Source organism: Streptomyces sp. NBC_00647, assembly GCF_045207245.1.
Lineage (GTDB): Bacteria > Actinomycetota > Actinomycetes > Streptomycetales > Streptomycetaceae > Streptomyces.
In genome coordinates this window covers 9,175,636-9,233,306 of record NZ_CP109040.1, presented here as the reverse complement: position 1 = coordinate 9,233,306, position 57,671 = coordinate 9,175,636, and the positions used below count along the sequence as shown (strand labels likewise).

The following is a 57,671-nucleotide window of genomic DNA, read 5'->3' as shown; positions in this document are numbered from 1 at the left end:
GTGTCGAAGACGACGTCCGCGCCCTTCACCTCGTCCTCGAAGCGCCGCCCGGCGTAGTCGATCACGGTCTCCGCGCCGAGGCCTCGGACGAAGTCCGCGTCCCGGGCCGACGCGGTGGCCGTCACCTCGGCTCCGAGCGCGGCCGCGACCTGGACCACGAAGGAGCCCACGCCACCCGCCCCGCCGTGCACCAGCACCCGTTGTCCCGGTGCGACACCGGCATGCGCGGCGAGCCCCTGCCACGCGGTCAGGCCCGCGAGGGGAAGCGCCGCCGTCCGCTCGTGGTCGAGCGAGCGCGGCTTCGCGGCGAGCACCGCCGCGGGAACGGTCACGTACTCGGCCGCGGCCCCGTCCCGGGTGAAGGGAATCAGTCCGTAGACCTCGTCACCGGGGGCGAAGTCCGTGACACCTTCTCCCAGCTCGGCCACGACACCGGAGACCTCCTTGGACGGCACGATCGGCAGCCGGGGGCCGCCGCTGCCGTCGAAGCTGTCGGTCCAGGTCGCGTCCCAGCCCAGCTCCCCCGTGGTGACCGACGCCGCGCGCACCTCGACCAGGACCTCACCCGGGCCGGGAACCGGCCTCGGCGCGAGCTCGTACACCAGTTCCTCCGGGCCGCCCCGCCGATGGCCGCGCACCGCGTGCATCGTGCCGCTCATCCGGTTCCTCCTCTTCGGGACGGCACAGGGGCGCCGTCGAGTCGATCAAGGTCGGGGCCTCCGGCTCGGCACGGACCGGCCGTTGTTCACGATAGATCGGGAACGGACGGCTTTCCTGCCGGGCTCGTGCCGCCGTCGACGTGGGAGCGGGACCGGTGAGGTTCCGTTCCAGCCGGGCTCGGCTCCTGCCGCCGTCGACGCCGGCAGGAGCGGCGACCCGTGCCGCGTGGCCGGACGATTCGAACCTCGTCGAAAGGTGTGGCGGCCGGGCCGGATCCTGTGCCATCAAGGACTGCGGGGGCGTCGAGGCTCCGCCCGTCCGGCGCCCCTCCGGCCGGCCTCGGGGAGGCGTCGGCCGACGCGGAGGTCTGGCCCGTCACCACGGGGGGAGCGACGGGCCAGACCCTCCGCACACGGTGCCATGCACGGCCCGTCTCGCGCAGTGCCTTCGCGAAGTCCGGCCCGGCGCGCCGGCGGGCGGCTCCGCGCCGGGCCCGCGTGACCTGCGCGGTCCTCCCCGTCGGCCCACGGTGATCGCCTGCGACAATCTTCGGTAGCGCCCGTGTTCGACGAAGTGTGCCGCGAACGATGGAGGAGTCCGTGCCGCTGCCCTCACACCCCTTGCTGAAGCTGGGGTTCCTGACCATCGGCCTGTTCGACGAGGACGACCCCGGGCGCGGGCACGAGTCCACGCTCGGCATCATCGAGCTGGGCGAGCGGCTGGGCTTCGACAGCGCGTGGCTGCGTCACCGCCATCTCCAGTACGGCATCTCCTCGCCCGTCGCCGTACTGGCGGCCGCCTCGCAGCGCACCCGCCGCATCGAGCTCGGGACGGCGGTCATCCCCGTGGGCTGGGAGAACCCGCTGCGGCTCGCCGAGGACCTGGCGACGGTCGACGTACTGGCGAACGGCCGCCTCAACCCGGGAGTCAGCGTCGGCCCGCCCCAGCACTACGAGCAGGTGAAGCACGCCCTCTATCCCGACACCGCCCAGGCCGAGGACTTCGGTTACGCACGCGTGGAAAGGCTGTTGGACTTCGTGCGCGGCAAGCCCGCCTCCGACTTCAGCGGGATCGAGGGCTTCGAGGTCTTCTCGGACCGCGTGCAGCCGCACTCCCCCGGCCTGGGCCGCCGTATGTGGTACGGCGGCGGCAGCCTGCGGTCGGCGCGCTGGGCGGGCGAGCACGGAATGAACTTCCTGACCAGCAGCGTCGTGAAGGCCGAGGAGTCGGAGGACTTCGCCGAGATCCAGCTCTCCCATGTACGGGCCTTCCGCGCCCGGCACCCTGACGGCGACCGCGCCCGCGTCTCGCAGGGACTCGTCGTGATCCCCACCGACAGTGCCTCGCCCGCGCAGCGCGCGAAGTACGAGGCGTACGCCCGGGGACGGCTGCCGCGCACGGCGACACCGCAGGGGCCCGCGCGTCTGATGTTCGCGCCGGACCTCGTCGGCAGCTCCGACCGCATCGCCGAACAGCTCTACGAGCAGGCCGCGTTCAGGGAGATCGACGAGGTGGCGTTCGCCCTGCCGTTCACCTTCGGCCACGAGGACTACGTCCAGATCCTCACCGACATCGCCACGAAGCTGGGCCCGGCGCTGGGGTGGCGACCGGCAGTCTGAAGAGCGTTGTTACGGTGCACCGATGGCTCACTCTTCACGCGACACCGCCGAGGGCGCCGGCTGGGGCGATCACCGACCCGGGGAGTACAAGCGGCTGATGCCGTCCCGGGTCGAGAAGCTCTCGTGGCTCGACCCCAGGACCCTGTGGCCCGCGCGCAACGGCGTGCTGGCGTCGTGGTTCGGGGATCCCACGGGCCGCACCCGGGCCCGCTGGGTGGAGCAGCGGGCTGCTGCCGGGGCGCCCGCCGACGCGGTGATCCGGCGTACGGACGCGGACCGCTTCTCCTTCATGGTCATCGGGGACACGGGCGAGGGGGACGATCCGCAATACGCCGTGGTGCCCGGGTTTCTGAAGGTGAGTCAGGGAACGGAATTCGCCGTCCTCGCCAGTGATGTGATCTATCCGGTCGGCGGCACGGACGACTACGGCAGCAAGTTCTTCCGCCCCTACCGGGACTACCGCGCCCCCATTTATGCCATACCCGGCAACCACGACTGGTACGAGGACCTGCACGGCTTCATGCGTGTGTTCTGCGAGGCGCCGGCGCTGGCACCGGAGGCGGCCCCGCGCCGCCCGACGCGGGCCTGGCTGCGGTCGCTGCTGTGGCACAGGCCGGGCGCGGCGGACGAGCAACGGCTGGCCGAGGCGAGGGAGTTGCGTTCGGCGCCGTCCCAACAGGCCGTCCAGCCGGGCCCGTACTGGGCGATCGACGCCGGACCGGTGCGGATCATCGGCATCGACACCGGCCTGCTCGGGACCATCGACGCCGCGCAGGGGCGCTGGCTGCGCGAGGTCTCCCAGGGGAACACGCCCAAGATCCTGATCACCGGCTCCCCACTGTACGTGGACGGCGAGCACCACCCGTGCGCCATCGAGGGCGGCGGCACGGTCGACGACATCGTGCGGGACCCCGGTCATCGCTATGTCGCCGCGATCGGGGGCGACATCCACAACTACCAGCGCTATCCGGTACGGGTGGACGGCGGTCGCACGATCCAGTACGTCGTCGCCGGTGGCGGCGGGGCGTTCATGCACGCCACCCACACCATCCCCCGGGTCCGTGTCGCCCAGGTCGCCGAGGAGGACTTCCGCTGTTATCCGCTGCGCGGGGACTCCCTGGCGTTCTACAGCAGGCTCTACGGGCGCCGGCTGCGGATGCGGCGCTTCTTCACGCTCACCGAGGCCGAGGCCACGGCGGTGATCGCCCGGCGGCTCGGCATCCCGCCGACGCGTGCCCAGGGCACGCCCGTTCGCGTCACCCTGCGCATGCGTCTGGTCGCCGGTCTGCTGGGCGCCGGCGGCCGCCCCGACCGGACCTCGCGGCTGCGGCTCCCGGTCCGCAAGGCGTACACCCAGCTCTTCTCGCCCGGCTCGGCGACGTACAGTCCGCCGTTCTTCAAGTGCTTCCTGCGCCTGGACGTCACCCCGTCCTCGGTGCATCTGCGCTGCCACTCGGCGACCGGCACCCTCGACCACGAGATCGATCCGCCCGTCGAGGACGAGGTGACCATTCCGCTGTCCTGACGCGGCTGCTCGGGGCGCCGCCCGACGGCGGTGCCCGGGGGCCTGTTGGCCCGTGCGGGGCGGGGGCGCCGTCGGGCCTGCCGTCCCCGCCCGGCCGGGAGCGTCCTCGCGGTGATCAGTCCCGCAGGCGGTCGATCTGCCGGATCTTGTTGGTCGCGTCCAGGGCGGCGACCTTGTAGGACTCGGCGAGGGTCGGGTAGTTGAAGACGGCGTCGACCAGGTAGTCGACCGTGCCGCCGCAGCCCATGACGGACTGGCCGATATGGATGAGTTCCGTCGCGCCGGTGCCGAAGCAGTGGACGCCGAGGAGTTTACGGTCGTCGGGCGAGACCAGCAGTTTCAGCATGCCGTGCGAGTCGCCGATGATCTGACCCCGGGCCAGTTCGCGGTAGCGGGATATGCCCACCTCGAACGGCACGCATTCCTCGGTGAGCTGATCCTCGGTCCGGCCGATGAAGCTGATCTCCGGGATGGTGTAGATGCCGATGGGCTGCAGGTCGTGCATCCGGTTCACCGGTTCTCCGAAGGCGTGGTACGCCGCCGTACGGCCCTGTTCCATCGAGGTCGCCGCGAGTGCCGGGAAGCCGATGACGTCGCCGACGGCGTAGATGTGCGGCACTTCGGTGCGGTAGTGCTCGTCGACCGTGATCCGGCCGCGCCGGTCGGCGGACAACCCCGCCTTGTCGAGGTCGAGTTCGTCGGTGAGGCCCTGTCGGCCCGCCGAGTACATGACCGCGTCGGCGGGGATCTTCTTGCCGCTCTCCAGAATCGTGAGCGTGCCCCGGGGGTGGCGCTCGACGGCGGCTACGGTCTCGCCGAACCGGAAGGTGACGGCAAGATCCCGCAGGTGGTACTTCAGTGACTCGATCACCTCGACGTCGCAGAAGTCGAGCATCCCGGCGCGCTTCTCGACCACGGTGATCTTGGAGCCGAGGGCGGCGAACATGGAGGCGTACTCCATGCCGATCACCCCGGCGCCGACGATGACCATGGAGCGCGGCACCTGCTCGAGGTTCAGGACGTTGTCCGAGTCCATGATCGTCCGCCCGTCGAACTCGACGGTTTCGGGCCGCGCCGGACGTGTGCCCGTGGCGATGACGATGTGTTCGGCGCTCAACAGCCTCTCGTTGCCGTTCACTTCGACGAGGGCGACGGTGTGGTCGTCGACGAAGCGGCCGGTGCCGGCGAACAGGGACACGTGGTTGCGCGAGAGCTGACTGCGGATGACGTCGACCTCGCGACTGACCACGTGCTCGGTGCGCGCGGTCAGATCGGCGACGGTGATGTCCTCCTTCAGGCGGTAGCTCTGGCCGTACAGATCCCGCTGGCTGAGGCCGCTGAGATACAGGACCGCTTCCCGCAGCGTCTTGGAGGGGATGGTTCCGGTGTGGATGGAGACCCCGCCGACCATGTCGGGGCGGTCGATGACGGCGACCCGACGGCCGAGCTTGGCCGCGGCGATGGCGGCCTTCTGGCCGCCCGGGCCGGATCCGATGACGAGCATGTCGAAGTCGCGCACCTCCGGAGTCTGTCAGCCCGAGGCCTCTCCCCGAAAGGGTGAACGGGTGACCAGTCGGCGGAGCACGGACGGCGCGACGGCTCCCGGCGCCACCACCGACCCCCCGAGCCGGACGCCGTGCGACCGCGCCATGATGGTTTCCAAAAGCCCGGAACCCGCCTCTTGGAGGCCTCTGTGGAGATCGACGCATTGCCGTACCTCGATGAGCACACCACCGTCGTCGCGGCGGGAACCGACGACCTCTGGCGCGGCCTGGGCGAGGTCCTCGACCGCTCCGCCGCACGGCCCGGCGCGTCCGGGTACGCGAGGCTGGTCGGGTGCGCCGACCGCACGGTGTCGGGGCCCCGCCCCTTCGCCGAGGGCTCCACGGTCCCGGGGTTCCGGGTGACCGCCGCCGTCCCGGGGAGCGAGCTCGTCCTGCGGGGCCGCCACCGCTTCTCGTCGTACGCCCTGATCTTCCGCGTCGAGCGGGTCGGCCCGGACCGGTCGCGGTTGCGGGCCGAGAGCCGGGCGGCCTTCCCCGGCGCGGCGGGCGGCGCCTACCGTCGGCTCGTCGTGGGAACGGGCGGGCACGCGCGGGGCATGCGCCGTCTGCTCGCGTCCATCGCCCGGCAGGCCGAGCGCGGCGACGGTCCCTCGGCCACGTGAGGCCACCGTCGGTCCGGCCGGCGCCGTGGATCGGCACCCGTGGGCCGCCACCGACGCGGGGCGGCGGCCGGTGCTCCGGCAACACGCGCCCGCGAAGCGGGTGCCGGGATGCGGCACCTCCCGGCACACGCGACGACCGCCCGCCTTGTGCCGGTTTGGTCCCGCGGTGCCCGGGAAGGACGGCGGGCGTCAACGGCAGCCGGACGGGTAGCTGTTGGCCCCTCAGCGGGGCGATGGAGAACGTCCGGGGACCGGAAACTCCGCGGCGGGCGAACGGCTGCCGGAATTGGACGCGGCCGTCGCCCGCGTGGGCTACATTCGGGAATCCTCGGCATCGGCGCCTCCGGGGGCGAGGCCACGTCGAGGAGAACTCCGGAGCGGCGAATGCACCAGTCCCACCTTCCTCCTGCACCGGCGGCGCGCATGCAGGGGGGACTCGCCGACAGCCTCCACGAGACGGCGCTCAGCACCCCCGATCTGCCGCAGGTCGCGCGTCGCCCCGAGGGCCGCTCGGGCGGCTGGACGCAGGTGACGGCGGCCGAGCTGTGGGGCGAAGTGGTCGACGTGGCGCGGGGGCTCGTCCGGTCCGGCATCCGGCCGGGCGACCGCGTGGCCATCATGGCCCGCACCCGCTACGAGTGGACGGTGCTCAGCTATGCCCTGTGGTCGGTCGGCGCCGAGATCGTGCCGATCTACCCGACGTCGTCGCACGAGCAGGTCGCCTGGATCCTCCAGGACGCGCGCTGCGTGGGCGTGGTGGTCGAGGACGAGCAGGGAGTCATGACAGTCGGCTCGGCGTGCGCCGCGCTCCCGTTCCTGCGCCACGTCTGGCAGCTGGACACCGGGGCGATCGCGCAGCTGGTGGAGCGCGGCCACGCGATACCCGTGACGGCGGTCGACTCGCTGCGCAGGATCGTGCTCGCCGACTCCACCGCCGTCATCGCGTACACCTCCGGCACGACGGGACAGCCCAAGGGCTGCGCCCTCACCCACCGCAGCCTGGCGAGCCCCTGCGACACCCTGCTCGAAGGCTGGAGACACACGGCGGCCCCGCCGGGCGTGCAGCCGGCCGTCCTCGCCTTCCTGCCCTTCTCCCATGCCTACGGCCTGATGATCCAGGGAATCTGCCTGCGCGGCGGCATCCTGATGGGGCACGAGCCCGATCTGCGGGAGGACGCGCTGTCGGAGGCCATGCTCTCCTTCCGGCCGACCTATCTGTACGCCGTCCCCTCCGTGTTCGAGAGGATCTACAAGAATTTCCTGCGGGCCTCCCAACGAGCCGGTCGCGGCGCGTTGTTCGAGCGCGCCGTGCGCACGGCGCAGGACTTCGCCCTGGCCGAGGAGCGTCAGCGTCTGGGCGCGGGCACCGGCCCCGGTTTCGATCTGCGGCTCCAGCACTCCCTCTACGAGAAGACGGTGTACAAGCGACTGCGCGGCGCGCTGGGCGGGCGGGTCTGCGGCGCGGTGTCGGGCGGTTCCCCGCTGAACCGTGAACTCGCCCTGTTCTTCGCGGGGATCGGGATCTTCGTGCACGACGGATACGGGCTCACCGAGACCAGCGGCGGAATCACCGCGCAGCCGGTCGGGAGGGAGAAGTTCGGCACCGTCGGACAGCCGCTGCCGGGCACCGAGGTCCAGGTGTCCGACGACGGGGAGATCCTCGTGTGGGGGCCGTCCGTGTTCCAGGGCTACATCAACGACTCCGCCGCGACCCAGGCCTCGTTCCGCAACGGCTGGCTGGCGACCGGGGACATCGGCCGGGTCGACGCCGACGGATACCTGACGATCACCGGGCGCAAGAAGGACATCATCATCACCAGCGGGGGCAAGAGCGTGGCCCCTTCCGCTCTCGAGGAACGGCTGCGGGCCCACCCGCTCATCCATCAGGCGGCCGTCGTGGGCGACAACCGGCCCTGTGTGGGCGCCCTCATCACACTGGACCCCGAGTTCGTGACGCACTGGCGCGCGTCCCGGGCCAAGGGCGAGACACCCGCCCGGGACGCGCGGGAGGAGAACGAGCTGCGGGAGGAGGTCAGACGCGCGGTCGCGGCGGCCAACACCACCGTGTCCCGCTCCGAGTCCATCCGGGTCTTCCGTGTCCTCCCGGAGCCCTTCGACCTGTCCAACGGACTGCTGACGCCCTCGCTCAAACTGCGCCGCGACGCGATCGCCCAGCGGTACGCGGCCGAGATCGAGGCGATGTATCAGACCTCGTCGCGGGTGCCGCGGGAATCCGCGCGCAGTGAGCCGTCGATCCTGGACGACTCGGACAACGTCTTCCGGTGAAACGGGCGGACGACGGCGCGGCGCGGGACGTAGGTGCCTCCCAGGAGCGACCTCAACGGCGTGACGCGGCTCCTGGTCTCCGGCTGATCGGTGATGTTCATGCGTCCACCTTGCGCCGGGCCCGCCGGAGCGACCAGATCTCTCCTGGGAGGAGGACCACCGGTCCTGGTACCGGCTCCACCACCATCAGCGGGAACAGACCGGCGCCACCCCCCGGGGCGGACCGGGCCCCGGAGCAGGAACCGGCGCCGCTCAGTCCGGCCCGGCGGCGGGTGACGCGGCGGCGGTCGACGCGGGCGCCTTCGCACAGGGCAGCCGCAGGCTGAAGACCGAGCCGCTGCCGACCTCGCTCGCGACGGAGACGGTTCCGCCGTGGGCGGCGACGAGTTGCCGGACGATGGCGAGGCCCAGGCCGCTGCCGCCGGTGCGCCGGCTGCGGGACTTCTCGGCCCGCCAGAACCGTTCGAAGACGCTGTCCAGATCCTCGGGTTCGATGCCGGCGCCGGTGTCGGCCACCTCGAACACGACCTGCCCGTCGTGAGCGCGGGCGGAGAGAGCGACCGTGCCGCCGGGCGGCGTGTGGCGGATCGCGTTGGACACCAGATTGCCGAGCGCCTGCCGCATCCGTACGGGGTCCGCGTCCAGCCACGGTGTGCCGGCCGGCTCGGTGACCAGGCGGATGCCCGCGGCCTCCGCGCCCACCCGGTGTGCCGCGGCGACCTGTTCGAGGACTTCGTCGGCACGCACCTCCTCGCGGCGCAGTCGCAGGGTCCCGGCGTCCGCGGCCGCGAGGTCCTGGAGATCGTCGATGACGCGCTGCAGGACCACGGCCTCCTCGTGCAGGGAGGACAGGAGTTCCGGGTCGGGTTCGACGAGACCGTCGCGGGCCACCTCCAGCCAGCCACGGATATTGGTGAGCGGGGTCCGCAGTTCGTGCGCGATGTCGCTGACCATCGCCTTGCGCTGCGCCTCCATGCGCTCGCGGCGCTCGGTCAGCTCGTTGAAGGCGAGCGCCAGGATGCCGGTCTCGTCCTGGGTGGTGACGGGCACCCGTACATGCCGCTCCGGCGGCTGCTGGGCAGCCTGGGTCAGCGCGCGCAGGGGACGTACGAGCCGGGTGGCGACCAGCGCGGTCACGGCCACGGTGAGGGCGAGGACGAGTCCGGCCACACCGAACACCTTGGCCTTGTTGGCCGGGGACATGTCGAAGCGGGGCGTGGGGCTGTCTCCCGTACCGAGGAAGAGTTCCGCGACCGGGGCGACATAGGGATCGAGTTGCCGCCGCCGGGCGCCGTCGACGCAGGCGTCCACCGTCCGGGCCTGGGCGCTGTGCCGGTCACCCGGCCTCTTCCACGTCAAGGAGGGGGCGGCGGTGGCCCTGCTCGTGGCGCCGACCGTCAGCTCGACGGGATGGCCGAGGTCCACCTCGTGCTGGTCGAGACATGTCCGGGTGAGTGCCGACAGGATGTCCAGGGCCTTCTGTTCGGTCGGGGTGGCGGTGTTGAGCAGCCCGTCGGCGCACTCCGTGGGTACGTAGCCGGAGTCGAGCGTCCCGTCCATGGCCGTCAGGACCGTCCGGCCGCTCGGCATCCGCTCCGTGCGGGTCTGAATGCCGTTGCGCGCGAAGCACAGTTGGCGCACGGTGGCCAGCTTGGCCACCCGCAGGCGCTCGGTCGCGGGCAGCCGGTACGGCCCCACCGCGCGGGGATCGACACCGGTCAGCTGTGCTCCGGGTTCCGTGTAGGTGTCGGTGCGCAGCGGGTCGACCGTGGCGGCGGCACGGGGCGGCAGGGAGGTGCCCCGTGCCGCGGAGTCCGCGAACGGCGTGCGGTCGCCGGTGGTCAGGGCGATGCGCCGGCCCGTCCTGTGCGAGAGCGTGCGCAGGGTCGCGGCGACACCGGACCAGTCGGGATGGGTCGCCGCGTATCCGCTGAGCTGCCGGAGGATGTCCATGTCCTCGGCGAGCACCTGGCCCTGCTCCTCCCGGATCGCCCGGGTGGTGGTCTGCACCGCGAGCCAGGCGGTCGCCGCCACGGAGCACAGGGCGATGAGCACGGACGTGATCAGCAGCCGCACCAGCAGACTCTTGCGCAGCGGCAGGGCGCGGCTCACCGCGCGGCTCACGCCCGGCCGCCCTTGAGCTTGTACCCGACGCCGAACACCGTCAGCAGGCGCGTCGGCCGGCGCGGGTCCGCCTCGATCTTCCGGCGCAGGTTCATGATGTGCACATCGATGGCCCGTTCCGTCGACGCCCGGTCGATGCCCCGGGTGCTGTGCAGCAACTGCCGCCGGGAGAAGACCCGTTCGGGTTCGCCGACCATCGCGAGCAGGATCTCGTACTCGCCCGGGGTGCACTCCACCGGTGAGCCGTCGCACACGACCGTGTGCCGCTCCGGGTCCACCGTGATCCCCGCGGCCCGGACGACCGGATCGCCCCGCCGCTCGGAGGCGGACCGTCCGCTGCGCCGCAGCACCGTACGGATACGGGCCATCAGCTCGCGCGGACTGTACGGCTTGGTCATGTAGTCGTCGGCGCCGAGTTCCAGGCCGAGCAGTACGTCGTCCTCGGTGGAGCGCGCGGTCAGCATCAGCACGGGGATGTCGTCGTCCCGGCGCAGGGCCCGGCACACCCCGAAGCCGTCGACCACCGGGAGCATCAGGTCCAGGACGACGAGGTCGGGCCGGTGCCGCCGGGCCTCGTCGAGAGCGGCCCCGCCGTCGTGGACCACGGTCGCCGTGTGCCCCTCGCTCAGCAGCGAGCGGCGTATCAGCTCCGCCTGCATCTCGTCGTCCTCCGCGACCAGCACATGTGCGCACACGCCGCCGATGGTAAGCGCGGCGGACCGTGAATCGACCGGTGAGAGGGGCTTCCCACACCCTGACACCTTCCTCACATCCCCCTGGGACCCTGCCGGTCGACTCGGGCCGGCGACAGCCCCCGGAAAGGCTTCACCGCGCCAGCGAGGCCGCGTCCCCCATGACCACCACGGGATGCCCGTCGGGGTCCAGGTCGCGCATCAGATCCTTCAGGTCGCCCTCGCGCAGACCGACACAGCCGTGGGTGGGGCCGCCGTGGTCCACGTGCAGCCAGATCCCTCCGCCGCGGGCCGGGCCGAGGGGCCGGGTCCAGTCCAGAGGTGTGGTGCCGGGCCTGCGGTTGTAGTTGACGGCGACCACGTAGTCGAAGGCGCCTGCCAGCGACTCCCCGTCGAAGCCCGTGCCGGGTGAGGTGAAGGCACCCGAGCGGTCGTACGGGAGCCGGGTGCCGGGATCGGGGAGCAGCCCACCGGCGTCCGTGAGGCCGAAGACCCCGATGGGGGAACGCAGGTCACCGGCCCGGTGGTGGTCGGTCCAGCCCTTGAGGGCGTTGTGCGCGGGCCGGCTCGGGCCCGCCTCCCAGCCCGCCTCCGTGCGCTCGTACAGCACCACGGTGGACCGCGGGGAGTTCTTGCCCAGACCGGTCACCACGACGGCCTGCCGGGTCCTCGACGGGACCGCTGCCCAGGTCCTGGGGCCGATGCCCGGCAGTCGTCGCGGTGCCGCCTCGGGCGAGGCGGTCGGCGCGGGGGCCGGTTTCGCCACGCCCTGACGCGCCTGGGAGCCGCCGGCCCCAGGGCCGAGCGTCTCGGCCGTACCGCCGCCGCAGCCGGCGATCAGGAACGAGACGGCGACGATCGCCGCCGGAACACGGTGTACAGGGTTGATCATGCGTCGACCCTCGCCGACACATATGAGGAACTCGTCAGGTCTTTCACAGGTCGCCGAGTACCCAGGCTGCGCCCGATCACCGGTACCGCACCGGATCACCCGTACGCGACCGGAGCGCGGTGCCGGGCCGACCACCGGCGCTCCGCGGGATGCGCCCGTGCTGGGGCGGAGAACCCGTGCACCGCCGGATCACAGGCGCTTCGGCGATCCCCCGGGCCGCGCCCGGTCACCGATTGCCGCACCCGGTCACCGATGCCGCACCTGATCATCCGTACTCCGTCCGGTCACCGGTGCCTGGGCGGATCACCCGTGCTCCGGGGAATCGGCGGCGGTCAGGGGCCGGGGCGTGGTCCCGGAGGCCGGGGCGTGGTCCCGGGGCCCGGGCATGGTCCGGCGGCCGGGGCATGGTGCGTCACGTCATCGGTGATCCGCCGGCTCGAGCGAGGCGGCGGACTCACGCGAGTTCACCCAGCCCAGCAGGGCCACCGAACCGACCGCCGCGAAGGCGCACCACGTCGAGACGAACTCCAGCTCCCACAGCGACCAGCAGATCATCGCGCCCGTCGCGACCAGGACGCCGAGCAGCAGCAACCCCCGGTCGCCGGAGATCAGCAACGCGCCGACGGTGGCGAACAGGTAGCCCACGATGACCAGTTCGGGCTGCGCCAGGTCGACCACATAGCCCATGGTGTGGCCGCGGATCTCCGCTCTCACGGGGTGGGCGGCCAGCGCGTACGCGAGCGCCGCCGCGGTCACGATGCCGGAGGCGAGCGGGAGCGTCAGCCGGCGCCGGGCACGGCGCGGTGCCGCGCAGAACACGCCGAACGGCACCCACACCGCCAGCAGCGGGAGCGCGATCACCGCCCAGGCCACGGTGGCGGGACCCGTACCGCCACCGGCGTCCCAGACCAGGGATTCGACGATCTGGTGGGCGCCGAGCAGCAACGGCAGGGCGGCCAGCGGGAGATCCTCCCTCCGTCGCGCCCGGAGGACACAGGCCACCCCGACAGCGGCGACACCGGCACCGGCCGCCAGATCGGCCGTCGCACTCCAGCACATCGCTCCACCCTGCGTCCGCCGTCACGATCCCGTGGGTCCGGAGCCCACGCTACGACGCCGCACGACCGCGCCCGGCATGGACACGACGGCCGTCCGGACATGGTTCCCCGCCCTTCGCGGCGGAGGACGGGTCACGCCCGCCGCTCCCCTGGCATGCTGCCCCCATGCCGACTCCCACGCAGCCGAGCCTCCCCGTCGACGCGGCCAGCCCCGTCACACGGTCGACGGCCTGCGCGTCCAGGCGCGTCGCGTAGGTCAGGAAGTGCCGGGGGCCAGGCGCGTGTTGCACGACGTGTCGTTCGACGCGGAACCCGGGCGGCTGACCGTCATCGCCGGAAGCAGCGGCGCGGGCAAGACGGTGCTGCTCCAGACCCTGGCGGGACTGCGCGCCCCGGCCGAGGGCGAGGTGCTGCACGACGGGTCCCGACCCGGCCTCCCGGGGCCGGAGTTCGGCTTCGTGCCGCAGGAGGACATCATCCACCGCGAGCTGCCGCTGCGTCGCACGCTCGGCTACGCGGCGGGGCTGCGCCTGGCCCCGGGCACCCCGCCCGAGGCGGTCGCCGCGCGGGTGGACCGGGTACTGGAGTCGCTGGGGCTCCGCCATCGGGCGGCGACCCCGGTGCGTGCGCTGAGCGGCGGAGAGCGCAAACGGGCCTCCATCGCGGTCGAGTTGCTCAGCCGGCCGCGCGTGCTCTTCCTCGACGAGCCGACCTCCGGCCTCGACCCCGTCACCGGCGCGGCGCTCCTCGGGACCCTGCGCGCGCTCGCCGAGGACGGCACGACGGTCGTACTGACCACACACGTCCTGGCCGACCTGCTCCGCTGCGACGACGTCGTGTTCCTCGCCCCGGGCGGAGAGGTCGCGTACGCCGGTGAACCGGAAGGCCTGTGCGCGGCGTTCGGAGTCGGCACGGTCGAGGAGGTCTACGAGGCGGTGGCCCAGGGCGTACGGACCGAGCGCGCCGCCCCTGTGGAGACCGACCGGACCGAGCCGACTGAGCAGACGTCACTTCCCGTACGGACCCGGCGTGTTGGCGCGGTGCGGCAGTGGACGCTGCTGACCCGGCGCGGTACCGCGCTGCTGCTGCACAACCGGCTGTCGCTCGCCGTCCTGGCCGGTTCGCCGGTGAAGATCGTGGCGATGTTCGCGGTGCTGTTCCGCGCGGGCGCCTTCGATCCGGCGTCGCCGGACCCGGGCTCGACCGCGATGATCATGTTCTGGATCGCGTTCGGCGCGTTCTTCTTCGGGCTGACGTACGGGCTGCTCCAGATCTGCGCCGAACTGCCCGTACTGCGCCGCGAATGGTCGGCCGGGCTGCGCGTCGGACCGTACATCGCCTCGAAGCTCACGACCATGCTGCCGGTGCTCGCGGTGGCGGACGCGCTGCTGCTGGTCGTGCTGCGGGCCCTGGACCGTCTGCCGTCGGCGGGCTGGGACACCTACGGCTCGCTGTTCGTGTCGAGTGTGCTGGCGTCGGCCGCCGCGCTGGCGCTCGGGCTGCTGGCCTCGGCGGCGGTGTCCGAACCGGGGCAGGCGACGCTCATGCTGCCCCTGCTGTGCTTTCCCCAGGTGCTCTTCTCTGGGGCCTTCGTTCCGGTGCCCCGGATGACCGGCTCCGGGGAGGCCATCAGCGGGGCGATGGCCAACCGGTGGGCGTTCGAGGCGCTGGGCAGCGGGGTCGGCCTCGAGTCGCTGTGGCGCGCGGGCGGCTCGCCGCTGGGTCCGCCGCTGCTCGCCTCCTACGGCGACTCGTTCGGCCACCCCGCCACCCGAGGCTGGGTGGCCCTGGCGGCCTTCGCGCTGCTGTTCATGGCCCTGACGTGGGTGGTGCTGGTCCGCAAGTGCCGGGAGGGGGCGGCCCGGAGCCGGGACGGACGCTGAGGCGGGCCGGCGCACCGGCCCGCCCTCCCCCGATCGCACCTCACCACCACGGCGACCCGCGACCTCGGCCCCTCGCCGCCCCGGTTTCCCTGCTCCCCCGCTCGCCGGCTCCCCTGCTCCCCTGCTCCTGCGAAGGACTCGTGTGCTCCCGCGAAGGAACTCGTGCCGCCTCCGGACTCAACACCCCGCCCGCGCGGTGAGTCCCGCGACCCCGGGCACACGGTCCCGGTAGGTCTCGTCGACGAACGCGAGGAACGTCTCGATGTCGGCGGGCTGGGACGAGACACCGACCGAGATGCGCACGGCGCCCGCGGAGGGCAGCCGAAGGAGGTCCAGGTAGTCCTCCAGGGAGCCCTGTCTGCTGCGGGCCGCCGAGCGGAGCCGGCGCAGCGGGAGGGAGAAGGCCGCCTCGCCCGCCCCCGGGTTGCAGAAGCAGCCGGTGCGCAGGGAGATGCCCCGCGCGGCGCTGTCCCGGGTGACGACGCGTTCGTCGATGACGCTGCCGTCCGCCGCGAGCAGGTTCAGCGCGACCGTGCCGCCGCGGGCCGCGCCGGCGGCGCCCTCGGGTCCGTACACCCGGACCATCGGTGAGCCGTCACCGTGTCGCAACGTGCGGAGTCCCGAGAGGAGATGACCCGTCAGGGCCGTGACATGGGCGTGCACCCGGTCCATGCCGATGCCGTCGATCCACCGCAGCCCGGCGGTCACGTCGGGCACGGACAGGAAGTTGACGGTGCCGTCCTCGAAGGCCGCCTCGTCCTCCGCGAGGACGTGCCACTGGGCCTGGGCGCCGGCCGCGTAGATGGTGCCGCCGGAGAACCAGGGCCGGCGGAGCTTGGCGAGTGCCTCCCGGCGGGCGATCAGGCTGCCGATGCCGGTGGGATGGCCGAAGACCTTGTACCAGCTGACGACGGTGAAGTCCGGGTGGAAGCGGGCCAGGTCGAGGGTGTTGGCCGGGACGAAGGCGGCCGCGTCCAGCAGGACGTCGTACCCCAACCGTTGTGCCCGTTCGATCCATTCCAGTGAGTGCTGGACTCCGGTGAAATTGCTCTGTGCCGGATAGGCGAGCAGTCCGCGCGAGCGGGTGTCGCCGCCCGCGCGGGCCCGGGCCCGTCCGCGCAGGGAGCCCCGTAAGCCCCCCTCCACCGGACCGCGGGCCCGCGGTCCGGTGCCCGGTATCCGGCCGCGTGCCGCGAGCGCGGCCCGCAGTCGCTTCTCGTCCATCTGGAGGCCGGTTCCGCCGACCGGTACATACGTCGTCCTGGCGCCGCGAGCCCGTGCGTATTCGCGCAGTCCGTTGACGGAGTTGTGATTGTCGAGCGACATCACGAGGCGGCTGCCGCGGGTGAACGGATAGGCCTCGCCGACCAGCCGCAGAGCGCCCGTCGCATTGGGGGTGAAGATCACCGCGTACTCGGCCGGGTCGGCGTTGAAGTGCCGCAGAACGGCTCGGCGGGCTTCCGCGAGCGGGACCCCGGACGCCCGCGAGGCCGGACTGTCGGAGTGCGGGTTGCCGAACAGTCCGCCCGTGATCCGCTCCGCGCTGCCCGTGACCAGGGAGCGCGGCGGCAGTCCGGCGCCCGTGTGGTCGAGATACGTGTGCCCGCCCTCGTCGAGATAGCCGAACTCGCGCGCCCGCAGCTCGGCGAAGCTCGTGGCCGCCAGTGCGGGGCCCGCTGTGTGCGTCTCGGTCCGTGCCTCTTCCATGCTGTCCCCCTCCGCCCGGCCGGACGTTCTCCCCTGCCACGGCCCGGCACTTCATGAAATTTCAACAAAGCTGTCCGTGCAGTCCGGTTCACCCCTGTGCCACGTCCGCGAACAGTGATTGGGTGAGCCCCGGCCATGCCATCCAACACGCAGGAGAGCTCCGCAGCCATGAGCAACCCGTACACCTACGAATACAAGGTCGTCACGTTCCGAGAGTCGCTGATCGGCGACGCGCTGGACAGCGACAAGCTGGAGAAGGTCCTGAACAAGCACGCCGAGGACGGGTGGGCTCTCAAGGCGATCACGTCCGCCGACGTCAAGGGCCGCATAGGCCCTGGCGCGGTGGAGGGGCTGCTGCTCACCCTGGAACGGCCGCGCCGATAGCGGTCGCGTGGTGCGCGCGGCGCCGAGGCGGGAGATGCTGTTGATGATGGGACAGCGGATCCGCAGGTGCTACTGATGCCGTCGGAGGCCTTCCGGCACGGAAGGCCTCACACGGCTGAGCTGATGTCCGGGGCCCGACCAGGTCCCCGCACCGCGCGACCGCTGCCGGCCAGTGAGGTCAGGACGGACGGCGATGAAGAGCGACGGAACACTCCACCCCGGTGTCGTCACCAGTCAGTCGGTGTTCGGTGCGCCGTGCTGGGTCAGCCTGACCACACGCGACCTGCGGACCGCCGAGGGCTTCTACACCGCGGTTCTCGGCTGGCAATGGGTCTCGGGCGCCAGGATGGGCGACCAGTACCGGATCGCCCGGGTCAACCGGGTTCCGGTCGCCGGAGTCGCCGAGGTCGACTTCGTGGCGAGAACGGCGGTCGCCTGGACCCCCTTCTTCGCCGTGGCCTCCGCGGACGAGGCGGTCTCCCGCAGCCAGGAGCGCGGCGGGACGACCGCGGTGGGACCGATCTCGCTGCCACCGGGCCGCGCCGCCCTGCTGGCGGACCGCGACGGCGCGGTCTTCGGTATCTGGGAGGGCGACCTGGTGGCCGGCTGGGAACGCTGGCGCAACGCGGCCCCCTCCTTCGTACGCCTGCACACGCGGGACGCCTTCGACGCCGCCATCTTCTACGGCGAGGTGCTGGGCTGGGCGTCCGCGGACCCCGACTCGTGCCAGGTCGACTACGAGGAGAACGAGGTCGTGCTGCGCAGCCGGGGCGACGTGGTGGCCCGGATCCACTCCGGCGCGGTGGGGGCAGCCCCCGATCCCACCGTCCGGCCGCACTGGCAGATCCACTTCGCGGTCGACGACGTGGAGGCCTGCGTCCGCGCGGCGCGCGTCCACGGCGGAACCGCCCATCAGCAGGGGATCGGCTCGATGGAGGCGGCCCTCACCGACCCCGACGGCGCACGCTTCACGGTGACCTCCCGGGCCGCCGGATGACCGCACGAACGGAGCGCCCGCGACCCGCCCGCGACCGCGTCTTCCGGCCCACGACGCGACGGATTACGCCGTTCGGGCTCCAATAGAGGATGACGGGATACCACCGGTACGACAGGCGCCGCCGACCCCCGCGGTCTCACGGCGACCCGATGGAGGTCCGCGATGCCCACTGCTCTCCGGCTCCTGCCCGCCCTCTCCCCCGAACACCGCGAACGGCTGATGAGCGTGGCCCGCGAGGTCTCCTTCCCCGCGGACGGGCCGATCTTCGAGGCGGGAGGTACCGCCGACCGCTTCTGGGTGGTCCGCTCCGGAACGGTCTCCCTGTACCAGCAGGTCATCGCCGGCCGGCGGATCACCGTCGCGCAGCTCGGGCCCGGTGACCTGCTCGGCTGGTCGTGGCTGTTCCGCCCGCACACCTGGGACTTCGGCGCCGAGGCCTTCAGCCCCGTGCGCGCCTACGAATTCGACGCCGCCGAGGTGCGGGGCCTGTTCGAACAGGATCCGACCCTGGAGCTGTCGCTGACCCGGACGGTCGGCGCCATCCTGGCCCACCGTCTCGAAACGACCCGGGCGGCGCTCATCGAGCACTACGCGCGCCATGGGGGCAGCAGCTGAGGGCACCCGGCCGGAAGCCGGCAGCAGGTCCCGCCTCAGCCCGTCCCGCCTCCGCCGGACGCGGCTGTTGTCGGACCCGGCTGGGACAGTGACCTCTTATGAACGACATCCTCGATTCCCCGGACGCCGCGGACGCCCCGGACTCCTTCGCGATCCTGCCCGGCGCGGTCCACTCGCCCGTGCTCCTGCACGTGCCGCACTCCTCACGGCAGGTTCCGGCGCCGGTCCGTGAGGGCATCCTCCTCGGCGACGCGGCGCTGGAGAGCGAGTTGGACCACATCACCGACGCGCACACGGCGGAGCTGGCCGCGGCCGTGGCCGAGGCGGCCGGGCTGACGCCGTGGCGATTCGTCAACCGGCTGTCCCGGCTGGTCGTCGATCCCGAGCGCTTTCCCGACGAGCGGGAGGAGATGCTGGCGGTCGGGATGGGCGCGGTCTACACCCGTACGACGCACCGCGCGCCGCTGCGGCCCGCGGACACGGACCCGCGGCCGCTGGCCGACCGCTACTTCCATCCCTACGCGCGGGCGATGACGGCCGCGGTCGCCGACCGGCTGGCCGTCACCGGGCGGGCCGTGATCATCGATGTCCACTCGTATCCGACGGCCCGGCTGCCGTACGAACTGCACGGTGACGGGCCGCGGCCGCCGATCTGCCTGGGGACCGATTCCTTCCACACGCCGCCGGAACTGGTCGCGCTGGCGGAGAAGGCGTTCGCCGGGCTCGGCGAGGTGGGGATCGACAGCCCGTTCGCGGGCGCGTACGTCCCCCTGCGGTACTACGAGCGGGAGCCTCAGGTCGGGGCACTGATGGTGGAGATCCGGCGGGACACGTACATGGCGGAGCCGGGAGGCCCGGTGGGCCCCGGATTCGCGCGTCTTGTCACGGCCCTGACCACGCTCGTCGACGCCCTGGGCGGGTAGACCCGGAGCGCGGCACATCCTAGGGTCGGCGGTAAGCAAACGCTCAGTCATCCGTTTCAGGGAGGGCCCGAGACCATGCCGGTCGTCGACGCGTGGATGCAGCACCCCACTCTCCGTCACTCCAACCACGAGATGTTCGCGTCACTGCGACGCTGGACCGGCATGAAGGAGCTGGAGGAGGAGATGCCGGTCGGGGTCACGGTGGCCGCGATGGCGGCGGCCGACGTGGACACCGGCCTGTCCTCCGCCTGGTACGGACCCCAGGGGGCTCTGATCAGCAACGACGAGGTCGCCGGATTCGTGGCGCGCTCCGAAGGCCGGCTGCGCGGGGTGGCGGGCGTCGACCTCACGCGCCCCGTCGCGGCGGTGCGGGAACTGCGGCGGGCCGTCGAGGAGTTGGACTTCGTGGCCCTGCGGATCGTGCCGTGGCTGTGGCAGCTGCCGCCCACCGACCGGCTCTACTACCCCCTGTACGCCGCCTGCGTCGAGCTCGGCATCCCCTTCTGCACCCAGGTCGGGCACACCGGACCGCTGCGTCCCTCCGAGACCGGCCGGCCCATTCCGTACATCGATCAGGTCTCGCTCGACTTCCCCGAACTGACCATCGTCTGCGGGCACATCGGCTACCCCTGGACCACGGAGATGATCGCGGTCGCCGACAAGCACGCGAACGTGTACATCGACACCAGCGCCTACACCGCCCGCCGCTATCCCCCGGAGCTGGTCGCGTATCTGCGCGGCCGGGGGCGGCGGAAGGTCCTCTTCGGCTCCAACTACCCGATGATCGAACCGAGTCGGGCGCTGGAGCACCTCGACGAGCTGGGCCTGGACGAGGAGGCCACCGCCCTGTTCCTGGCGGGCAACGCCCGGCGCGTCTTCCGCCTTCCCGATCATTCGTAGATGCTGGGGCCGGAACAGCGTTCGACCGTGAGGTGAGGGCAGCCCGGCCATGGCTTTTCAGATCAGCGCGACCAACCCGGAGCATCCCGCGCTCCTGCTCGAACTGCCGTGGCAGCTGCCTCTGGAGGAATGGCCGGAGCAGGTGCTCGTGCCGCTGCCGCGCGGCATCTCCCGGCACGTGGTGCGCTACGCGCGCGCCGGCGACGAGGTGGTGGCCGTCAAGGAACTCGCCGAGCGGCCCGCGGTGCGCGAGTACGAGCTGCTGCTCGGCCTGGACCGCCTCGGGATTCCCGCGGTCGACCCGCTGGCCGTGGTCACGGGCCGCACCGACCCGGCCGGGGAGCCGCTGGAGTCCGTGCTGATCACCCGGCACCTGGGAGGCTCACTGCCGTACCGGTCGATGTTCGAGACGACCATGCGGCCCGCCACCATGCACCGGCTCATGGACGCGCTGGCCGTCCTGCTGGTGCGGCTGCACCTGGCCGGCTTCGCCTGGGGCGACTGCTCGCTGTCCAACACGCTGTTCCGGCGCGACGCGGGAGCGTACGCCGCGTACCTCGTGGACGCCGAGACCGGCGATCTGCACCCGCAGCTCAGCACCGGTCAGCGGGAGTACGACCTCGATCTCGCCCGGGTGAACATCAGCGGCGAGCTGCTGGACCTGGAGGCGGCCGGCGCCCTGCACCCCTCGGTGGACCCGATCGAGTTCGGCCAGGAGATCTGCGCGCGCTACCGGGGCCTGTGGGAGGAGCTGACCCGCACCTCCGTCTACCCCGCGGGCAAGTACCACTACATCGACCGCCGCATACGCCGCCTCAACGACCTCGGCTTCGATGTCGCCGAGATGCAGATCGCGAGCTCCTCCAACGGCGACACCGTCACCTTCGTGCCCAAGGTCGTCGACGCGGGCCATCACCAGCGCCAGCTGCTGCGGCTGACCGGCCTCGACACCGAGGAGAACCAGGCGCGCCGCCTCCTGAACGACCTGGAGAGCTGGATGGCCACCCAGGACGACTACGCGCCCGGCGGCCCTCCGGGCTCCCGGCCCGGGTCGGGCGGAGAGCACCCCCGTGCCGCCCGGCCGGAGGTCCTCGCCCATCGCTGGGTGCGGGACGTGTTCCGGCCGACGGTCCGGGCGGTGCCCCAGGACCTGCGCGGATCGATGGACCCGGCCGAGCTCTACCACGAGCTCCTCGAACACCGCTGGTTCCTGTCCGAGCGCGCGCAGCACGACATCGGCCTGGAGACGGCCGTCGAGGACTACGTCACGAACATCCTCCCCAAGGTCCACGACCCCCTGCCGGTTCCCGCGGAAACACCGGAGCCGACCGGCGCGTACCCGGTTCCTGAGCAAAGGTGACCGATCGTACATACGATTGGCTGTGTACCTGCCCCGCGGCGCCTCGCGGCGTCCGCGCGGCCGGAACGCAACTGACCTGCTCGGGGTGGGAGAGGTATGACCCAGGCCGCCAGTCCGGCGCGGACCGTCATTCTGACCGTCGACGACGACCCCGGAGTGTCGCGCGCCGTCGCGCGTGACCTCAGGCGCCGCTACGGCGAGGCGCACCGGATCGTGCGCGCCGAGTCCGGGGAGACGGCGCTCGACGCCCTGCGCGAGCTGAAGCTGCGCGGTGACCAGGTGGCGGTGATCCTCGCCGACTACCGGATGCCGCAGATGAACGGCATCGAGTTCCTGGAGCAGGCCCTCGACGTGTACCCGGGCGCGCGCCGGGTGCTGCTGACCGCGTACGCGGACACCAACGCGGCGATCGACGCGATCAATGTGATCGACCTCGACCACTACCTGCTCAAGCCCTGGGACCCGCCGGAGGAGAAGCTCTATCCGGTCGTCGACGATCTCCTGGACGCGTGGCGGGCCAGCGACTACCGGCCCGTGGGGGCCTGCAAGGTGGTCGGGCACCGGTGGTCGGCGCGTTCGTCGGGCGTCAGGGAGTTCCTGGCCCGCAACCAGGTGCCCTACCGGTGGTACTCGTCCGACACCCCGGAGGGACAGCGCCTGCTGGCCGCCGCAGGGCAGGACGGGCAGCGGCTGCCGCTGGTGGTGACCCCGGACGGTACGCCGCTCGTCGAGCCCGCGGACCCCGACATCGCGGCGCACGTCGGGCTCGCCACGACGCCCACCTCCGAGTTCTACGACCTCGTTGTCATCGGCGGCGGTCCCGCCGGGCTCGGTGCCGCCGTGTACGGCGCGTCCGAGGGTCTGCGTACCGTGCTCGTGGAACGGTCCGCGACCGGCGGACAGGCGGGACAGAGTTCCCGGATCGAGAACTATCTCGGCTTCCCCGACGGCGTCTCCGGGGGGCAGCTCACCGACCGGGCGCGGCGGCAGGCGGCCAAGTTCGGCGCCGAGATCCTCACCGCCCGCGAGGTGACCGGGCTGGAGGTCACCGGGGCCTCGCGCACGATCCGTTTCTCGGACGGCTCCGCGATCTCCGCGCACGCGGTGATCCTCGCGACCGGTGTCTCGTACCGGCAGCTGAATGCGCCCGGGCTCGCCGAGCTGACGGGCTGCGGCGTCTTCTACGGCTCGGCGCTGACCGAGGCGGCGGCGTGCCAGGGCCATGATGTGTACATCGTGGGCGGGGCGAACTCGGCCGGTCAGGCCGCGATGTATCTGGCGCGGGGCGCGAAGTCCGTCACCATCCTGGTGCGCGGCTCCTCGCTGTCCGCCTCGATGTCGCACTATCTGATCGAGCAGATCGGCGAGGCGCCGAACATCTCGGTCCGCACCGGCACGGTTGTCGAGTCCGCGCACGGCAGCGACCACCTGGAGCAGCTGACCCTGCGAGATGTGGAGAGCGGCCACACCGAACTCGTCGACGCGCAGTGGATGTTCGTGTTCATCGGCGCGGCGCCGCTCACCGACTGGCTGGAGGGCACGGTGCTCCGGGACGGCCGCGGGTTCATCGTGGCGGGCCCGGACATGACGCCCGACGGTCAGCCGCCCCGGGGCTGGGAGCTGGACCGGCCTCCGTACCACCTGGAAACCAATGTGCCCGGCGTGTTCGTGGCCGGGGACGCGCGCGCCGAGTCGGCGAAGCGGGTCGCGTCCGCGGTCGGAGAGGGAGCCATGGCCGTCATGCTCGTCCACCGTTATCTGGAGCAGTCGTGAGCGGGCGGCCGGTGCCGTGCGACGCGGCGGAACTCAGCACGCTCTTCCTGTTCGAGAAGCTCGACGACGACCAGCTGGACCGGCTGTGCCAGGAGGGCCGGACGGAGGCGTTCGACCCGGGGCCCGTCTATACCGAGGGTGATCCGGCCACCTGCTTCTACGTGCTCCTCGAAGGCACGGTGGTGATGTCGCGCCGGGTCGGCGCCGACGACGTGGAAATCAGCCGCACCTCGAAGCGAGGGGTGTACGCGGGCGCGATGCAGGCGTATCTCAGCGGCCCGAACGACGCGCAGTACAAGGGTTCCATGCGGGTCACCGAGCCCTCACGGTTCTTCGTCCTGCCTGCGGCGACGTTCGCCGCCATCCTGCGGGACTGGTTCCCGATGGCCGTCCATCTGCTGGAGGGCATGTTCTTCGGCAGCCAGAACACCCAGCGGACCATCGGGCAGCGCGAACGGCTCCTGGCGCTCGGCTCGCTGTCCGCCGGGCTCACGCACGAGCTCAACAACCCGGCCGCGGCGGCCGTGCGGGCCACCTCCGCGCTGCGCGACCGGGTGGCCCACATGCGGCAGAAACTGGGCGTGATCGCGGCGGGACCCTATGCGCGCGACACCCTGGAGACGCTGGTCGAGATCCAGGAGCGGACCGCCGAACAGGTCGCCAAGGCCACGCCGCTGAGTCCGCTGGAGGCCTCCGACCGGGAGGACGCGCTCGCCGACTGGCTGGACGACCACGACATCGCGAACGGCTGGCAGCTGGCGCCGACGTTCGTGCAGGCGGGGCTCGACACCGACTGGCTGGACCAGGTCGCGGCGGCCGTGGACGGGCCGACCCTCGAGGGCGCCGTCCGGTGGCTGAACTACACGGTCGAGACCGAACTGCTCATGAACGAGATCGAGGACTCCACCACCCGCATCTCGCACCTCGTGGACGCGGCCAAGCAGTACTCGCAGCTCGACCGCGCGCCCTACCAGGTCGCCGACGTGCACGACCTGCTCGACAGCACCCTGATGATGCTCTCCGGAAAGATGGGCTCGGGCGTCAAGGCCGTCAAGGAGTACGACCGTACGCTGCCCCGGATCCCCGCCTATCCGAGCGAGCTGAACCAGGTGTGGACGAATCTCATCGACAACGCGGTCGCGGCGATGGACGGCGAGGGGACGCTGACGGTACGCACCGCGCTCGACGGCGACCATTGCCTCGTGGAGTTCCGCGACACGGGTTCCGGGGTGCCCGACGAGATCCGCGACCGGATCTTCGACCCGTTCTTCACCACCAAGGCGGTGGGCGAGGGCACCGGTCTCGGCCTGGACATCTCCTGGCGGATCGTCGTCAACAAGCACCACGGAAGCCTTCAGGTGCAGTCCGTGCCCGGCGACACCCGCTTCCAGGTACGCCTCCCCCTGACCGTCGCGGAAACCTCCGAGGAGCCGTCATGACCACGCCCAACGGTATCGACCCCTCCGTCCCGCCGAGCGGCACCGGCTGCACCGAGTGCGACGCTGCCGGCGGATGGTGGTTCCACCTGCGGCGCTGCGCCCAGTGCGGGCACGTCGGATGCTGCGACGACTCCCCGGCCAAGCACGCCACCGCCCACGCGCGGAACACCGGGCACCCGGTCATCCAGAGTTTCGAACCGGGCGAGAACTGGTTCTGGGACTACGACACCTCGGAGCTGTACGAGTCGGGTCCCGAGCTCGCTCCCCCGGTGAGTCATCCGCTGGACCAGCCCGCACCCGGTCCCGCGGGGCGTGTTCCGGCCAACTGGGCCGAGACACTGCGCTGAGGTTCCGGGATCAGAGCACCGTGCTGCCGTACATCTCGCCGAGCGGTTCGGCCAGCAGTTCGACGCGGGCGCCGTCGGGGTCGCGGAAGTAGATCGAGGTACCGCTCTCCTGCGCGTATTCGACCCCGGCGGCGTCGAGCCGTTCGCGCAGACCGCGCCAGGTGACGGGGTCGACCGAGATCGCGAGGTGGTGCAGACCTCCGAGGACCTCCGCGTAGGGGCCGAGGTCGAGACCGGGGAAGTCGAAGAAGGCCAGCAGGTTGCCGTTGCCGAGGTCGAAGAAGAAGTGGGTCGAGCCCTGGTAGTCCCGGTTCTCGATCATCTCGGTGAGGGGGAATCCCAGGACGCCCTGGTAGAACCGTACGGTCCGCTCCACGTCCGAGGACAGCAGCGCGACATGGTGCACACCGCGGGCCGTGCTCGCGGGCCTCTCCGGCTTCAGATGGGCGCCCCTGATCCGCTGACGCTCCGCTTCGATCGCTGTCAGGTCCATCGCACCCATCACGGTCTCCTCACCCAGAGAAGTGGCGACGCCGGCCGGTACCTCCCTGTTCGGTACCGGTGTTCTCAGTACTGAATACAACCACTTCACGTCGGCCGCTCCTATGTCCCGCCGCCGCACGGCGAACGCCGTCCGCCGTGCGGATCGCCCACGCCGGCCCGTCCGGATGCGCGGCGCGGCGCGAAGGACGATCCTGGAGACATGTCCGGACGGGCTCCTTTGGTTGTGCATCCGGCCCTGGATACCAGTGGCCGCCAGGTGACCGCGCGGGGTGAGAACCTCGGCGTGGCGTTCTCGGACGAGGATCTGATGGAGTTCCTCGGCCGGGCAGGTCTGCCGGACGCGGAGGATCTGCTGGACGATCCGGCATGGGTGAAGTGGCGCGGAGGCCAGGCGCACTTCTACGGAACCGGATAACGGGCGGGGACCGCCCGGAACGCGCCGGGTGTCGGGCGGAGACCGCTCGGGTGCCCGGTCGTCGCGTTGCTCCGAACGGGGGGCACGTTCACTCGACCCGGTGGGCGGTCGTGGGGGCGCGTTGCACCGGCGCGGACGCACCCGTTGCTCCGGCATGGACAGCACTCACAAAGCGTTGCGACACGTTCCCGCTCGTGCTGGTGCGGGTGCCGGTGCCCGCCCGAGCGGGAACGCCGGCACGGTGACGGGCATCGGCACCGGCAGGCCCTACGCCGATCCCGTCGCCCGTCAGGGCGGCCAGCCCGGCGCCCATCCGCCGATCTACGCCCAGCTCGTCGCGGAGTGGCGGGCCGAGGGCCGTGGAGTGCCGGAACCCCGCGAGGTGCTGTGGGCCACCTTCGCGGCCCCCGTTCCGGAGGCGGAGAGCGACGGATCCGTTCCCGCGGTTCCCGTACCCCGGGGCCTGACCGGCTGGTGAGCGCTACTCCGCGGCCCCGGGCGCCAGGACGGCCAGGGTGCCGTTGGCCTGGCGCAGCGCCAGCTCGAGGGAGAGGGCGGGGTGCAGGGCCCCCGTCCCGTCCGGCGGGATGATCCACTCCAGCGGTCCCGCGGAGCGGTAGGGCGGCGGTACGGCGATCCAGGAGCCCTTGCCGAGGTGGCGGAGCCCCGACCCCACCCACCGGCTGGCCGGGTCGGGGGGCAGGAAGAAGCCGACACGGTGGGCCGCGCAGTCGACCAGGGTGGGCCCCGGCACCTGGATCGGCTCGGACCACAGGATGTCCAGGGCCAGCAGGCCGAGTTGCTCGGGCACGCTCAGCACGTCCCAGTAGCGCCCGGCCTCCAGGAGCACACCGCCGCTCCCCTGGTCCCACTCCCGTTTGCACGCCCTCGGATTCGTGGCCGCCGCCGCGAGCCACTCCACACTCTGCATCCACATCGCGTTGCTCATGGATCACCCCGGGGATCTTCCCTTCCGCTCGACAGGCGCGGAAGGAGGCATGGGCCGAGGGCCCGCGTTGTCCATCAGGCCCTCGGCATATGCATGCTGGTAGATATCTCTACGTGGCGGAAGGGGTGGCGCGGTATGGCGTTTCCCGATGGCCTGTTCACGACGGTTGTGATGGTGCGTGGAGGGATGCCAGGGAGAGGGCCTGGAGCGGGGTCGTGTGCCAGCGCGCCGTGAACGTACGGTCGGGAAGGGAGCAGGTCACGGTCATGCGGTGCGGGGTCTCCAGGAAGAGCAGGTCGACGCGCAGGGTCCCCGGGCCGGTCCAGCCCCCGCTCACCGCCGTGGGTGTCGGGCCGGGATCGACGGTCCAGCCGGTTCCGCCGAGTCGCAGCTCGAACCGCCGGTCGCCCTCGACCAGGGTGACGAGCGGGCCCTTGTCGCCCTCGGTCACGACCACTTCCGTCAGCGAGCGCTGGGCCGCGCAGACGCCGCCGTCCGGCACGAAGACCGCGTCCGACCAGGCGTCCACGGGCTCGGGGGGCTGGGGACTCCCCTCGACCGGCGGCAGGGCGAGCCGGGCGAGCCGTCGCCGCAGCGCACCGTCCGCCTCGCCCCCGGCGGGCAGCGGCGCCGTACCGAACGCGGGCAGCAGATGCCGCCACATCAGGTCCAGCAGTTCCTGCATCCGGTCCGTCGCCGCGGTCGTCGCGATCACCGCGTCGTGCTCGGGCAGCACGACGCAGAACTGCCCGTACGCCCCGTCGCCGCGGTAGCCGTGCCGCGCCCGCCAGAACTGGAGCCCGTAGCCCTGCTGCCAGTCCGACCGGGCCCCCTCCGGAGTGCCGTCCGCGTTGGCGACGTGCGCGCGGGACGCCTCCGCGATCCACGAGGCCGGCAGGAGCCGCCGCCCCTCCCAGACGCCTTCGCGCAGATACAGCTGCCCGAGCCGGGCGATCGCGTCGGTCGCGGCGTGGAGCCCGCTGAAGCCGATCTCCCGGCCGGCCCGGTTCCGCGTCCAGGCGGTCTCCCCGATACCCAGGGGATCGAACAGCCTGGGCCGCAGATACGCGGTCAGCGACAGACCGGTCACCCGCTGGACGATGGTGGCGAGGGTGTAGGTGGCGGACTGGTTGTACGCGAACACGGTGCCGGGGTCGCGGTCCGGCGGAATCAGCAGGAAGCCGCGTACGGCCTCCTTCCGGTCGAGCCCGACCGCGTCGGCCCAGGTGTCGGTGAGGTGGCCGCTGGCCATCGCCGCGACATGCCGGACGAGCATGGCGCGGCTGCGCGGATCGGTGATGTCGGCCTCGAATTCGGGGAAGTACGAGATCACCGGGTCGTCCAGGTCCAACAGGCCCTCGGCCACGGCGAATCCGGCCGCCGTGGACGTGAAGCTCTTGCTGAGCGAGTAGAGCAGCTGGATGCGCTCGGGCGTGTACGGCGCCCACCAGCCGGAGGCGACGAGGTGCCCGTGGCGCATGATCATCAGGCTGTGCGGTTCGATGTCCGGGGCGGCCTCGACGGCGTCGAGGAACGCGGCGATGCCCGAGGCGTCGACCCCCTGCTCGGCGGGCGGGCTGACAGGTAGCGGACGGGCACTCATACGGCAACCTCCGGGTGGCGCGGCGGTGAGCGGCGACTGGACACAGCGATCAAGGACATTGCTTGCATGCGGCATCTTTCCCGGACGCCTCCTCCCTGTCCATGGCCGGTGACGACAGCGGGCTGCCCGCGTTACCCGTTCCCGCTCCGGCGTCAACTCCCTTGCCCGGAAGGCGCCATGACGCTCATCGATGGTTTATTGCCATGGTCCCGGGGTGTTGTCCCCGGCCTCCCCCATGCCCGTTCACCGCGTCCCCCTCGTCATCGTCGGCGCGGGACCGGCCGGTCTGACCCTCGGGAACATCCTGCGAGCGGCATCCGTGGACTGCGTGGTCCTGGAGGCCGAGAGCCGGGAGTTCATCGAACAGCGGCCCCGGGCCGGTTTCATCGAGGTGTGGGCGGTACGGGGGCCCTGCACCGGCGGGGGCTGGCCGACCGGCTCATCGAGCGCGCGCAGCCGCACGGCGAGTGTGAGTTCCGGGTCGCCGGCGAGCAGCGCCGCCTCCGGTACGGCGAACTGACCGGCGACCGCCACTTCGTCTATCCGCAGCCGCTGTTGGTGACGGATCTGGTGCGGGAGTACACCGAAGCGCGCGCCGGCGACATCCGGTTCGGCGTCCGGGACGTGGAACTGAGGCGAATCGACGGCGACCGGCCGTCCGTGCGGTACACCGACGCGGTGACAGGGCAACGGCGGCGCCTGGACTGCGCGTTCGTGGCCGGCTGCGACGGTGCCCGCGGAGTCACACGCACCCATCTGCCCCCGGAGCGCGCCTCGTGGGCCCGGTTCGACTACGGCGTCGGCTGGCTGGCACTGCTGGCCGAGGCCCCGCCGTCCTGCGACTGCGTCGTCTTCGGTGTCGGCTCCCGTGGATTCGCCGCCCATATGGCCCGCAGCCCCGAGGTCACCCGCTACTACCTGGAGGTGACGCCCGGCGAGGACCCGCGGAACTGGCCGCACGAGCGCGTGTGGACCGAACTCCGCAGCCGCCTGGCGGCCTCGGGCGCCCCTGAGCTCAGTGAGGGACGTCTGATCGAGAAGCGCGTCCTCGACATGCACAGCTACGTCGTAGAGCCGATGACGTACGGGCGGCTGTTCCTGGCCGGCGACTCGGCCCATCTGGTCGCGCCGATCGCCGCGAAGGGCATGAATCTGGCGCTGCACGACGCGATGCTCCTGGCGGACGCGCTCGTCGCCCACTGCACAAGGGGCGACGACAGCGGGCTGCGCGGGTATGCGGCGGCCTGTCTGCGGCGGGTGTGGGCTTACCAGGAATTCTCCCGGTGGTTCGCGGAGTTGCTGCACGGGCCGTCGTCGGGCGACCCCTTCCGGGCGGGCGCCGCGAGTGCGCGGCTCCGCAGGATCCTGGACTCTCCGGCCGCGGCCGCAGCCTTCGCGGACTCCTGCACCGGCAAGGAAACTGTGCGGTGAATCAGCAGGAGACACGGGCCTGAACTGTTCGTACGAGTGCGCGACAACGGCGCGGCCGGGCGGAAGCAGATATTTCAGTCCCCCTCTCGTTGAACACTCTTCGTCACGCCGTGCGTACTTCCGGGAAAGGTGAGGCCGGGTACGCAGCGAGGGATGACGATGGTGAAGGCGCAAGACTCCGCGGGCGAGTTGATCGCCGGGAGGTACCGGCTGCTCGAAGTCGTCCTGCGGGAAGAGGGCCGGGCCTGCTGGCACGGCGAGGACATCGCCTTCGGACGGCCGGTCGTACTGACCTGGACACGCCTCGCGGAGCACCGGGGCGAGGGGACGCGGGAACCCGCCGCCGACCGGATCATGCGGGCGGCCGAGATCCTCGGCCCGGCCTGTCCCGGCCGGGTGGCCGCGGTACTCGACGTGGTCGAGGAGCCCGGCTTCGTGTGGACCGTCACGGAGCGGCCCCCGGGCGCCCCGCTGACCGAGCTCCTCGGGCGCGAGCCGCTCGATCACGTGCGGGCGGCCCGCATCGGGCTCGGCGTCCTCGATGTCCTCACCGCCGCCCATCTCGAGGGAGTCCACCACGGCGAACTCGGCCCGAGCCAGGTGTGGTCCGACGAGCACGGCACGGTCACGGTGACCGGGTTCGGAGTGACGGCGGCCACGGACTCGACGCGCGTCACCTCTCCCTCGTACGCCTCCCCGGAGCAGGCCCGTGGTGAGGGCGGCGCACCCGCGGCGGACTTCTGGGCGCTGGGCGCGATGATGTACGCGCTCGTCGAGGGACGGCCGGCCGTTCAGGACCGGGGGCAGATGGACGCCACGCTCCGGGCGGTGGACCGGCTGCCGGTCAGGCCCCCGGTGAGCGCCGGCCCGCTGGCGCCCGCCATTCAGGGCCTGCTGCGCTGGGACCCCGTGGAGCGGGTGCCCGAGGCCGTCGTACGCGAGGCGCTGACACGCATCCTCCGGCAGAACCTCGAAGAGACCACACCGCCCGAGGAGCCGCCCGCGTTCCCCGGTCCCGGCGGGGACCTTCGCGAGGGGGACAGGGACGCGGGGCGGACGGGGCACACTCGGCGAGGCCGGTTCGCCGGTCGGCCGGTCGTGCTGGGCGGGGTGCTCGCCGTCACGGTCGTCGCCCTCGCGGTGCTCGCCGCGGTGGGCGGACTGCCGGGCGGTGACGACACATCCGCGTCCGGCTCGGCGCCGTCAGGGACGGCCGCCGCCACACCGTCCGCGCCCTCCGCGCCTTCCACCGGTTCCGGCGCGCGCCCCGGCGGGACGCCCTCGGCGTCCGCCACGCCGTCCCCCTCCGCCACCGCGGGCTCGACGGTACCGGCCGGCTTCTCCCTCTACCGGGCACCCCAGGGCTTCGCCGTCGCCCTCCCGCAGGGCTGGAAACCCCTGGAGACGCAGTCGTCCGACGACCTCGCCTACCGGGTGACCTTCGGCGCGAGCGGTGATCCGCGCACGCTGGCCGTCACCTACAGCACCCAGCTTGGTCCGGACCCCGTCGCCGTCTGGAGCGAGCTGGAGCCCTCCCTGCGCGCCGTCTCCACCGGCTACGAACGGGTGGGCGACATCCGGCCGGTGACCTATCGCGGCCGGAAGGGCGCCGACATGGAGTGGTACTCCGTGTCCCAGGGAGACCAGGTGCGCACCTTCGGCCGCGGCTTCCTCATCGGCGGCAGCCGGGGATTCTCCCTGCGCTGGACGACCCCGGCCGACGACTGGGACACCAAGCCCAACAGGCAGGCACTGAACGTCTTTCTCAAGACCTTCGATCCGAAGGTCGATTGACCCTGTGTCAGCGTCGGCTCATCGGAACTCCTCCGTGGATACCCCGGCCTTCAGGCCGGGGTGGGGGTACCTCCCGCTTGCGGGGGAGAAACGGACTCCTGCGGAGCAGGGCAGCGGGCCGGGATTCGCCGTCAGGGCGGATCCCAGTGCCCCGACCGGCAGGTTCGATCCTTCGCTGACGTGGACGCCAATTTGTGAGCTATGCCCACTCACGTGAAGCGGGCGTTCAAGTACCGCTTCCATCCCACCGATGCGCAGGCCGCCGAGCTGTCGCGCACGTTCGGATGCGTGCGGAAGGTCTACAACCTGGCGCTGGCCGCGCGTACGCAGGCGTGGACGCGGCAGGAGCGGGTGAACTACAACCAGACCTCGGCGATGCTGACGGTCTGGAAGAAGACCGGGGAACTGCCCTACCTGAACGAGGTGTCGTCGGTTCCGTTGCAGCAGGCTTTGCGGCATCTGCAGGTGGCGTTTACCAACTTCTTCGGCAAGCGGGCGAAGTACCCGCGGTTCAAGTCCCGGAAGAAGTCGCGGAAGTCCGCCGAGTACACCACCAGCGCGTTCCGTTTCCGGGACGGCCGGCTGACGCTCGCGAAGATGCGCGAGCCCCTGGACATCGTCTGGACCCGGCCCCTTCCGGAGGGCGTGAGCCCGTCGACGGTGACCGTGTCCCAGGATCCGGCCGGACGCTGGTTCGTCTCGATGCTGTGCGACGATCCGTCCGTCCAGCCCCTGCCCGCCACGGACACGGCGGTCGGTATCGACGTCGGCCTGAACCATCTGCTGACCCTGTCGACCGGAGAGAAGATCACCAACCCGAGGCACGAGCGCCGCGACCGTGCCGCCCTCGCCAAAGCGCAGCGCCGACTGTCGAAGAAGGCCAGGGGCGACGGCGCGAACCGGGCCAAGGCCCGCCGCAAAGTCGCGAAGATCCATGCCCGGATCGCCGACCGCCGCCGTGACACCCTGCACAAGCTGACCACCCGACTCGTGCGTGAGAACCAAACGCTCGTGATCGAGGACCTGAGTATCCGCAACATGGTCAGGAACCGGAGCCTGGCCCGAGCCGTCTCGGACGCGGCATGGGCGGACTTCCGGAGCCTGCTGGAGTACAAAGCCCAGTGGTACGGACGTGAGGTGATCGCCGTCGACCGGTGGTTGCCCTCCTCCAAGCTGTGCTCCGCCTGCGGCACCCTCCGGGAGCGGATGCCGTTGAACGTCCGTACCTGGGCGTGTGACTGCGGCACGACCCATGACCGGGACGTGAACGCGGCGAAGAACCTGCTGGCCGCCGGACTGGCGGTGACAGCCTGTGGAGCTGGTGCAAGACCTCAACGGAGCACTCCGGGCAAGCAGTCGGCGACGAAGCAGGAAACCCCACGGCGCGAGCCGTAGGAATCCCCCTCCTTCAGGAGGGGGAGGAAGTCAAGTCAATGCCCCTCCGGGATGCGGAAGTCGGGCCTGCGCTGGGCCAGCCACAGGGCGACCTCCTCGGCGATGGGCTGGCCGGTCTCCAGCTCGACGAAGCCGAACTGGCCTCCCTGGTTGCACTCCAGGAACCACCAGATGCCCTCCGCGTCCTCGGCGAAGTCGAAGGCGGCGTAGGCGAGTCCGGTGAAGGAGAGGTAGTCGTGGACCGCACGGGCGATGCGGTCGGGTACCGGCACGGGCTCCCAGCCGTTCCCCGTCTCGCCGAACCGCCCGTCGACCTGACCGGGCTCGGCGGCCTTGCGGGCGGCGAACAGCCGGGTGCCGATGCCGGTCAGCCGGATGTCGGCACGCTTGGGAATGTAGCGCTGGAGCAACGCGGGGCCCGCCGCCACACCGGAGAAGTCCGTGTCGGGTCCGACCAGCGTGGTCGGCAGGGCCGCCGGAGGCTCGCCGGGCGGCGGCCCCGAGGCGGATTTCACCACCACGTCCCGGTGCTCCTTGACGAACTGCTGGGCCACCCGGGGAGCGGTCGTGATGACGGTGGGCGGCACCGCGAATCCGCTGGTGTGGGCCACCCGTAGCTGCCAGGGCTTGTGCCGGGCCTGCTCGGCTCGGCGGGGGTGGTTCATCCAGCGGGTCGAGGCCGAGTAGAGCATGCCGAACAGGGCCTGCCTGGTCTCGGCGGTGAGCCACGCGGAGGGTTCGGCGGCGTGGGCCGCCGGCTCGCCCGGCCTGCGCACCCACACGGAGCGCAGGCCTCCCATGCTGAGCACATGGCCGTTGACCGACAGATAGCCGTCGAAGTCACCGTGGGCGTAGTCGGCGGACAGCACCGCCTTGCCGGGCAGGTCGGCGGGATCGAGGCGCACCATGGGCACGCCCCGCTCATGCAGTTTGGCCACCACCATGTCGGCGGTGACGTCCTGCTCGGCCGTGAGTATGAGAACCGTCATGCGCGCGGACTTCCGTCAGTCGTCGAAGTGCGTCTGGGAACCGGCCGTCGACGTCGTGGTGCCGGTCGCCATCAGCAGCGCGCGATCACTGACGGCCGGGCGGCCGTCGGGCAGCACGTTCAGTTGCAGGGACACGTCGAAGTGGTACGGGGGTACTGCGGCCGACTGCCCTGAGGGCAGGGCGTAGTTGAGAGTGAACGGTCGCACGAAAGATCCTCCCGCGGTCGCACGATGGTCGATACCCACCCGTACGTGACACGGCCGTAAGGAATTCATCACTTTCTGCCACATCGGGGTGAAGGTCATCACATCGCGTCGTTTCTGGCTTACTCATTTCGGATTTACTTGGGTGTCCGCTTGGTTCCGGCCCATGCGTGGCTGCTTGATTCCACGCAAACCTTAGGCCAATGCTTCATCCTCCGTGACATCAACGCCCCGCCATCCCAGGAGAGTTCCCGGTGTCCTCAGCCATCGCCCCGTCCGAAGAATCCGCCACGCGCGCCGACGCGCCGAACCCCGTCGAGCGCGACGCGCATGACTTCGGGGCCTACGCGCGGACCGGCGGCTGGGCCTTCGCACTCAAGGTGGCGCGCAGCGTCCGTCCCGGCGGGCAGTCCGCCGACGACACGCCCAAGGTGTCCGCGAAGGAGTTCGCGGAACTGGCCGGATGCTCGCCCGAGCGCGTCATGCGCTACTACAAGGCCTGGGACAGGGCCGCCGACGACGGTCTGGTCCCCCACTTCGAGACCCTGGTCCCCGGCGAGGACGTCGAACTGCCGGACGCCGAGGCCTGGCAGACCTACTACTCCTCCCGTTCCAGCGGCGCGTCGGAGCGCGGCACCGCCATCACCCAGGCCGCGGAGGCCGAGGGCATCCGTCCCACGAAGGCCCTGGAGGTGGCCGAGAACCCGACCGCGCTGCGGGCCGCGATCCTCGCCGACCCCTCCACGGCCAAGGCGGCGCGGTCCGCACTGCTGGACCGGGTGAAGGAAGACCCCGCGCTCCAGACCGAGTTGGCCCGCGACATCGCCCGCACGGAGGAGCTGAAGAAGGCGGTCGCCACCGAGAACAGGGCGGCCGACCGCATCGGCTATGTGCGCCAGATCGCGGAGAAGGGCCAGATCAGGACACCGGCCGGGCAGACCCTGGACGCTCCGGCCGAGCTGCGCTCCGAGGCCGAGCGGCACCTGTCCCTCCTCGACGAACTCGACGAGGGCGAGGACGCGGGCGAGTGGGCCACCGAGGCGTACGACACCATGAAGAACCTGGTCGTCGAGACCGTGGAGGCCGACCCCGAACTGCGCGTCCAGGAACGCCGGACGAAGTTCTACAGCAGCCTTCAGAAGGCAACGAAGGTGTTCGAGGAGCTGACGTTCGACGACGCCGACGACATCTACGAGGACGACATGGTGCAGCGTCTGGAGGAGCTCCAGCAGGCGATCGGCACCGCCATCGCGGCGCTGCGCGGGGCGGCCGGCCGGGACTGATCGGGCCGCGGGGCCGCAGGTCCGCGCGGGAACGAGGGTTCCCGCGCGGCCGGGCCGTCACTGCGGCAGGTCGTCGGGGCCGGTGGCCCACCGGGTGTCGGGCCGGTCGGTGAGTTCGAAACTCACCGTGCCGCCCCCGGTCGTGAGGGCGGCCCCGGTCCAGGAACGCTGCGTGGGCTGCCCGTCGACCCGTACGACCCCCACGTAGAAGTGCGTGGCGTCCGCGTCGGGCGCGCTGACGACGATGCTCTTCCCGCCCGGCCGGAGGACCACCGCGCGGGGGAAGAGCGGGGCGCCCAGGAGCATGTTCGCGCTGCCCGGGGTCTGCGGATACAGACCGAGCGCCGAGAAGACGTACCAGGCCGACATGGTCCCGAGGTCGTCGTTGCCCGGCAGCCCCGAGGGGCCGGTGCCGTACACGGTGTCGAGGATCTGCCGGACGGTCGCCTGCGTACGTGGCGCTGGCGCTCTGTGCGAGGCCGCGGTCGCTGCCCGGGCTGAACGGGGACACCCAGGACCCGTCTAGGTGGCGGGCCTGGATGTAGCCGGCGCCAGCCGTGGCGGCGGGGGGTGAAGACATTGCGCCATTGACATCCTCCCGGGCTCAAAGGCCCGGGATTCCCGCCTGCTCCCACACGAACTGTGTGGGTCGCTTCGGGTGGGTTCCTGCTTCGCCGCGCTGTGCCGGGACGGGTCCCGGTCTTACCTGCGCTCCACAGGCTGTCACCGCCAGTCCGGCGGCCTTTGCGACGTTGACCGCCGCGTTGATGTCGCGGTCCAGGACCGCCCCGCACGCCCCGCACGTCCACGTGCGGACATTGAGGGGCTTGGGTCCGTCCTTCACCCCGCACACCGAGCACACCTGGGAGGTGGGCTCGAACCGGCCGATCCGGTGGAAGGTGCGTCCGTACCGGGCGGCCTTGTACTCCAGCATGGTCACGAACGCCGACCATCCGGCGTCGTGGACGGACTTGGCCAGACGCGTACGGGCGAGTCCCTTGACCGCCAGGTCCTCCACAGCGACCGCTTGATTCTCGCGGATCAACTGGGTGGAGAGCCGGTGATGGAACTCGCGGCGCGCGTCCGCGACTCGGGCGTGGGCCCGTGCGACGCGGATCCTGGCCTTGTCCCGGTTACTGGAACCTTTCTGCTTGCGGGACAGGTCCCGCTGCGCCTTCTTCAGGCGCTTCTCGGCCCGGCGCAGGAAGCGCGGGCTGTCAACCTTGGTCCCGTCGGAGAGGACGGCGAAGTGCCCCAGGCCGAGGTCGATGCCAACCTGGGACGTTACTTCCGCCAGCACCTTTGAGGCGTCCGTCTCGACGACGAAGCTTGCGAAGTACCGTCCGGCCGCATCCTTGATCACCGTCACGGTGGAAGGGGCGGACGGCAGCGTCCGGGACCAGCGCACGGAGATGTCGCCGACCTTCGGCAGGCGCAGCTTTCTGCCCGGCGTGATCCGCCAGGCCGCGTTCGCGGTGAAACGGATCGACTGCCGGTTGTCCCGCTTCGACTTGAAGCGCGGCGCACCCATCCGCGGGCGTTTGCCCTTGAGGCCGTCGAAGAAGTTCCGGTACGCGGCGTCCAGGTCCCGCAGGGACTGCTGGAGGACGACGGCGGACACCTCGCCGAGCCAGGCCCGTTCCGGGGTCTTCTTCGCATCGGTGATCAGTACCTTGGACAGGTCACCCGACTTCGGGAACGCCAACCCCTGCTCGCGGGCAGTCTCCCGAGCGCGGAGCGCCTCGTTGAAGACGACCCGCGCACACCCGAACGCCCTTGCCAACGCGGCACGCTGACCGGCACTCGGGTACAGACGGAAGCTGTACCGAAGCTGCACAGCGAGTCACTTTACCGAGTGCTTACGTCACCCGTTCGCCGATCCGATCAGCTGGTCCACGAGGGACACCGGCCCCTCCGCGGCACGGACGGCCACATCGGCCAGGAACGGAGCGGCCAGGGCGCGAGGATAGAGGGCGCCCCGGAGTGCCGGAAGTGACGTGCGCGTCCGGAGGGTGACGGCGCGGTGAAGGGTGGGACCGGCCAACCGGTGCGGAACAGGGGCGAGTTGTCGGTCGGTGACGGTCCAGTCTCACCGATGGATCGTCACATCGGCTTCTCCGTGCGCGGTTCGGCGCGTCAGTCCGCCTCGCCCCGGTAGTGGTTCATCAGGTCGACCAGGCTCTGCGGAGCGTCCGGGCTGAAGCAGACGGAGAGGTTCGCGGCGGACTCGGTCGCCGAGATCTCGGAGCGCGGGAAGAGCGCCTCCTCGTACGCGGTCAGTGCCTTCTCGGCGTCGTCGGGGTGGGCGGCGAGGGCCTTTCCGAGTTCGGCGCCGTCGAGCATGGCGAGGTTGGCGCCCTCGCCGGCGAACGGGGACATCAGGTGGGCGGCGTCACCGAGCAGGGTGACGCCGGGGACGCGCTCCCAGCGCAGGCCGGGGGGCAGCGCGTGGACCGGGCGGGCGACGAGTTCGCCGTCGGCTTCGGCGATGAGCGAGCGCAGGCTCTCGTCCCAGCCGTCGAAGTGCTCCAGGAGACTCCGCCTGGCCGCCTCGGTGTCGGTGAAGTCGACGGCACCGGAGACCGCCCAGTCGGCGGGCGTGCGCAGGGCGGCGTAGACATGCAGGGAGCCGTCCGGGTCACGGTGGCCGAGCAGACCCTTCTCCTCGGCGAGGGCGAACAGGATGCCGCCTCCGACGACGGCCGCGCCCTTCGGGTGACGGGTGTCGGCGTCGAGCAGGTGCATCTCGACGAAGGAGATGCCGGAGTAGACCGGGGTGGCGTCCGTGACCAGCGGCCGCACCTTCGACCAGGCGCCGTCGGCGCCGATCAGCACATCGGCGGTGAAGGTGCGCCCGTCGGCGAGAGTCACCTCGTGACGGCCGTCCCCGGCCGTCCGCGTCCCGGTGACCTTGGCGCCCCAGCGGACGGTGCCCTTGGGCAGCGAGCCGAGCAGGATGTCACGCAGGGCGGCCCGGGAGACCTCCGGGCGCGCCTCGTTCTCACCGGCGTCCTCCATGCGGACGGTGGCGCTCTTGTCGAGGATGCGCATGGCCTCGCCGCCGGCGTGGATGGCCGCGCGGAACTCGTCGTGGAGCTCGGCGGCGCGCAGCGCGGCCTGGCCGGACTCCTCGTGCATGTCGAGCATGCCGCCCTGGGGGCGGGCGGTCGGTGAGGCGTCCAGGTCGTAGACGGCGGCTTCGACGCCGTTCAGGTGCAGGACGCGGGCGAGCGTGAGACCGCCGAGACCGGCGCCGATCACGGCTATGGGGTGGTGGGTGTTCGTCATGGCTGGTTCTCCTTGTGCGGGGGTGACCGTCTGGTGCCGGTGCGGGCGCAACCGTCGCTCTCGGCGACGGTGCGTGGTGGTGACGGGCGCGGGCCGGTGGGGCTCACGGCGTGTCGGGTGGTGTGGGCGCGCTCGGCGCCTCGGGCGTGTCGGGCCGGGGTGTGTGCAGGACGCCGCTGATCAGGACATGGAAGCCCCAGTTCAGACGGGCCTCGCCCGGCCCGGAGAGCAGGTCCGCGCCCAGCGCGGCGATGCGGGGGTGCCGCTCGTGGGACGCACCGCGCACCGCGGAGGCCAGTGCCGCCCACTCCCCCTCCGTCTCGGCCGGGTCCTTCTCCCCCGACGCGTGCTCCGCCGCGGTGGCGGTGGCGAACTGGAGCAGCAGATCGATCGCCCAGGCCGCCCGCTCACCGGGGACACCGCCCTCGTCGAGGAGGGACAGCAGTGCCTCGACCAGGTCGAGGTAGCGCTCGCCGGACGGGCGGGCCACCAGCGCGGAGCGGGCGAGCCCCGGGTGCTCGAAGAGGACGGCCGTGTACGAGGTGAGCACCCGCACGAGCCGGTCGCGCCAGTCGCCGTCCGCACGGACCGGGCCGAGGTCGACGGCGCCGAGCAGGTCGTCGAGCACCGCCGCGTGCAGCTCGGCGGTGTTGCGCACGTAGACGTAGAGCGAGGCCGGTCCGGTGTCGAGTTCCTGCGCCAGGCGGCGCATGGTGACGCGCCGGAGGCCTTCGGCGCGCATCAGCGCGACGGCCGTCCCGATGATGCCGTCCCTGGTCAGGGCGGGCTTCGCCGGGCGCTCACGGCGGCTGGGGCGGGGGGCGGGATGTTCTGTCACTCCTTCAAGGTAACGAACATGTTCGTTGCGAACAAGTACGTCACGAACATGTTCGTACCGCTGCCCACAGCGGCCGGGTGAGTACCCGTACTCATGTCGCCCGCCCCGGCGCTCCACCGCCATGGGGCCACCTGGACCCAGGAGCCCGCCATGCCCGGATCAGTCCTCGCCCCGCCCGCCCAGCACCCGGCTCCCCCGGAGCGCTCCGCGCGGCCGGGGCCTCCCGGCCGTCCTCGCCGTGGTGGTGGTCGCGGGCATGGGACTTTCCGCGTCCCGAGTCAGAGGCACGGTGCGCCGGCACCTGGGCTGTGGCACGGCCCGGACCCGGTCGATCGTCGCGGATCGCCCTCGGTACACAGGGGATCAGGAGGCGTGGGAGACGGGGCGGCCCTGACACTCCGGCCCGCCGGTACCGACCCCGACACCGCGACCGATGCCGTCCCGGCCGAGGCGGGTCACGTTACGTCGCGATGACCGATGCCCTCCTGGATCAGGGGTGCCTAGTGTCATCTCGTCCCTGGTGGCAACGGATCGGAATCGGACCCGCATGCGTCTGCTCACGTACCTCGTCGGCTGCAGTGTCGACGGCTTCACCGCCGGTCCTGACGGACAGTGCGACCCCTTCGGCCTCGACGGCGATCTCAAGGCCGCCGTACTGGCCGAGTACCCCGAGACCGTCCCGGACCATGCCCGCAGGTCGCTGGGCGTCGTCAGCACGGCGAACAGACTGTTCGACACGGTCGTCATGCGGCGCGGCGTCTACGAATCCGCTCGGGCGGCCGGTGCCGACAGCCCGTATCCCTGGATGCGGCAGTACGTGGTCTCCTCGCCCCTGAAACGGCCCCCCGTCAGGCGTCGATGTCGTCGCCGAGGACCCGGCCGAGTTCGTACGCGGGCTGAAGCGACGGCCGGGCATGGGCGTCTGGCTGTGCGGCGGCCCGGTGCCGGCCGGGCATTTGCTGCGTGAGGTCGACAAGCTCGTGGTTCATCGCCACCCGGTGGCGTTCGGGGCCGGCGTTCCGCTGTTCCACGCGGCATTCGACCCTGCCGCCTTCACGCTGACCGGCTTCCGGGTCTTCGCCACCGGCGCGACTGTCACGACGTACACCAAGCAGTAGGAGCACATGTGTTGTTTCGCCCCGCGACCGAGGCCGATCAAGAGCGTGTCGCAGCAGTCATCGTGGATGAACCGGTGGGCTGGATCGACGCCGACCGCTACCTGGACGAGTTGAAGCAGGGGATGTACCGGCCGGAGTGGACCTGGATCGCCGAGGACGACGGGCGGATCGTGGGCCGTTCCTTGTGGTGGGGGCAGCAGGACAGCGCTCACCCCGTCGCCCTGGACTGTCTGCATGTCGACACGACGCTCCCCGACCGCCCGGAGGTGGCCGCCGGGCTGCTGACCGCCGCGCTGCGGGCGTTCGCCGAAGCGGGTGCGCCCAGAACTCCGCTGTACAACCTGACGCTGCCCGTCGGCTGGCGTGACACCCCGGCCGCGGTGGCCGCCGTGGAGTGGCGGCGCCGGGCCGCCGTGGCAGCAGGCCTCACGCACGAGGTGGAACGGCTGCGCCTGCAATGGACGGCCGACGTCGGCCTCCCCACGTCCAGGGGCCGACTGACGTTCGCCCCCGCTTCGGACGAGGAGTTCCTCCGGCTGTTCCGTCGGATAGCCGTCGGCAGCCTGGACGACGAGACCCGCAGGAACATCGCCGCCAAGGGCGCCGAAGCCACGGCCAGGGACGAGATGGACTTCTATCTCGGCTGCCCCGGTCGGCGCGAGTGGTGGCGCGTGGCCCACACCCCGGACGGGCAGGTCGCGGGCCTCGCCCTCCCCTCCGCGACACCGTATGCCCGCAACGTGGGCTACCTGGGCGTCGTCCCCGAGTTCCGCGGCCATGGATACGTCGACGACCTCCTCACCGAGATCACCCTCATCCACGCGGAATCCGATGCCGAACTGATCACAGCCACCACGGACACCGGCAACGCCCCCATGGCCGCGGCCTTCGCCCGCGCCGGCTACCGGACTTCGGAGATCCGCATGCTGTATTCGGCGCCGGTGGCGTAGGGCGGAGAGACGGAGACCCCTTCGCCCGAGGGAGACGGACGGTTGATGAAGGGCGGCAGCGGGCGCGCCGTACGAAGAGAGCCGTATGAGCCGTATGAAGAGAGGAGAGCCGGTCTGATGCCGGTTTTCATCGAAGAGTTCAGCGTGGCCGGGAGCGACAGCGGTCCCTACGCGCTCACCACGGGCCCGGACGGGGCGCTGTGGTTCACGCTGGTGCACAGCGGGGGCATCGGGCGACTCGTGCCCGGAGGTGTGCTCACGCACCATCAACTCGATCCGGACTGCGGGCCGACGATCATCGCTGTCGGGCCGGACGACGCCTTGTGGTTCACCGAGCACCGGGCGCATCGCATCGGCCGGATCGCCCTCGACGGCAAGGTCGAGGAATTCACCGTGCCGACCGCGGAGTGCGGTCCGTTCGGAATCGCCGCCGGGCCGGACGGAGCGCTGTGGTTCACCGAGACCGCCGCCGACCGGATCGGCAGGATCACCACCGACGGCCGGGTGACCGAGTTCCCGCTGCCGGCCACGGGGTCCTACCCCTCGGCGATCACCGCAGGCGCCGACGACGGGATGTGGTTCACCCTGAACCAGGCCGACGCGATCGGGCGGATCGGCATGGACGGAGCCGTCACTCTGCACCCGTTGCCGACCAGGTCCGCCGCCCCGGTGGGCATCGCTGCCGGGCACGACGGGGCGGTCTGGTTCGTCGAGATCGGTGCAGGGCAGATCGGGCGGATCACTCCCGACGGCCGGATCACCGAGTTCCCGCTGCCCGACCGCACCTCCCGGCCGCATGCCATCACCCCCGGCAGCGACGGCACGTTGTGGTTCACCGAGTGGGCCGGCAACCGGGTGGGCTCCCTCACCCCCGACGGCACTGTCACGGTGCACGACCTGCCGACCCCGGGCTCGGAGCCGCACGGGATCGCCCTGGGCCCGGACGGAGCTCTGTGGACAGCCCTGGAAATCGGCGCACTCGCCCGCGTCGGCGTCCGTGTCCGCACGCAATGAAGCAATGAAGCAACGAAGCAACGAAGCAACGAAGCAACGAAAGGGAACGCTCATGAAGTACGCACTCGTGATCTTCGAGACCGATGAGTCGCGCGACCGGATCCGGACCGACCGGGCCGCTCACCGAGCGGCGTACGAGACCTGGATCGGCAAGATCGCGGCGGCAGGCAAACTGATCAGTGGCGATGCCCTGGACACCGAGTCGGCCTCCGCGACGACCGTGCGCAAGACCACCGAAGCAGCGCCCGCCACCGTGACCGACGGGCCCGCACACCCCGGCGAGGAGACCCTGGGCGGCTGGTTCGTCATCGACGTGGCCGACCGTGAGGAAGCCGTGGAACTCGCCAAGGGGCTCGGCACCTTGGAGACCATCGAGATCTGGCCGGTGCTCGAAGGCGCCTGAGGAAGGCCAGTTGCGGCATCGTCCCTCCCCCGACGTACAGTGTCGATCATGATGCTCGGTTGCCGGCGGGGGAGCGGACGGTGCAGGGGCGCGCAGAAGAACGACGCCACATGGAGCGGATGCTCGCCAACTCTCGTCACGGAGCGAGCAGTTCACTGCTGCTGCACGGCGAGGCCGGCATCGGCAAGACCACTCTCCTTGAGCATGCGGCCGCCCACGCGGACGGCATGCGCGTGCTGCGGGTCGAGGGCATCGAGTCGGAGATGGAGCTCGCTTTCGGAGGGCTCCATCAGCTCTTCCTGCCGGTGCTCGATCTACTCGACCGGCTGCCGGGACCGCAGGCCGGGGCTCTGCGCGCCGTCTTCGGCCTGATCGACGAACCCGTACGGGACCGTCTCACCCTGGGGCTCGCCACACTGTCGCTGCTGTCCGAGGCGGCCACGGACGACCCCCTGCTGTGCCTGGTCGACGACCTGCAATGGCTCGACCGGCCGTCCGGGGACGCGCTGACCTTTGCTGCCCGGCGGCTGCGGGACGAAGGCATCGTGATGCTCTTCGCCAGCCGCGGCACCTCGCCGGAGAGCGGATCGAGGGCGCTGCCGCGCGTACACGTCACCGGCATCGACCGGCGGTCGGCCGTCGCACTGCTGCCCGGCCTCGCTCCCCCGGTCGCCGAGCACATCCTCGACCAGGCACAGGGAAACCCGCTGGCGCTGCGGGAGTTGGCCGCCGCGCTGACCCCGGCGCAGCGCGCCGGACAGCTGGGGCTGCTGGCGCCGGCCGAGGCGCGGCCCGAGCTGCCCCATCAGCTCCAGGACGCGTTCGCACTGCAGATTCGCCGCCTTCCCGACGCGACCCAGCGCACTCTCGCGGTGGCCGCGGCCGACGACACCGGGGACCTTCCCACCGTGCTGGCAGCCGCGGGCCGGCTCGACGGGGAGGTCAGGGATCTGGAGCCCGCCGAGCGTGCCGGACTGGTCTTCGTCTCCGCGCAGAAACTGCGCTTCCGGCACCCGCTCATCCGGTTCGCCGCCTACCAACAGGCCCCGCTGGCCTGGCGGATCGCGGCGCACCGGGCGTTGGCGGCGGACCTGGACGGCGCCCAGCACGCGCACCGGCGCGCCTGGCACCTGGCCGCAGCGACGACCGGCCCGGACGAAGAGGTCGCCGCGGAGTTGGAACGGGTCGCCGAGTGGGCCGGAAGCAGGCAGGCGATGGCGTCCGCGTCCGCGGCGTACGAGCGGGCCGCCCGCCTGACCGCCGATCCGCACCGGCACGCCCGCCGCCTGATCACGGCCGCGCAGAAGGCGAGCGAGGCCGGCCAGGACGAACGGTGCCGCGCTCTCACCGACCAGGTGCCACTGCCGTTGCGGGACCCCGGGATGGCGGCGGACTTCGCCCGCGTACGCTCCGTGGTCGAGCTCGGCTACGGCAGCCCCCGCCGGGCCGCCCGCATCCTGGCCGACTGCGCGGACACGATCTCGGCCGACCGCCCCGACAAGCTCGCGCCGCTGCTGACCGACGCCATCCACGCGGCCTTCTGCGCGGGCGACGCACCCCTCATGGTGGAGATCGGCGTCCGCACACCCCATCTGCCGATCCTGGCCGTGCCGGCCCACCTCCTGGCCGGCGACCTGCCCGGCGCGCGCCGGGCCCTGGACACTCTCGTACGGGCCGGACACCTCGACGACGTCGGGCTCATGGACCAGTTGGTGACCGCGATCCACTGCCACCTGATGGCCGATCACGCGACCGCGCACGAATTGACCACCACGGCGGTCGCGCGGTGCCGCGAGCAGGGCATCGGTGGATGGCTGCCCACCACCCTGCATCTGCGCGCCCAGGTGGAGCTGGCGCTCGGCCGGCTCGACGACGCGCACGCACACGCCACCGAAGCGCTCCGGCTGGCCGACGGCTACGACCTGGACCACCGAGCAGCCCATCTGCGCGCCCTGTTGGCGGTGCTGGCCGCCGTCCAAGGGGAGGAGGCGCAGACCCGGAAGATGGCCGAAAAGGCACTGGAGTACACCCGCCCGCGCGAGGTCGGACGGGGCGCGGCGGAGGCACTGTGGGCGCTGGGGCTGCTCGACCTCGGCCTCGGGCGGGCGCAGGATGCTCTGTGCCATCTGGAGGCGGCCCTGCAGGCGGCGGGCCACCCCTTCCTGGCCCGTCACCTGTTGCCGGATCTGATCGAGGCGGCCGTGCGTGCCGGACATCCGGAAGGGGCGCGGGCACCCGCGGACCAGCTCAAGACATGGGCGGCCGACCTCGGGCAGCGCCACTTCACGGCCCAAGCGCACCGCTGCGCGGCCCTGACCGGCCCGGACACACAGGCCGAGCAGTTCTATCTGGCCGCCTTGGACCTGCACACCGACGGCAACGACTTCGATCGGGCGCGCACCCAGCTCCTCTACGGCGAATGGCTGCGCCGCTCGCGCCGCAAGATCGACGCCCGCGATCAACTGCGCACCGCACTGAAAGTCTTCGATCAGCTGAACGCCCGACCCTGGGCCCACCGCGCTCGCACGGAACTCAAGGCAGCCGGCGAAACCCACGACCCGTCCGACGCCACCGACTCCCCCCTGACCCGCCTGAGCGCCCAGGAGCGCGAAGTCGTCCGCCTCGCGGCCACCGGCGCCACCAACCGCGAAATCGCCACGCACCTGTTCCTGAGCCCACGCACCGTCGGCCACCACCTCTACCGCGCGTTCCCCAAGCTCGGCATCAGCTCCCGAACAGAGCTCGCCGACCTGCTCACGCCCTGACGGGCGCAGAAGAACAGTCAGGTCGGGCACCCGTCCCGACCACAGGCACAAACTGGGCTGATCCAGGACGCCAGCAGTGACCGAGAGATCCGCCCGCGGTAGCCCTTTCGTTCCGAGGGCCTGCGCCAAGACCCGCCGACCCAGCGGACGGCGCCGTTTCCAAGCAGTGCCCCTCACCGTCCTCGAAGGCTTGCAGGGCGCCGCCGCGCCACCTGCCCCGCATCGCAGGGAGTTTCGCCATCATGAACAGTGTCACAGTCCACTCCCGCCTTCGGAAAGCTCCTGCAGCGCCTTCGCCCGGCTGTCGAGGAAGTTCTCGGATGCCGGACTGCCGCGACGCCGCCCCGGCTATTGCACCCTCCGGATCACCGCGGTGGCTGCGCTCCACACAATCCGTCCCGTCCCACGTGCGAGGCAAGCAACACACCTGCAGCCGTCGCGGTTATGCCACCAGCAGCGTGGCCGAGGTCTGTGAGCGCAGTTTGATGACCCATGTCAACCCACGTCCACAGACGTTGCGGCGACGGTCCAACCGTCCTGTGCCGATGCGGAGTGACTGATTCGCATAGCCCGAACGTGAACGGACAGCAGGAGAGCGCTTCCTCGGCGAAGACCGGGGGCAGAGTGAGGACATGGTGGCTCGTGCGTGGAGGCGTTCGGGTCGGTGAGCTTCGCGAGTATGAGGTCGACCAGCCGACGTTCTTGTGCCAGGGTCGGCCCCCAGTCAGCCGGCCTCTGGGATCAGCCCGACCCGGTAGGCAAGGACGACCGCCTGGACCCGGTCGCGCAGGCCGAGTTTGGCCAGGATCCGCGAAACGTAGGTCTTGACCGTCTCGGGGGTGATGAACAGCGCCGTGGCAATCTCCGCGTTCGACAGCCCCTCGGCGATCTGCCGGAGCACGTCGAGCTCACGGGGGGGGTCAGCGCGCGTACAAGGTCTTCTCTGGCCTGCCGGGAGGTGTCGGCCGGCCGCAGGTGTTCGGCGAAGTGACCTATGAGGTGGCGGGTGACCGCGGGCGCCAGCAGGGACTCGCCCCGGGCGACCGTCCGAATCCCGTTCACCAGCTCCGCAGGAGGCGCGTCCTTGAGGAGGAAGCCGCTGGCTCCGGCCCGCAGCGCGTCGTAGACATAGGCATCGACGTTGAACGTGGTGACGACCAGCACCTTCGGCGGGAACTGGGCATCGGGACCGGCCAGTTGCCGGGTCGCCTGGATACCGTCGAGCAGAGGCATCCGGATGTCCATCACCACCACGTCGGGCCGCAGCCGCCGTGCGGTTTCCACTGCCGCGTGCCCGTTCTCGGCCTCCCCGACGACCTTGATGTCGGTCTGCGCGGAGAAGATGGTGACGTAGCCGGTCCGCACCAGCGCCTGGTCGTCGCAGACGAGTACACGGATGGGTTGCGGCGCATCGCTCACGGGGTCACTCCTGAACGGGCTTGGACGGAATCGTTGCGCGGACCTCGAACCCGCCCCCGGGCCGGGGTCCGGCCTCCAGTTCACCATCGAGCATCCGCACCCGTGCACGCAGCCCGGCCAGGCCTCGTCCGCCCGCTGGGCCAGGCTTCCGCGGGACCGGTACGGCCGCCGGGGAGGTGGCGGGTGCGTCGGTCGTCACCTTGATCTCGACGTGCTCCTCGCGGTGCCGGACCAGGATGTGTGCCAGCTGCCCGGACGCGTGTTTCATCGCGTTGGTGAGCGCCTCCTGCACCACACGGTATGCGGCCAGCTCCACGTCCACGGACTGCGCCCGCCGCTCGCCCTGCTCGTTGAACTCCACCGGCTGACCCGACCTGCGGGCCTGTTCGACCAGGTCGACCACCCGTCCCAGTGTCGGGGCCCGGTCCGCACGCGCCGGGTCGGCGAACGCGGACTCACCGGTCGCCTCCAGCACACCGAGCAGGTACCGCAGTTCCGTCAGAGCCCGACGGCCGGTGTCGCTGACGGCCGCCAGTCCCTCCCCGGCCCGTTCCGGCGCGGACGTGAGCAGGAACTGCGCCGCGTCGGACTGGACCACCATGGCCGTCACGTGGTGGGTGACGACGTCGTGCAGTTCACGGGCGATCCGTGCCCGCTCGGCGGCCGTGGCCACCTCGGCGGCCAGCCGCCGCCGCTCCGCCTCTTCCCCTCGCCGCATGCGTACGGCACTCCCCACCAGCCAGATCGCGGCCAGAGTCAGATAGAACGCGAGATAGTCCGGGATTTCCTGTGGTGAGCCGAGGTGGTGCAGGACGACGACCAGTACGGCGTAGGCCGCACTCGCCGCGACGGTCACGGCGCGGCGGAGGCTGACCTGATGGGCCGCGGCGGAGTACAGGGCGAGATACAGCCCCACACTCCCGAAGGTCGTCGCGAAACCCAGCGCCTGGTGCACGGCGAACGCGCCCGCGGTGACGGCCAGACAGGCCGCGGGCCACCGGCGGCGGACCGCCGCCGGCAGGGTCTGGGCCAGGATCAGCCCGATGCCCAGCGCGTTCGCCGGCCGCTCGGGCAGGTCGCCGATCTGCCCCCCGATGTTCGACAGGGTCGGCACGAAGGCCAGCAGGGAGAGCACCAGAGCGAGGACGCCGTCCTTGACGGAGGCATCCCGCTCGCTCCACCAGTCACGTAATGCCCGGAGGGGCGGGGGGCTCCAGAGCGCCTGACGGGACATCACTTCCGTTTCCTCCAGTCGGCCTGTCTCAGTGCCGGGCCCGCCGCCGGGGCAGCAGTCGGCCGTTCCGGTGGGCGAGGACGGCCATCGGGACGGTAATCAGTACACCGAGGACGATGGGCACGATCGACGTCTCCAGGCCGAAGCCGTCGCCGGTCAACAGGGTGGAACCATGGACGTCGACGGTGTACAGAGCCTCGGGGGTGTGTCCGGAGACCGGGACGCCGAGCAGTTGCTCGACAGTGTTCCAGGCGAAGTGCAGACCCCCGACGAACCAGATGCTACGCCGCCACAGGAACGCGGCACCGAGCATGACACCCGCCTCGAGAGCGATCGCCACCACACTCCGCCCACTGGCCCCCGGAGCCCCCAGGTGGGCGACGCCGAAGAACAACGCGGTGATCGCGATGGCGGCCCGGCTGCCCCACAACTGCTCCAGAGCCTGCAGGGCGAGGCCGCGGAACAGCAGTTCCTCGGTGACCGCGGCGCCGATCTGCACCATGACCGCGGACCACACGACCGACACGAAGCCGCTGCCCGCCCAGGAGAACGAGTAGCCCCCGAGAGCCGTGATCAGGAGTGCGGACACGAGAATGAAGCCCAGACCGATCCCGCCGCCGAGCAATACCTCCCGGCCGGCCCCGCGCCGGGCGATCTCCGGCGTGGAGCGTCGTGCGACGAAGCGCATGACCGCCCAGTACACAGCCACCGCGGCAGCCGCTCCCAGCGCCGGCACCGGACCGGGGCCCGTCGCGGTCAAGCCCGAGACGAGACCGACACCAACCATGCCCGTCAGCATCCAGCCGAGCGGAGATCGAACGATCCGGCCGAAACGGCCGCCCCAGCCGTCGCCCTCTTCGTCCGGGCCGGAGCCTGTGTCGTGCAGTGCGGTGGACGTCGTGCCCATCGTGGCCTCCCCCTGTGGGTGGTGGTCGCACCGGTGGCGACCTGACAACCACGCTAGGGACGGGCCGACGTCCGCGAGTCACCCCCACATGGACAATCCCTGTAGCTCGCAAGGGGGATGCGCCGCCCCTGCCCGCCCATCCAGGGCGGGTATCGAGTCGTGATCGATCTGGCGGACCGTTCCGCGCCATGGAGCGGATCCGGTAGCGCATCCTGCATGACGTGGGGGCAACTGAAGGGCGATGAAAGGGATTTCATCGGGCGGTACCTGCCGATGGGCAGGCACCGCCCCCGTCCCGAGCTACCCGCACAATGATTGAGCGGTGCCTCGACCCGGTCAGCTCACGGGACATCTTGCCGGCCGTCGCCCAGCGGATCACTGTCCGCGATCTCTGTGGCAGGGCTTCGTAGTCCCGCGCCAGGCGGCGGTGCTGCATGATCCATGTCAAGCCGTGGTCGCAGACCTTTACTACGCCCGGGACTGTTCAGGGTCTGACAGCAAAACGTCTTTATGTTGCAATGCGAGTCGGAGCAGTCCTGCGGCGGGAGACGACATCCGGCTCGGAGGAAGATCGTTGATGCAGGCTGCGTCGAGAGGCAGACCCGTGATGGTGCCGCTGGATCGTGGCCCGCTGATCACTATGCCTTCTTCGTTACGCTCTACCGCCTCAGCGAAGATCGTGTCGAATGTTTCCGCTTCGAACACCGCCACTGTCAGAAGGCATACTGCAAGATTCAAAGGCTCCAAAGCCATACCCCAGCACCACACCCGCAACGATCCTTCGGCCAAGGCGGCGTTGAGCAAGCTGTAAGGGGGCTGGCCATAGTCGACTTCTGTGCCGGAGTCCCCTCGGGCTTCTGGCGCCCCGAGCAATTCCTCGTTGTACTCGCGCATGATGGTGCGCCATATGTCCAGGTCCTGGCGGTGCGCAAGAGGTGAGAACGACGCAGGCTGAACCATGCCAGCGGGGAGGGGGCCGTAGGTGCCCTCCCCAGTGGCAACGTGCCCGGTTTCTCGGTAGAGGAGAAAGAAAGTGCCTTGGCCATCGGGCGTGCGGCGCAACGTTAGTGTCCCTACAGCTGGGAGCACGACACGTCCCTTGAGCAACAGAGGATCGTCGGCCAGGAGCTTGCGCATGGGCACCGCTCGCCAGGGCGGCCTCTCAGTCGGTACGCGCCTCGTGGCAACGGCCAGTTCGTGAGCAACAGCTTCGTTCTGGTCGATAAGGTCGAAGTACTGGCCAGTACCGAAGGCCAGACGAGGCCCTCCAGGAGCAGACCAGTCGGCACGCGTGAGGCGAAAAGACGGCCGGTCCTCGAAGAGGGTAGGACGGGCCAGAGCCCCCATGGCCGATGAATACCGCTCGAAACGATGGGCCTTCGACTCTTGAGGCAAACAGTGCTGCGCGGCTTGTCTCAAAGGCAGATTGACGGGCGGCGACGTGTCTTGCCACTCCACCACCACGGCCGACAGGGGAACAGGAGTCGGCGGGCGCATGGCCTCCTCCCACAGAAGCGAAGTACCACCGATCCGCTGCAATGAGGGGCGGGCGAGGACATGCAAGTCAGCGGCCATCTCGCACAGCTGACCAAACCGTTCACGGAGGTCTGCTCGTTCCTTGACGAAGGATGCCTGAGATTGCTCGACGGCAGCGTGGTCCAGTGCGCGCCACGCGTAGTACAAACCGCCAACAGCTATCAGTACACCCAACAGCCCCAGCCACAATTCCGCGTCCACGTGCACCCCCGGCCTACGGCGTGTTCGGAAAGAGCCCTACCCCTGTGGACAACCCGCCACTCCAGGCGCCGGTGTCCTCGGACAGCGCCGCAGTTGGCAGTCACCGTAGACAACGACGAGCAGGGGCGGTCCGGGCCACGGACGGAGGCGGTCACGAAAGGAGTCTGTGAGCGCGGCTTGATGATCCATCTCATGCAGGGCTTCGTGCCGGTCGACCTGGTGCGGGCGCTGCTGAGCCGGACGTCACCGCTGCGCGGCAGCCGGTGGCCGGCACCCCTGACCGTGCGCGCGTGTCTCGCCTTCAGCGCTGTGTTCGAAATGTTCGAGTGGGTGGCCGCCGTGATCGGCGCACACGCGGCGGACGACTTCCTGGCCGCCCAGGGCGATGTGTGGGACACCCAGTGGGACATCGGCCTGATCGGCGCGACCGTCTCGGTGCTGCTGCTGAGCCGCCTGCACGACCGCCAGCTCAGGGCGCTCCCGGGGGCGCGGCCCTCCAAGGACTGACAGGGCCCGGCGGCGCGGAACGCCGAGGCCCCATCTGGCCCGACCGCCGCGCCACGGGCCGGCCCGACGGGGTGGGGATCGCCGAGGACGCGTCCGCTCCGGGGCACGGACCGCCAAGGGACGTCCGCCCCGGGGGCGCGGCCCTCCGAGGACGGACAAGGGCCCGGCGACACGGACCACCAAGGACCGACACGGCCCGGCGGCGGGGTCGATGACTGACGCGTCCCGCCGCCGGGTCCCGCACGGTTCCTACCAGCGGTTCTCGACCTGCTCCTTGATCCGCCGCTCGTACAGTTCCCCGATGGCGTCCAGCGTCGTGCCCGAGGGCTCGGGCAGCTTCGCGGCCTGCGCGTTGGCACGGGCCTGTTCGGGTGAACGGGCACCCGGGATCACCGTCGTCACGCCCGGCTGCCCGACGATCCACCGCAGCGCCAGCTGGGCGGGCGTGTACCCCTCGGGGGCCAGGGCGGAGAACTCGGCGGCCGCCTCCACGCCCGTCGCGAAGTCGACCCCGGAGAAGGTCTCGCCCTGGTCGAAGGACTCGCCGTGGCGGTTGTACGTCCGGTGGTCGTCCGCGGCGAAGACGGTGTCCTTGGTGTACTTGCCGGAGAGCAGCCCGGAGGCCAGCGGGACCCGCGCGATGATGCCGACGCCCGCCTCCCGGGCGGCGGGCAGGACCTGCCGCAGGGGCTTCATGCGGAAGGCGTTGAGGATGATCTGGACGCTCGCCACGTTCGGGCGCGCGATCGCGGTCAGCGCCTCGTCGCACGTCTCGACGCTCACGCCGTACGCCGCGATCCGCTCCTCCTCGACGAGGGTGTCGAGGGCGTCGTACACCGCGTCGGAGGAGTACACGGACGTCGGCGGGCAGTGCAGCTGCACCAGGTCGATCCGGTCGACGCCGAGGTTGCGGCGGGAGCGGTCGTTCCAGGCGCGGAAGTTGTCGAGGACGTAGTTCTCCGGGACCTGGTCGACGCGGCGGCCCATCTTGGTGGCGACCATGACGTGCAGGTCCGGCCTGCCGCGCAGGAAGGTCGCGATGGTCTCCTCGCTCCGCCCGTCGCCGTACACGTCCGCGGTGTCGAAGAAGGTCACTCCCGACTCCGCCGCCGTCTCCAGCACGGCCAGGGCGTCCTTCTCACTGACCTCGCCCCAGTCGGCACCCAGTTGCCAGGTGCCGAGACCGATGACGGAAGCATGCTGGCCCGACCTGTCGAATACGCGCTCGTCCATGACGTCAGTCTGACACTTTCCCCTGACCGGACCGGACGCCCCCGCCCCGCGCGTCCTCCCCTGCCCGTGCGTCCGTCACCCGGCGGCGCGGAGGCGGCGACGCCCGACCCGGCGCCAGAGGGCCCGCTGCCCCTTGAGCGCGAGCGTGCCCACCACGATCAACACGGTGACGTTGATAAGGAGTTGGATGAAGGAGCCGCGTGCCTCGCTCCAGCTCCCGAAGGCGGCGGAGACGCTGAAGTCGGCGGCCGCGGGGATGGTGGTGACGGAGATGAAGACGCCCAGCAGAGCGCTCGTCCTGGCCTCGGTCAGCGAGACGATGCCCACGATCCCGGCCAGCGTGGCGACCGCGACCGAGAAGAAGTCCGGTGTGTCGATCAGATGGGAGACGGGGCGCACGCCGAGGTCGAACGCCTTGGACTCCAGGCCGAACGCACGGATCAGCAGGGCGAAGAGGAAGGTGGCCACGACGGCCAGCGCGAATCCGGCCGTCAGGGCGGTCAGCCCCTTGCGGATTCTCGGCCCCGAGCGCCGGTCGATGCCCAGCGCGACGCTGACGATGGCCCCGTACTCGGGTCCGACGACCATGGCCGCGACGATGAGGATCTGCGAGTTGGTCACGATGCCGACCGCGCCGATGAGTCCGGCGACCACCAGGTAGAGATAGAAGCTCGGAGCGTAGGTGCCCTCCGCGCGGATGCGCGCCTCGACCGCTTCCCAGACGGGCGCCCGGGAGAGGGCCCCGAGCCGCTCGGCCCCGGCCCGCGCGGCGCGTCCGGAGAACGCCATGTCGACGGGCTCGATGACGATGGAGCCCACCTCGTCGAGGCGCAGCTCCCGCAGACCGCGGAGCACGTCGTTCGCCCCTCCTGTCAGCACGTCGCAGACGAGGGCGTCACCGTCCGGCTTCCGGGCGATGCCGGGCTGCACCACGAGGTTGAGGACACTCGGGTCGGCCGCGAGGAGCGCGACCACGGCTTCGGTCAGCGGGGCGGGACTCACCATGCGCACATGGATCATGTCCATGCAGGTACCTCCCGGGACACCGGTGCGCGCCTCGACGTCGAGCGGTCGTCTCCAGTAACCCCGGCCACCCGGTGTTCGGCAATCCAGCCGCCTCCACCGCCGCACGGACCGCCCGATCCGGGCTCCCGGAGAGGGCAGCCCGACAGAACAAGCGGACATGCCGTCGATGTCGGATAGTGAAGAAGCCTGGATCCTCGAGATTGGATCACCATGGACCGCTATCCGCCCATCGCCGACCACGGCCTGGTGGGCGATCTCCAGTCCTCCGCTCTGGTCTCGTCCAAGGGTGTCGTGGACTGGTTCGCCGCCCCGCGCTTCGACTCCCCCAGCACCTTCGCCGCGCTGCTCGACCACGAGGGCGGAGGCTATTTCCGGCTGGCGCCCTCCCACCCGGAGGGCTCCTGGAAGCAGCTCTACTATCCGGACACGGCGGTGCTGGTGACGCGGTTCATGTCACCGGACGGGGTGGGCGAGGTCCTCGACTGGATGCCGCCGGACCGCTCCGGCACCGCGTCCGCCCGGCACCGGCTCTTCCGGGCCGTGCGGACGGTGCGGGGAACCGTGCGGTTCGCCCTGGAGTGCCGTCCGCGCTTCGACTACGGGCGGGCCGGCCACGAACTCGCCCTCGGTCCCGACGGCGCCGTGTTCCGCAGCCCGGGAATCACCGCGTTCCTGCAGAGCACTTTTCCCCTGGAGCGGGACGGACAGGACGTCAGGGGCACTGTCACCCTGAACGCGGGCGAGATGGCGACGGCCGTGTTCACGGTGGACGGGCCGGACGCCGCCGCACCGCCGCCACCCACCGTGGACGGGTCCGCCGAGAACCTGGCGGAGACCACCGAGTACTGGCAGAACTGGGTGCGGAACTCCAAGTACCGGGGCCGATGGCCCGACATGGTGCACCGCTCCGCCATCACCCTCAAGCTCCTGACCTACGCGCCCACCGGCGCCCCGGTCGCGGCGGCCACCATGGGCCTGCCTGAGCAGGTCGGCGGCGAACGCAACTGGGACTACCGCTACACCTGGGTACGGGACGGATCCCTGTCGCTGCGCGCCCTGGTCGACCTCGGGTTCGCCGAAGAGGCGACGGTGTTCACGCACTGGCTGCGCGAACGGCTGATGGAGCGCCTGGAGCAGGAGGGGGAAGCGCTCCAGATCATGTACCGGGTGGACGGGACCCCCCTGCTCGGCGAGGAGATCCTGGAACACTTCGAGGGCTACCGCGGCTCCTACCCCGTACGCGTCGGCAACGCCGCCGCGGACCAGCTCCAGCTCGACATCTACGGCGAGGCCCTCTACGGCCTTTCGCAGGGCCATGAGATCGGCGTCCAGGCCGACTACGCCGGCTGGAAGGCCGTCGCCCGCACCCTGGACTGGCTCGCCGACCAGTGGGACCGGCCCGACGAGGGCATCTGGGAGACCCGCGGCGGGCGCAAGGACTTCACCTACAGCCGGGTGATGTGCTGGTCCGCCTTCGACCGCGGGCTGCGCCTGGCCCATCAATGGCGCCGGCCGGCGGACACCGCCCGCTGGACCCGGGCACGCGACGCCGTCCTGGAGCAGGTGATGGAGCGCGGCTGGAGCGACAAGGAACAGGCGTACGTCCAGTACTACGGCGGCGGCGTCCTGGACGCCTCGCTCCTGCTCATCCCCCGGGTGGGCTTCCTGGGCGCGAAGGACCCGACCTGGCTGTCGACCCTCGACGCGATGAGCCGGACGCTGGTCTCCGACAGCCTCGTCTACCGCTACGACCCGGCCGCCTCCCCGGACGGCCTGCGCGGCTCGGAAGGCACGTTCAGTCTGTGCACCTTCCTGTACGTCGACGCGCTGGCCCGCTCCGGCCGGCTGGCCGAGGCGCGCTACACGTTCGAGAAGATGCACACGTACGCCAACCACGTCGGCCTCTTCGCGGAGGAGGTGGGCCCCAGCGGCGAGCAACTGGGCAACTTCCCACAGGCGTTCACCCATCTGTCGCTCATCATGGCGGCCACCACGCTCGACGAGGCACTCGACGGGCTGCGCGACTGAGACCGCCGGGAGCACACCCATGCCCGATCCCATCGAACCCGCCGGCGCCCCGCGGATGAGTCCCGAGGAGTTCGGGGCCCTGTACCGACGCGTCCGGGAACGCGCCGCCGGCCCCGGCCGGGGGGCGCCCCGTGTCACGCCCGAGCAGCTGCGGGCCGCCGTGGGCGAGGTCAGGACCGGACGCACCGTCACCATGGCGGCGCCGGTGGACACCCGGCCCGGACCCGACAACCCGGAGCCCGCGGTCCACCGGCTCACCGGTCCGGTGGCCGGGGAGGCGGGCGCCCCGGGACTGCACTTCGCCTTCGACCGCTTCGCCATGAACGTGCACGGCGACGCCGACAGCCATCTCGACGCGCTCTGCCACGTCATCTACGACGGCACCCTGCACGGCGGCGTCCCCGCGTCCTCGCTGACGGCCGAGGGGGCGACCGAACTGTCCGTGGACGCGGTCCGCGACGGGCTGGTGGGCCGCGGTGTGCTGCTCGACATCCCGAGGCTGCGCGGTGTGCCCTGGCTGGAGCCGGGCGACAGCGTCACCACGGAGGACCTCACCGCGGCCGAGGCGGCCTGGGACGTACGGGTCGGGGCGGGAGACCTGCTGTTCGTCCGCGTCGGCCACCGCCGTCGGCGTGCGGAGCTCGGGCCGTGGGACGCCGCGCGGGCGCGGGCGGGGATCCATCCCGGCGCGGTCGAGTTCCTCGCGGAGCGGCAGGTCGCCGCTCTCGGCGGTGACGGCAACAACGACACCGCCCCGAGCCCGGTCGACGGAGTCGCCTTCCCGACGCATGTGCTGGCGATCCACGCCCTGGGCCTCTACCTGCTCGACTACCTGCAGTTCGAGGACCTGGCGGACGTCTGCGCACAGGAGCGGCGCTGGTCCTTCCTGTGCGTGGTCGCGCCTCTGCGACTCCCCGCCGCCACCGGCTCACCGGTCAATCCGATCGCCCTGCTCTGAGCGGCGGCTCCGGCGGCAGTGGCGCACCGGGAAGCCGTGCCCTTCGGGGCACGGCTTCCGGCGTCTGAATCCGGCATCGGAATCCTGCTAGACCCGTGCCCCGTGCACATGCTTCGGCTCGACCAGCAGGCCGTAGATGACCAGCAGGGACACGAGCATCGTGAACACCGACCAGAACGGGTAGACCGGAAGGAAGATCATCTGCGCGACGAGGCAGAACGCGGCCAGGCAGATGCCCGTCAGCCGCGCCGCCCTGGAGCCCACGAACACACCGAGGCTCGCCAGGGCCATCACGATGCCGATGGCGACGAAGATCCAGCCCCAGGCC

The 57,671-nt window shown here is 71.2% G+C and carries 48 protein-coding genes and 3 pseudogenes (2 of these 51 only partly in view); 28 read left to right on the top strand and 23 right to left on the bottom strand.

Annotated elements, in window-relative coordinates; genetic code table 11:
* Window positions 1-659, bottom strand: the 5' portion of a protein-coding gene (locus OG788_RS40550) for an NADP-dependent oxidoreductase (protein WP_406375921.1). The gene continues 286 nt to the left of window position 1, outside the view; the window shows 659 of its 945 coding nt (coding positions 1-659); it begins with the start codon at window positions 657-659; the stop codon falls past the left edge of the window.
* A 600-nt stretch (window positions 660-1,259) separates the two neighbouring features.
* Between OG788_RS40550 and OG788_RS40545 the strand changes: the two genes are divergently transcribed.
* Together OG788_RS40545 and OG788_RS40540 are read left to right on the top strand one after the other, a co-directional pair.
* Entirely contained in the window at window positions 1,260-2,279 is a 1,020-nt protein-coding gene (locus OG788_RS40545; RefSeq protein ID WP_406375920.1) for an LLM class flavin-dependent oxidoreductase, read from the top strand.
* A 22-nt stretch (window positions 2,280-2,301) separates the two neighbouring features.
* Window positions 2,302-3,804: a metallophosphoesterase family protein gene (locus OG788_RS40540; RefSeq protein WP_406375919.1), complete on the top strand. Its 1,503-nt coding sequence runs from the start codon at window positions 2,302-2,304 to the stop codon at window positions 3,802-3,804.
* Window positions 3,805-3,919: 115 nt separating this feature from the next.
* Here the strand turns inward: OG788_RS40540 and sthA are convergent, their stop codons facing one another.
* Window positions 3,920-5,323 carry a Si-specific NAD(P)(+) transhydrogenase gene (sthA, locus tag OG788_RS40535; protein WP_356758782.1) on the bottom strand — a complete coding sequence of 468 codons (1,404 nt, stop codon included), beginning with the start codon at window positions 5,321-5,323 and terminating at the stop codon, window positions 3,920-3,922.
* A gap of 174 nt (window positions 5,324-5,497) precedes the next feature.
* Between sthA and OG788_RS40530 the strand changes: the two genes are divergently transcribed.
* The gene (locus OG788_RS40530; RefSeq protein ID WP_406375918.1) at window positions 5,498-5,971 is read left to right on the top strand and encodes a hypothetical protein; all 474 of its coding nucleotides are present in this window, start codon (window positions 5,498-5,500) and stop codon (window positions 5,969-5,971) included.
* A 384-nt stretch (window positions 5,972-6,355) separates the two neighbouring features.
* A complete protein-coding gene (locus tag OG788_RS40525) occupies window positions 6,356-8,257 on the top strand; it encodes an AMP-dependent synthetase/ligase (RefSeq protein WP_406375917.1) in 1,902 nt (633 codons plus the stop codon).
* A gap of 252 nt (window positions 8,258-8,509) precedes the next feature.
* On the opposite strand, the gene OG788_RS40520 is transcribed toward OG788_RS40525, so the two are convergent.
* From OG788_RS40520 to OG788_RS40505, 4 genes are all read right to left on the bottom strand, one after another.
* Complete coding sequence (locus OG788_RS40520; protein WP_406376977.1) at window positions 8,510-10,369, bottom strand: sensor histidine kinase; 1,860 nt, start codon at window positions 10,367-10,369, stop codon at window positions 8,510-8,512.
* A gap of 8 nt (window positions 10,370-10,377) precedes the next feature.
* On the bottom strand, window positions 10,378-11,076 hold the full coding sequence (locus tag OG788_RS40515; protein ID WP_406375916.1) for a response regulator transcription factor: 699 nt from the start codon (window positions 11,074-11,076) through the stop codon (window positions 10,378-10,380).
* 130 nt (window positions 11,077-11,206) lie between these two features.
* Window positions 11,207-11,965, bottom strand: coding sequence for a L,D-transpeptidase family protein (locus OG788_RS40510; RefSeq protein WP_406375915.1), 759 nt, complete (start codon window positions 11,963-11,965; stop codon window positions 11,207-11,209).
* A gap of 417 nt (window positions 11,966-12,382) precedes the next feature.
* Window positions 12,383-13,024, bottom strand: coding sequence for a DUF6629 family protein (locus OG788_RS40505; protein ID WP_406375914.1), 642 nt, complete (start codon window positions 13,022-13,024; stop codon window positions 12,383-12,385).
* Between the two features lie 280 nt (window positions 13,025-13,304).
* Between OG788_RS40505 and OG788_RS40500 the strand changes: the two genes are divergently transcribed.
* A complete protein-coding gene (locus OG788_RS40500) occupies window positions 13,305-14,906 on the top strand; it encodes an ATP-binding cassette domain-containing protein (RefSeq protein ID WP_406375913.1) in 1,602 nt (533 codons plus the stop codon).
* 177 nt (window positions 14,907-15,083) lie between these two features.
* Here the strand turns inward: OG788_RS40500 and OG788_RS40495 are convergent, their stop codons facing one another.
* Entirely contained in the window at window positions 15,084-16,613 is a 1,530-nt protein-coding gene (locus tag OG788_RS40495) for an aminotransferase class V-fold PLP-dependent enzyme (RefSeq protein WP_406375912.1), read from the bottom strand.
* Between the two features lie 168 nt (window positions 16,614-16,781).
* Here OG788_RS40495 and OG788_RS40490 point away from each other — a divergent pair, with 168 nt between their 5' ends.
* From OG788_RS40490 to OG788_RS40450, 9 genes are all read left to right on the top strand, one after another.
* Complete coding sequence (locus tag OG788_RS40490; protein WP_266764490.1) at window positions 16,782-16,997, top strand: DUF4177 domain-containing protein; 216 nt, start codon at window positions 16,782-16,784, stop codon at window positions 16,995-16,997.
* A 193-nt stretch (window positions 16,998-17,190) separates the two neighbouring features.
* Window positions 17,191-17,994 (top strand): VOC family protein, encoded by an 804-nt coding sequence (locus OG788_RS40485; protein ID WP_406375911.1) that lies wholly within the window; start codon window positions 17,191-17,193, stop codon window positions 17,992-17,994.
* Window positions 17,995-18,156: 162 nt separating this feature from the next.
* The gene (locus OG788_RS40480) at window positions 18,157-18,609 is read left to right on the top strand and encodes a cyclic nucleotide-binding domain-containing protein (protein WP_351550171.1); all 453 of its coding nucleotides are present in this window, start codon (window positions 18,157-18,159) and stop codon (window positions 18,607-18,609) included.
* A 98-nt stretch (window positions 18,610-18,707) separates the two neighbouring features.
* Complete coding sequence (locus OG788_RS40475) at window positions 18,708-19,532, top strand: N-formylglutamate amidohydrolase (RefSeq protein ID WP_406375910.1); 825 nt, start codon at window positions 18,708-18,710, stop codon at window positions 19,530-19,532.
* Window positions 19,533-19,607: 75 nt separating this feature from the next.
* Window positions 19,608-20,432 (top strand): amidohydrolase family protein, encoded by an 825-nt coding sequence (locus OG788_RS40470; RefSeq protein WP_406375909.1) that lies wholly within the window; start codon window positions 19,608-19,610, stop codon window positions 20,430-20,432.
* A 49-nt stretch (window positions 20,433-20,481) separates the two neighbouring features.
* Window positions 20,482-21,792 carry a DUF4032 domain-containing protein gene (locus tag OG788_RS40465; RefSeq protein ID WP_406375908.1) on the top strand — a complete coding sequence of 437 codons (1,311 nt, stop codon included), beginning with the start codon at window positions 20,482-20,484 and terminating at the stop codon, window positions 21,790-21,792.
* 96 nt (window positions 21,793-21,888) lie between these two features.
* Window positions 21,889-23,565 carry an FAD-dependent oxidoreductase gene (locus tag OG788_RS40460; RefSeq protein ID WP_406375907.1) on the top strand — a complete coding sequence of 559 codons (1,677 nt, stop codon included), beginning with the start codon at window positions 21,889-21,891 and terminating at the stop codon, window positions 23,563-23,565.
* Window positions 23,562-25,004, top strand: coding sequence for an ATP-binding protein (locus tag OG788_RS40455; protein ID WP_406375906.1), 1,443 nt, complete (start codon window positions 23,562-23,564; stop codon window positions 25,002-25,004). Before OG788_RS40460 ends, OG788_RS40455 begins: the two co-directional genes overlap by 4 nt.
* Window positions 25,001-25,351, top strand: coding sequence for a UBP-type zinc finger domain-containing protein (locus tag OG788_RS40450; RefSeq protein ID WP_351550187.1), 351 nt, complete (start codon window positions 25,001-25,003; stop codon window positions 25,349-25,351). Before OG788_RS40455 ends, OG788_RS40450 begins: the two co-directional genes overlap by 4 nt.
* A 10-nt stretch (window positions 25,352-25,361) precedes the next feature.
* Here OG788_RS40450 and OG788_RS40445 read toward each other — a convergent pair whose 3' ends face one another.
* On the bottom strand, window positions 25,362-25,853 hold the full coding sequence (locus OG788_RS40445) for a VOC family protein (protein WP_351550190.1): 492 nt from the start codon (window positions 25,851-25,853) through the stop codon (window positions 25,362-25,364).
* A 201-nt stretch (window positions 25,854-26,054) separates the two neighbouring features.
* Between OG788_RS40445 and OG788_RS40440 the strand changes: the two genes are divergently transcribed.
* Together OG788_RS40440 and OG788_RS40435 are read left to right on the top strand one after the other, a co-directional pair.
* Window positions 26,055-26,270, top strand: a complete 216-nt coding sequence (locus OG788_RS40440; RefSeq protein WP_266764480.1) for a hypothetical protein — start codon at window positions 26,055-26,057, stop codon at window positions 26,268-26,270.
* 241 nt (window positions 26,271-26,511) lie between these two features.
* Window positions 26,512-26,748 (top strand): hypothetical protein, encoded by a 237-nt coding sequence (locus tag OG788_RS40435; protein WP_406375905.1) that lies wholly within the window; start codon window positions 26,512-26,514, stop codon window positions 26,746-26,748.
* A 3-nt stretch (window positions 26,749-26,751) separates the two neighbouring features.
* Here OG788_RS40435 and OG788_RS40430 read toward each other — a convergent pair whose 3' ends face one another.
* Together OG788_RS40430 and OG788_RS40425 are read right to left on the bottom strand one after the other, a co-directional pair.
* Window positions 26,752-27,219 carry a hypothetical protein gene (locus tag OG788_RS40430; RefSeq protein WP_406375904.1) on the bottom strand — a complete coding sequence of 156 codons (468 nt, stop codon included), beginning with the start codon at window positions 27,217-27,219 and terminating at the stop codon, window positions 26,752-26,754.
* A 157-nt stretch (window positions 27,220-27,376) separates the two neighbouring features.
* Window positions 27,377-28,822, bottom strand: coding sequence for a serine hydrolase domain-containing protein (locus OG788_RS40425; RefSeq protein ID WP_406375903.1), 1,446 nt, complete (start codon window positions 28,820-28,822; stop codon window positions 27,377-27,379).
* A 235-nt stretch (window positions 28,823-29,057) separates the two neighbouring features.
* Here OG788_RS40425 and OG788_RS40420 point away from each other — a divergent pair.
* The 3 genes and pseudogenes from OG788_RS40420 to OG788_RS40410 all read left to right on the top strand — a co-directional run bounded on the left by OG788_RS40420 (window position 29,058) and on the right by OG788_RS40410 (window position 33,442).
* A pseudogene (locus OG788_RS40420) lies at window positions 29,058-30,253 on the top strand (4-hydroxybenzoate 3-monooxygenase).
* Window positions 30,254-30,406: 153 nt separating this feature from the next.
* Complete coding sequence (locus OG788_RS40415; protein WP_406375902.1) at window positions 30,407-32,047, top strand: serine/threonine protein kinase; 1,641 nt, start codon at window positions 30,407-30,409, stop codon at window positions 32,045-32,047.
* A 201-nt stretch (window positions 32,048-32,248) separates the two neighbouring features.
* Complete coding sequence (locus OG788_RS40410; protein WP_406375901.1) at window positions 32,249-33,442, top strand: RNA-guided endonuclease InsQ/TnpB family protein; 1,194 nt, start codon at window positions 32,249-32,251, stop codon at window positions 33,440-33,442.
* 35 nt (window positions 33,443-33,477) lie between these two features.
* Here OG788_RS40410 and tgmB read toward each other — a convergent pair whose 3' ends face one another.
* Window positions 33,478-34,431 (bottom strand): ATP-grasp ribosomal peptide maturase, encoded by a 954-nt coding sequence (gene tgmB, locus OG788_RS40405; protein WP_406375900.1) that lies wholly within the window; start codon window positions 34,429-34,431, stop codon window positions 33,478-33,480.
* 15 nt (window positions 34,432-34,446) lie between these two features.
* Window positions 34,447-34,638 (bottom strand): putative ATP-grasp-modified RiPP, encoded by a 192-nt coding sequence (gene tgmA / locus OG788_RS40400; RefSeq protein ID WP_266764475.1) that lies wholly within the window; start codon window positions 34,636-34,638, stop codon window positions 34,447-34,449.
* Window positions 34,639-34,889: 251 nt separating this feature from the next.
* On the opposite strand from tgmA, the gene OG788_RS40395 reads away from it, so the two are divergent.
* Window positions 34,890-35,918 carry a hypothetical protein gene (locus OG788_RS40395; RefSeq protein WP_406375899.1) on the top strand — a complete coding sequence of 343 codons (1,029 nt, stop codon included), beginning with the start codon at window positions 34,890-34,892 and terminating at the stop codon, window positions 35,916-35,918.
* A 57-nt stretch (window positions 35,919-35,975) separates the two neighbouring features.
* On the opposite strand, the gene OG788_RS40390 is transcribed toward OG788_RS40395, so the two are convergent.
* The 4 genes from OG788_RS40390 to OG788_RS40375 form a co-directional block, all read right to left on the bottom strand.
* Complete coding sequence (locus tag OG788_RS40390; protein WP_406375898.1) at window positions 35,976-36,338, bottom strand: glycoside hydrolase domain-containing protein; 363 nt, start codon at window positions 36,336-36,338, stop codon at window positions 35,976-35,978.
* 184 nt (window positions 36,339-36,522) lie between these two features.
* Window positions 36,523-37,755, bottom strand: coding sequence for an RNA-guided endonuclease InsQ/TnpB family protein (locus OG788_RS40385; protein WP_406375897.1), 1,233 nt, complete (start codon window positions 37,753-37,755; stop codon window positions 36,523-36,525).
* 299 nt (window positions 37,756-38,054) lie between these two features.
* A complete protein-coding gene (locus tag OG788_RS40380) occupies window positions 38,055-39,206 on the bottom strand; it encodes an FAD-dependent oxidoreductase (RefSeq protein ID WP_406375896.1) in 1,152 nt (383 codons plus the stop codon).
* 103 nt (window positions 39,207-39,309) lie between these two features.
* A complete protein-coding gene (locus tag OG788_RS40375) occupies window positions 39,310-40,044 on the bottom strand; it encodes a TetR/AcrR family transcriptional regulator (protein ID WP_406375895.1) in 735 nt (244 codons plus the stop codon).
* A 914-nt stretch (window positions 40,045-40,958) separates the two neighbouring features.
* On the opposite strand from OG788_RS40375, the gene OG788_RS40370 reads away from it, so the two are divergent.
* From OG788_RS40370 to OG788_RS40350, 5 genes are all read left to right on the top strand, one after another.
* Window positions 40,959-41,162, top strand: coding sequence for a hypothetical protein (locus OG788_RS40370; RefSeq protein ID WP_406375894.1), 204 nt, complete (start codon window positions 40,959-40,961; stop codon window positions 41,160-41,162).
* Window positions 41,163-41,224: 62 nt separating this feature from the next.
* Complete coding sequence (locus OG788_RS40365) at window positions 41,225-42,112, top strand: GNAT family N-acetyltransferase (protein WP_406375893.1); 888 nt, start codon at window positions 41,225-41,227, stop codon at window positions 42,110-42,112.
* A gap of 117 nt (window positions 42,113-42,229) precedes the next feature.
* On the top strand, window positions 42,230-43,126 hold the full coding sequence (locus tag OG788_RS40360) for a virginiamycin B lyase (protein ID WP_406375892.1): 897 nt from the start codon (window positions 42,230-42,232) through the stop codon (window positions 43,124-43,126).
* A 52-nt stretch (window positions 43,127-43,178) separates the two neighbouring features.
* Window positions 43,179-43,529, top strand: a complete 351-nt coding sequence (locus OG788_RS40355; RefSeq protein ID WP_266764467.1) for a YciI family protein — start codon at window positions 43,179-43,181, stop codon at window positions 43,527-43,529.
* Window positions 43,530-43,609: 80 nt separating this feature from the next.
* Window positions 43,610-46,294, top strand: a complete 2,685-nt coding sequence (locus OG788_RS40350) for an ATP-binding protein (RefSeq protein WP_406375891.1) — start codon at window positions 43,610-43,612, stop codon at window positions 46,292-46,294.
* 724 nt (window positions 46,295-47,018) lie between these two features.
* On the opposite strand, the pseudogene OG788_RS40345 reads toward OG788_RS40350, so the two are convergent.
* From OG788_RS40345 to OG788_RS40330, 4 genes and pseudogenes are all read right to left on the bottom strand, one after another.
* Window positions 47,019-47,713 (bottom strand): annotated as a pseudogene (locus OG788_RS40345) (response regulator).
* Window positions 47,714-47,717: 4 nt separating this feature from the next.
* A complete protein-coding gene (locus OG788_RS40340; RefSeq protein ID WP_406375890.1) occupies window positions 47,718-48,947 on the bottom strand; it encodes a sensor histidine kinase in 1,230 nt (409 codons plus the stop codon).
* Between the two features lie 28 nt (window positions 48,948-48,975).
* Entirely contained in the window at window positions 48,976-49,854 is an 879-nt protein-coding gene (locus OG788_RS40335; protein ID WP_406375889.1) for a CPBP family intramembrane glutamic endopeptidase, read from the bottom strand.
* Window positions 49,855-50,322: 468 nt separating this feature from the next.
* A complete protein-coding gene (locus tag OG788_RS40330) occupies window positions 50,323-51,591 on the bottom strand; it encodes a transcriptional regulator (RefSeq protein ID WP_406375888.1) in 1,269 nt (422 codons plus the stop codon).
* A 186-nt stretch (window positions 51,592-51,777) separates the two neighbouring features.
* Between OG788_RS40330 and OG788_RS40325 the strand changes: the two are divergent.
* Window positions 51,778-52,098: pseudogene (locus tag OG788_RS40325) on the top strand (DUF2238 domain-containing protein); the annotation flags it as partial.
* 249 nt (window positions 52,099-52,347) lie between these two features.
* Here OG788_RS40325 and OG788_RS40320 read toward each other — a convergent pair.
* A complete protein-coding gene (locus OG788_RS40320) occupies window positions 52,348-53,331 on the bottom strand; it encodes an aldo/keto reductase (protein ID WP_406375887.1) in 984 nt (327 codons plus the stop codon).
* A 75-nt stretch (window positions 53,332-53,406) separates the two neighbouring features.
* Entirely contained in the window at window positions 53,407-54,357 is a 951-nt protein-coding gene (locus OG788_RS40315) for a DUF389 domain-containing protein (RefSeq protein WP_406375886.1), read from the bottom strand.
* Between the two features lie 204 nt (window positions 54,358-54,561).
* Between OG788_RS40315 and OG788_RS40310 the strand changes: the two genes are divergently transcribed.
* Together OG788_RS40310 and OG788_RS40305 are read left to right on the top strand one after the other, a co-directional pair.
* Window positions 54,562-56,385, top strand: a complete 1,824-nt coding sequence (locus OG788_RS40310) for a glycoside hydrolase family 15 protein (RefSeq protein ID WP_406376976.1) — start codon at window positions 54,562-54,564, stop codon at window positions 56,383-56,385.
* A 19-nt stretch (window positions 56,386-56,404) separates the two neighbouring features.
* Window positions 56,405-57,343 carry a cyclase family protein gene (locus OG788_RS40305; protein WP_406375885.1) on the top strand — a complete coding sequence of 313 codons (939 nt, stop codon included), beginning with the start codon at window positions 56,405-56,407 and terminating at the stop codon, window positions 57,341-57,343.
* 87 nt (window positions 57,344-57,430) lie between these two features.
* On the opposite strand, the gene OG788_RS40300 is transcribed toward OG788_RS40305, so the two are convergent.
* On the bottom strand, window positions 57,431-57,671 hold the 3' portion of the coding sequence (locus tag OG788_RS40300) for a hypothetical protein (protein ID WP_406375884.1). The gene runs 152 nt beyond the window's last position; the window shows 241 of its 393 coding nt (coding positions 153-393); its start codon lies off the right edge, out of view; the stop codon is at window positions 57,431-57,433.

Bases quoted from the DNA above. Each gene is read 5' to 3' on its own strand.
- OG788_RS40450 (WP_351550187.1), top strand. From the start codon at position 25,001: ATGACCACGCCCAACGGTATCGACCCCTCCGTCCCGCCGAGCGGCACC.
- OG788_RS40445 (WP_351550190.1), bottom strand. From the start codon at position 25,853: ATGGGTGCGATGGACCTGACAGCGATCGAAGCGGAGCGTCAGCGGATC.
- OG788_RS40355 (WP_266764467.1), top strand. From the start codon at position 43,179: ATGAAGTACGCACTCGTGATCTTCGAGACCGATGAGTCGCGCGACCGG.
- OG788_RS40525 (WP_406375917.1), top strand. From the start codon at position 6,356: ATGCACCAGTCCCACCTTCCTCCTGCACCGGCGGCGCGCATGCAGGGG.
- OG788_RS40430 (WP_406375904.1), bottom strand. From the start codon at position 27,219: ATGAGCAACGCGATGTGGATGCAGAGTGTGGAGTGGCTCGCGGCGGCG.
- OG788_RS40510 (WP_406375915.1), bottom strand. From the start codon at position 11,965: ATGATCAACCCTGTACACCGTGTTCCGGCGGCGATCGTCGCCGTCTCG.
- OG788_RS40495 (WP_406375912.1), bottom strand. From the start codon at position 16,613: ATGGAAGAGGCACGGACCGAGACGCACACAGCGGGCCCCGCACTGGCG.
- OG788_RS40440 (WP_266764480.1), top strand. From the start codon at position 26,055: ATGTCCGGACGGGCTCCTTTGGTTGTGCATCCGGCCCTGGATACCAGT.
- OG788_RS40415 (WP_406375902.1), top strand. From the start codon at position 30,407: ATGACGATGGTGAAGGCGCAAGACTCCGCGGGCGAGTTGATCGCCGGG.
- OG788_RS40460 (WP_406375907.1), top strand. From the start codon at position 21,889: ATGACCCAGGCCGCCAGTCCGGCGCGGACCGTCATTCTGACCGTCGAC.
- OG788_RS40340 (WP_406375890.1), bottom strand. From the start codon at position 48,947: ATGTCCCGTCAGGCGCTCTGGAGCCCCCCGCCCCTCCGGGCATTACGT.
- OG788_RS40305 (WP_406375885.1), top strand. From the start codon at position 56,405: ATGCCCGATCCCATCGAACCCGCCGGCGCCCCGCGGATGAGTCCCGAG.
- OG788_RS40360 (WP_406375892.1), top strand. From the start codon at position 42,230: ATGCCGGTTTTCATCGAAGAGTTCAGCGTGGCCGGGAGCGACAGCGGT.
- OG788_RS40485 (WP_406375911.1), top strand. From the start codon at position 17,191: ATGAAGAGCGACGGAACACTCCACCCCGGTGTCGTCACCAGTCAGTCG.
- OG788_RS40475 (WP_406375910.1), top strand. From the start codon at position 18,708: ATGAACGACATCCTCGATTCCCCGGACGCCGCGGACGCCCCGGACTCC.
- OG788_RS40490 (WP_266764490.1), top strand. From the start codon at position 16,782: ATGAGCAACCCGTACACCTACGAATACAAGGTCGTCACGTTCCGAGAG.
- OG788_RS40505 (WP_406375914.1), bottom strand. From the start codon at position 13,024: ATGTGCTGGAGTGCGACGGCCGATCTGGCGGCCGGTGCCGGTGTCGCC.
- OG788_RS40320 (WP_406375887.1), bottom strand. From the start codon at position 53,331: ATGGACGAGCGCGTATTCGACAGGTCGGGCCAGCATGCTTCCGTCATC.
- OG788_RS40335 (WP_406375889.1), bottom strand. From the start codon at position 49,854: ATGGGCACGACGTCCACCGCACTGCACGACACAGGCTCCGGCCCGGAC.
- OG788_RS40410 (WP_406375901.1), top strand. From the start codon at position 32,249: ATGCCCACTCACGTGAAGCGGGCGTTCAAGTACCGCTTCCATCCCACC.
- OG788_RS40425 (WP_406375903.1), bottom strand. From the start codon at position 28,822: ATGAGTGCCCGTCCGCTACCTGTCAGCCCGCCCGCCGAGCAGGGGGTC.
- OG788_RS40380 (WP_406375896.1), bottom strand. From the start codon at position 39,206: ATGACGAACACCCACCACCCCATAGCCGTGATCGGCGCCGGTCTCGGC.
- OG788_RS40470 (WP_406375909.1), top strand. From the start codon at position 19,608: ATGCCGGTCGTCGACGCGTGGATGCAGCACCCCACTCTCCGTCACTCC.
- OG788_RS40315 (WP_406375886.1), bottom strand. From the start codon at position 54,357: ATGGACATGATCCATGTGCGCATGGTGAGTCCCGCCCCGCTGACCGAA.
- OG788_RS40540 (WP_406375919.1), top strand. From the start codon at position 2,302: ATGGCTCACTCTTCACGCGACACCGCCGAGGGCGCCGGCTGGGGCGAT.
- tgmB (WP_406375900.1), bottom strand. From the start codon at position 34,431: ATGACGGTTCTCATACTCACGGCCGAGCAGGACGTCACCGCCGACATG.
- OG788_RS40465 (WP_406375908.1), top strand. From the start codon at position 20,482: ATGGCTTTTCAGATCAGCGCGACCAACCCGGAGCATCCCGCGCTCCTG.
- OG788_RS40480 (WP_351550171.1), top strand. From the start codon at position 18,157: ATGCCCACTGCTCTCCGGCTCCTGCCCGCCCTCTCCCCCGAACACCGC.
- OG788_RS40370 (WP_406375894.1), top strand. From the start codon at position 40,959: ATGGGCGTCTGGCTGTGCGGCGGCCCGGTGCCGGCCGGGCATTTGCTG.